The organism is Terrihalobacillus insolitus (assembly GCF_028416575.1).
Classification (GTDB): Bacteria; Bacillota; Bacilli; order Bacillales; family Amphibacillaceae; genus Terrihalobacillus; species Terrihalobacillus insolitus.
The window spans coordinates 1-57,671 of sequence record NZ_JAMQKB010000007.1 but is presented as its reverse complement, the minus strand read 5'-3'; the positions used below and the strand labels follow the sequence as shown (position 1 = coordinate 57,671).

The window sequence follows — 57,671 nt, the reverse complement described above, 5'->3', positions numbered from 1 at the left end:
TATAACATTTCATTAACATAGTCCTAGATAAGGCCGGTTTTCTTTACTGGTTCTGGCCTCCTTTTTGGTCATCTATCGCTCTGATGAGTACCCGTTCGCATGGTTTTCGATCATGTTTGGGCATTGGAGCAATGATTTTTTAATCCTAGCGTTAGTTAGTCCTAAAAATACCTTCCTGCCAACGTTGGTAAAAGTAGATGATAAAGGCAAGTGAAAGCATGATTAAATATGCACCCCATAATGGCAAATTCACAAACTCATCTACTCCCAACCACTCTGTTAATTGAAGAAAACCAAAAGCGAATATTGCATCAACAATGCTATTGGTTATCAGATAAACCTTAAAATTACGATAAGTAAAATGAAATATCCAAATAGTCCCAATTAAAAAAATACCGTATACAAACGTTACATTCGTTATAAAACCCCATGGCACAATGTACACTTTCAATGTCCACCATTCAAAGGTATAAGCGATTTCATAAATAATGGTTAGTAATAGCGAGACAAAGACGGAGACTGGCATATAACGCTTTATACTGTCTGTTTTCATAAAAAACAAAGTAAACCATGGAGCAATGAGACCAATCCAAAGCAAAACTTGATTAAGCATAAAATCCACCACCGAAAAGTAATTTTTATTAACTTTAGCTATTAGGTGAATTTTATGTGTTTTTAAAAAAATTAATTTAAGAGGTTGTTTAAAAAGTGCCAAATGATAAGCTGCGCATCAGGGTTTTGAAGACACTTTCGGTGCTTAAAATCTGGCAAACGCGTCCTCATCTGGGCTATTAGGACGCTTTCGGGGCCAAAAACCTGATAAACGCGTCCTCATCTGGGCTATGAAGACACTTTCGAGGCCAAAAACCAGTCAAGCGCGTCCTCATCTGGGCTATGAAGACACTTTCGAGGCCAAAACCAGTCAAGCGCGTCCTCATCTGGGCTATGAAGACACTTTCGAGGCCAAAAACCAGTCAAGCGCGTCCTCATCTGGGCTATGAAGACACTTTCGAGGCCAAAAACCAGTCAAGCGCGTCCTCATCTGGGCTATGAAGACACTTTCGGAGCCGAAAACCAGTCAAGCGCGTCCTCATCTGGGCTATGAAGACACTTTCGGAGCCGAAAACCAGTCAAGCGCGTCCTCATCTGGGCTATGAAGACACTTTCGAGGCCAAAAACCAGTCAAGCGCGTCCTCATCTGGGCTATGAAGACACTTTCGAGGCCAAAAACCAGTCAAGCGCACCGTCCATTCCCATCTGCTCGCTTCTAACAAGCTTTCACCACAATATTTTAATAGGACTAAATTGTCTTTTCTCCTTTTGAACCATTTATAGAGTAACTTACTTCAATCGTTGCATTCAATGTATGAGATACCGAACAATATTTATCTTTTGACAATTTAATTGCTCGAATAACTTTGTCTTCTGGTAGTTCACCTTCTAAAGCATAATGAATATTTATGTTTGTAAATCGTTTAGGATGATCTTCAGCTCTTTCTTCTTCCAATTCCATATGAAATGAAACAGGTTCTAAACGCATTTTTTTCAAAATCGAAATAATATCAATCCCTGTACAGCCGGCAACCGCCTGCATAAGTAATTCTGTGGGCCTTGCGCCACTATTCTGGCCTCCAACTGATTCTGCTGCATCTATTTTTATTTCATGTCCAGATGGAGTCAAACCCGAGAAAGCCATCTGATCTGTCCATTTTACTATTGTTTTCATTTTGTCTTATTACCTTCCTTTTTTTGTAAATTTGTGTTTTTTAATATAAGTGCTTGTTCAAAAAGTTGACAAATTTAACAGAGAATGCGCTATTTATAAAAATGTGTTCTTAATTAACCCCCTTAAAAAGAAATACCCATAATAATATTAAATAAACATAAGCTACCACAAAAAAGCTTTTTTTAATGTGAAATTATTAATAAAACTCGTGTATTACGACAAGTTAGACTTAACAGCTATCCTTTCCAAAAATATAAATACCATTTATAATATGGATAATAAGGAGGTGAAATAAATGGAGCAGTCTGAATTAAAGCAAATTTTACATGCGTTGAAACTTCATTCAGAACATATTGATGGTAAAATGGATAACATGAAAACAGAATTGGAAAATCGCATGGATAACTTGAAAACAGTACTGGAAGATCGGATGGATAACTTGAAAACAGTACTGGAAGATCGGATGGATACTGGTTTTGAACGTGTTGATATACGGTTTGATCGGTTGGAAAAGAAGTTTAATCTTTCTTGAGGCTTTTATTCCACTTTCCTGGGACTTTCACCTAAATTCCTCTCATAATATCCCTGTTTTGCAGGATGTGTGATTTTGGCAACTGCATGAAAATAGCCGCATTACCCAAACCCAACCTCATTTGAGTACAATCCTAAGTAGGGTTTGGTAGGAATTCATCAACATTACCTAGGATCATTCACAACCCAAAAGGTCAGGCCCTTTTATGTTTCATTTTTATCAGAACACTTGTTTGTTGCGCGAATATATGCTATACTATTTTTAGATACTTACCTCTGTCAGTCCTCACATATAAAAAAGGATGTGTTATAATGGTACAAACCACATTTGCTAAAGAAGCATCTCCAGTATACTCACTTCACTACGTAAAAGAAGACCAAAGTAACGATTACTCCAAAGCAACTGGAAACAATAGAACAAAATTACTTAAACGAATACCACTTGATCGGTTAATGGATCTAAAAGTAGATTATGCCTTCAAACAGCTCTTTGGAAACGAAAAGAACAAAGATATTACTGTTGTTTTTTTGAACGCAATTTTACAGACAACAGGCCGGAATCGTATTAAAGATATATCATTTACAAACACAGAAGCTGGCGGAGAATATGTCGATGATAAACAATCTAGATTAGATTTATTAGTAGTAACCGATGAAGATGAGAGGATTGATGTAGAAATTCAATTTACGAACAAATATGATATGATTAAACGTTCGATCTACTATTGGGCTGGTACATATAGAAGACTATTAGGAAAGAAAATGCCCTATAAACAGCTACGGCCAGTTATCGCCATTAACATCCTCAATTTTAGTTTGTTTGATCAAACGGAGCGTTTTCATACAACCTATCATTTGTATGAGGATGAAGAACGATTTAAATTAACGAATGTAATGGAATTTCATTTTATTGAAATGTCAAAATTAATAAAAGATTGGAAAGATGATAAACTAGACCCATGGAATAACGTACTAGCAAGATGGCTTTTAATGTTAGGTATGGTGGACCACCGAAATGATAAGATTTATGACGATATTTATCGGGAATTGGAGGAAATCTCAATGAAAGATGAATCTCTACGTGATGCCTTTAAAAACTGGGAAGAATTAAGTATGACGGAAGAAGAATATCTGGCTTATGAGTCACGTTTAAAACGAATTATGGATGAAGAGGCTTTTAAACGTGAAAATGAGCTCATAAGACAGGAAGCTGCGGAAATGAGAAAAGAAGCTGAACGAATGACAACCGAAGCTAAACAAACCATGAAAAAGGCGAAACAACAAATAAATGAGGCAGAACAAAAAACTAAAGAATCAGAACAAAAGATTAAAGAGTCAGAACAAAAAACTAAAGAATCAGAACAAAAGATTAAAGAGTCAGAGCAAAAGGCTAAAGAGTCAGAGCAAAAGGCTAAAGAGTCAGAGCAAAAGGCTAAAGAGTCAGAGCAAAAGGCTAAAGAGTCAGAGCAAAAGGCTAAAGAGGATATTGCCCGCCAACTTTTAGCAAGAGGAATGAAATTGGAGGATGTTGTGGAATCCACTGGTCTAGCAATGGATAAAATCCTAAAAGTTAAAAGTGATGACAGTGCGAAACAATAAACACGTTAAACCGCACCTTTCTGATCTCAAGTACAAATCTTATTTATGTAGTTTGATCTCTACCTAAAAGACAGTAATAACTTCTATAATACTAGTCAACTTCCTATAAGAAATACATGGTTACAAAATATCATATGGCCCTCAGGGGGACACTGCCTGCCTGAGAGGCTCAGCCTTGAGCTTATGCTATACTATTCTAGAAACCACCTCCGTCAGTCCTCACATTAATTTTACTACTAATTAGATGCTACACCTTGAAAGTGGTTCCTACTTCTTTGAATAATAAACAATCATCATGATTGTAACCCCCTACGAGAAATACATGTCACTAAAACGAACTTACCTTTAATCATCAACCTTTTTAAAAGGCGAAGTAATTTAATTTTCCTCGCCTTTATATAAAAACCGTGCACAGAAATGACAAAGCTCTAAAACTATTATCTTAGTAGTCTATTTATCGTGCAGGGAAGGAGAAGAAAATGGGCGTTTATGTTTTAATGGATATTTTACCAAATAAAATTGGTAAAGAGGAATGGGAAAGTGTTTACGAGGAATCCCTAGAATTAATAAAAGCTTACCCGTTCATGGATAGTACTGTTGACTACGAAACTTATAGGGTTCCTTGGAAATATGTTCATCGGCCGACAGAAGAGGAGATGGAATTTGGATATAAAGACTTCTACTTAGGATGGCATGTTTTCGGAGATTACGAGACTATGCTTTCTGCAGAATCATTTGGGCTATTTAGGAATATTGAAGCCTACCGTAAAGATATTACCGTAAAAGATGGCAGCGATGATATTTTAGCTGAATTGATTAATTTAGAAGTATTTTATGATGAGAAAAATCATCATATTCCAGTTGGTACTGCAAACGTGTTTGATGGTAAAACACAGGGATTTCCCTATCATATCTACATACTTGCAATAGCATGTCTTGTAGAAAGCAGATTTCCAAAACACGCGGTTGTTCGAGGAGATGTATCAATCGGCCAGATGAAAAAGGCAATTGACTGGGCTAATACGATTCTTAAAAAACCGATTCAATTAACGGAACGAACAAATAATGAAAAATTTCTCCAAAGAATCATAGATATTGTCCAGGATGACCGAACTGCACTAAGATCTTTTATGTCATTAACGATGCATAAAAAAGATTTTACTTTGGGCAATTTAGTAAGAGAAAAATTTAGTCAAGATGTGATCAATGCGTATTATACTGATCTTTTTAGGCAATATGATGTCAATATGATGGGATTCCACAACACACTAAGAGGCTTTTTTAATCTTGGGTTCAGTATCGAAAAAGCCTGTGAAATTTGTGTGCTGAATTTAAACGGTTGTTGTTTTGATGCGAAGGACTTTGCTGAGACTGTTTTATCGATGAGGTGGTCTGATGAGAAAGGTAGTTATGCGGATGGTGAAATACCTCTAACATATAATGAGACACATAGCGATGTTCCTGAGACAGTTTATTCACAGTTTGGAAAAACCATGTTAATAGCGGCTGGTTTACAAGAAAAAATGAAATCTGAATTGTCCTATGAGGATGTTGGAAATATTCTGCACTCCAAATTGGGACACAAAGTTGAAATAGAACCTATGTTAGTAAATGAACAAGATAACGATGACAGTGATGATGATTCCTTTAGTCAGCTTTTTTCAAGACTGAAGGGGGAAGTGAGTAGAGAAATCAATGAACCCTCGGAAAATACTATTAGTGACCTTAACAATCTAATCCTTTGGAAAAAAGGAGATACCATACATCCGACTCTTGAGCATGGTATCAGCCATTTAAAAGACTTTGTTACTAAATTTATTAAAAATAATGATGACTTATTACATCAATTCCAGGAATACACAGATTATGAAAAAATACAAAAACTTATTCAATTAAATCGCTTTTTCTATATCCGTAAAGAGACGTGGGAATTTTACATCGAAAACATAAATGACACTAATATGATCAATGCCATTCTAGGTATTCTTTCCGTTAAGGCTGAGGAAGTTTCTATTAATAAGTTATGTAAAGCCATAGTTAATAATGTGGATTTATTAAAGAAATATATACTTTAAGTGCGTGTTAAAAAAGGAAGATACAAGTCAAAGGTCTGACCCCATCCGTGAATTTAACAGTGAATGCGCTACATCAAAATGTGTTCTTAATTAACCACCATAAAAAGAAATACCCATAATAATATTAAATAAACATAAGTTACCATATTTATTTTGTTCCAACACACACAAAACATTCATTTGACAATCACTTTGCTGTTAAAAAATGCAAGGTCAGATGATTTTCATTAGGGTATTCTAATTCAGAAGGTTTGTAACTACTTTATGGAACTTCATTTAGAATAATTAGTAAAGTACGAACATTTTTTCTTATAGAGGATATTCAAAAAGTCACCAAATGATAAGCTGCGCATCTCAGACCCACACGATGTGGGTCATGCAGGTGTTGCCACAGGACGTGGCGGTCTTAGCCTGTATTCCTTAAATGGCTTGTTTTTCCGTTCCTTGGAAAATAAACCCGCTTTTCCTGCGTGCGAGTTTATTCGAGAAGCATCCCTGTTGCTCACGTATTAAAAGCATATCCTTAGAAAAAGAAGAACACTTTTTCTTCGTGCGAGGTAATGCTTTCGAAGCAACAAGCTTTCGCTGCGCTATTCAAAACTACGCCGCCTCGACCTGCTTACTTCTATGGCGACTTTTTGAACACGCACTTATAAGTCAACCCGATGAAAATTTATACTGTTTACAAGTACAAAAGGAAAGAACTGATTGGATATTTTCCATTCAGTTCTTTTTTTAGTTTAAAATTTGACACATGATATTGAAATATCCGCACACCTCTCTTATTAATCTAATGCCCTAAGAATCAGATGCTCTTCTAATTTCACCTGTGTATCATACATAATATCTTTATGCCCCCCCAATATAATTCCATGCATAAAGGGAGGGGCAGGTGGTCTTGGTTTTATAGGATTTAATGTTAACAAATATTCTCCGACGACTGTTGGTATTTTATGTGGTTCAATCAAAAGTAGTGGGGTGTGCTTACCAATATGGGCAAATAATATTCCACTTAGAGCTTTTTGCCATGAATGAATCGTTCCAAAAGAAAAGGCATTTCCAATCCCCTGTTTATTACGATCCCAACCAAGTATCTTTTCAGTAGATTGTCTGTTTGCAAGATTGACACTAATTTCAAAAGGGTTATCTCCCTCCATCCGATCAACATCTGATACAATCAGCTTCATTTTGTTTTCTACTGATCGACTGATCGTCTTTTCTGATCCAAATATCGTGAAGGTACGATCAGGAAATTGTTCCATAACCCATCTACTAGCTTCAGGAATAGAATTTTTATAGACAAAAATAATCGGAACACCCTGATGTGCAGAGTAGTATGGAGCAGGCAATGCTTCTGCACCATCTTCTGCTGAGGCAACTATGATATGGTGTTTTCCAATATTTGCTTTGGGGGGGATCGTGACTAATCGAAAGTATGCCGCTTGTGCTGCCGTTTGAAAAATGTCACTTGATCCAATCCGCATCGTAGAAATCCCATACCTTTGTAATTCTATCTCTACTTTCTGGCTGATTGGTCCTAATAGAATGACTTGAGCAGGTACATTTTCCCCTGTTGGCTCTAAACGAATAATCTCCTGTAATGTAATGGGCAACAAAGTATCTTGTCTTGTAAACAAAAAAGATGCGTTGATCGGAAAATGGACAATACTGGATCCAATATAACCAAAATGATAGGTTTCCGATGGCACTAGGACTACAGCTGAGGGTCTCCAAGGAATGTCCCTGCTCGGAAAATGGATTTGAGAAACATACACCGTTAAGATATGTGGATCAATAGCATCAACTCTCGTCGTGTCAATTGTAAACGGAAAAAACATCATGAACACTCCTTTCACCGATTTATTTTTTTCTATGAACCTTCCTATACTGCTCCTGTTTCTGCATATGGATAAATAACGCCTTTTGCGACTTCCATCACTCCAAAATCAACAATATAGAGTTCCTTCCCATCTGGTGAAAACCGCGGTGCTATTGGCTGCTCTGATCCACCCTTCTTGCCTGGTGTTTTATTCACAAGTAAATCACGAATTTGACCGGTTTCAGGATTTACTCGAACAATTCGATACCCTCTTGGTTGTGGTCTTAATCCTGTCATTGGTAACTGATCACCGAATTGCGCAAAGAAAATATCTCCTATTTTTGAAAAATGGCGATTGGTACAAAAATCAAATTTTACCCTAGCAATCAACTCGATTACTTGGAATTTGAATGGAAGCTGTATCAATGTTCGGTATTTGCAATGAATAGGATCTTAGAAGGAATTGTAAAATAGAAGATTGTTCCTATTGAATCTCTAGCATCTGATGTCTATCTATAAGGTTACTAATAAATTGTAATTGTATAAATTCATTGTATAAAAAACTGTTAACCATTTCCCAACGATATTCTTTTGTTAACAAATGTTGTGGTAAATAGACCAATGTCTCTCCCCCTGTCCTTGTTATACGTATCATCACGAACTTCAGTACCCATCAACTACATTCATATGTATAAGGCAGGGGGAATTATGACTGGTATGAATTTCCTTATGTTTAGAGTACGGACAACATGACATAAACCTTTTAACGACCAAAAACGCTAATTCACGTTCTTAAATCAACGTAAATTAGCGTCTAAATCACTATCATATAAAGATGGAAACACTAGGAAAGGCACCCCGTCCAAGAATAGGAGAACAACGCACCTGTCTCCGCATGTCACGAATGGTAAGTAGAGTGACACTAACTAAATAGGTTCCTAAATTAGATAACAAAAGGGTCAGTCAACACATAAAGACAATTTGTCCCTATGAAGTGTCTGACCCTTACCTTTTAAATAGATTTCAAAGCCTCCTTAATCGAGGTATTCCCAGACACAACCTGAAATTCCTTGCCAATCGTAGCGTTATTCACTAAGCTATTAAAAATAACACTTGCGATATCCTCACGCGGAACCTCTCCCCTTTCCACTTCAGTCGCCGCATTCACTTTTCCAGTACCTTTTTCATTTGTAAGTGCCCCAGGATGGATAACCGTATAATCCAGATCAGTAGACTTCAACCATTCATCCGCATAATGCTTTGCTGCTACATATGGCTTAAACGAAGAAGGTGCATTCAATATTGCTTCCCGTCTTGTATCAAAGGAACTAATCATTATAAACCGCTTCACACTGGCAACTTTAGCTGCTTCAATCGTTTTTATAGCACCATCTAAATCGACTAAAATGGTTTTATCCTTACCAGTATGAGGGCCAGATCCTGCAGTAAATACGATTGCGTCTACCCCCTCAGCAGCTTTCGCAATATCTTCTATGCTACGCTCCAAATCCACTATAACTGTTTCCGCACCCAACTCTTTAAAGTAAGAAGCCTGCTCTTGATTACGAATCATTGCTTTTGCTTCATGTTCACTCTCCTGAATGAATCGAACAAGATGTTTTCCAATTTGACCATTTGCTCCTACAACAAGAATTTTCATCCTATCCACCCTTTCTAATTTTGTTTGTAACCCATCCTAAGTGCTCCATCTTCATCCTATATGTAATTTAATTGGAATGTCCAGAAATGCGATTGGCAGGGGATCTTTTACTGATATCCTTATGGGGAGAAACGAAGAATTGATATCCTGGCGAAAGTAAAAACAAAAAGGTGAAGATCGACTAATCCTCATTCATATTGAACCACAGTCCTCTTTCCAAAAAGAATTCCACGAAATTTGAAAAAGGGATTGAGAAAGGGATTACCAAAGGTGTAGAAAAAGTTGTTCATAATATGATCAAAAAGGGATTGTCGGATGAACTTATTGCGGAAGTTTCAGGTTTAGACTTGAAAGAAATAAAAGATATAAAGGAAATAATAAATAGGCCCTATTAGTGTGTGTTCAAAATGTTGATAAATTAGAAGCAAGCAGATCGTGGGCGCACTTTTGAATAACGAAAAAACAAACCAGCTAAGAGATTCACGCTTATCATTAGATGGGTTTTTGAACACGTACTTAAAGATAAAAGGACAGCTATTTATAAATCATGCTGTCCCAGTATCTTAATTCGTAGTTTCATTAATGTATGGTTAAGTCTAGTACCTTATTCATAAATACCTACTTGATCAAAGCCACTTTCTGTAGCTTTTACTTCTTCACTTTCCTCACCATACAGGTCTACTGCAGACTGAACAATTGCCTTACGTGCGTCGCTGAAATCTGAAGTTGGTGTTAAATATACTGTTAATGCACGATAGTAAATATCTCCTAGTTTTTCACGACCGATTTCCTGTCCAATTAAATATGCCGCATGGTTAGGAATAGACGAGTTAATGTGAACCCCGCCATTGTCTAGATCATATGGAAGGTCATAATATTCATCCATATTTGTAGGGTACTTACCTTCACCATCTCCGTATGGCGCATATGTTGAGCCTACCGAATATTTACTTGGATCACTTAAGCTACGAAGTGTAGGTCTACCTGATTCCTGTGCTCCTTCAGCCATGATATCTTCCCCTAATTCCCAATTATCATCATCTACCAAGACAGCAAAAACATCGGAGAATGATTCATTAAGAGCTCCCGATTGAAATCTATAATTTAGATTAGCACTATTCGATGTTACGCCATGTGTCATTTCATGTGCTGCAACGTCAAGACCAGCGGAAAGAGTGTTCATAAACTCCCCGTCACCATCACCATATGTCATATATCTACCATTCCAGAAGGCGTTGTTGTAGTTTTCACCAAAATGTACAACTGACTTAATTGCCATTCCCTTACCATCAAGGGAATTACGATTATGTTCGTTTTTAAAATACTCAAAAACTTTTTCTGAATTATAATGTGCATCGACTGCTGCCCGGTCATAATCATCTTTAAACGATGCATCAATTCCTGTGTAAAGAATTGCTTCATCAAGGCCGTATGCCCAGCTATTTTCACCACTATATGTCAAAATTCCTCCAAGATCTTCATGAGAGTAATCAGCTAATGCAAACTCAGCACCATCATTTGATTCTTTCGTTTTAGTTACATGTAATTGTCTTTGATCCCCTAATACACCAATCCCAACTCCATTTTGGGTCTTGTACTGTTCAACGGTTGCATCCATAATAGTATTTTGTTTATCAATAACCTCACCTGTATTGGCATCAATATATACGAACCAGTTTCCAGGAGTATCATTCATGAAATTAACATTTACTTTATATGCAAGGTAGTTCTCATTTTTAGATGGATAGATAACAAGTTCAGAAGTAGGTTCATAAAGAAGTTCAGCAGGTGCGTCTACTGCAGAAGTTGCAGTCTCAACAGCAGCATCACTAGACAAAGTAGGTGTAGTGTTTACATTTGTACTTTCTAAACTTTGGTTATAGTAGCCATTAACTAAATAGATTTCATTATCTGCATTGTAATGGACAATTACTTCACTACCCTCGACTGATACTCCATCTTCCGTTTGGGCGAGCCTAACATGCGTACTTCCTATATTATCTTTGATTATTTCCTTTGCTTTGAAGTTGGCTTTAGGATTTTTAATTCCTACCTTTTCCTTATTCTCTTTTAAGTAACTCAAAGCATCTGATGCACTAGTAGAACGTTTTTCTGTTTGTTTTTCTTTTACAAAAAGCGGGACATTAGCTTTTGGATTCCATTCCTTCTGAACCTGGGTGCGCGGACTGCTTTCTAGTGATTTAGCATTGACTACGGTAGTAGAATAGGAACCTACTAGTAATGTTGATGATAAAATCATTGGGACAATTAACCTTTTTTTCACATATACTCCTCCTAACGTTTGTTATTTTTTAATTATACTGAAAATAAAAAAAATAAAAAAGTGCGATAAGGCTCACTTTTCATCCAAAAGATCTGGCTTTATACAGGACATTTGTAGTGTCTAATTCCGTCGATGTGCAGGGATTAAGTACTATTGCCCCATTAACCTTTCTGCTTCTTTCTTATCTTGGTTCATTTGTTCAATGAGTGCATCTAAATCTGTAAAATTAATTTCTTCTCTCATAAACCGCAAAAAGGAAACCGATACTGTTCGGCCATATAAATCACCAGAAAAGTGAAGGATATTTGCTTCAACAAGGAATCCTTTACCTTTTACAGTTGGGCGATACCCTGCACTAATAAGAACGTTCCGATATTCCGTTTCACCTGCATGCGTATGTAGTCCAACAACACCAAAATAAACACCTGGCTTTGGTTCAACATAGGCATCAACATCTCCTAGATTGATCGTAGGAAACCCTAATTTTCTACCCATCTTTTCTCCATGTATGACTGTTCCTGTAATCGTAAACGGACGTCCCAATAAGGTCTGAACAGACTCCATCAAACCGTCCTTAATGAAATTCCTGATCTTCTCGCAGCTTATTTCTTCACCATTGACTGTTACAGATGGGACAACGGTTACTTTGATATTTCTTTGCTTACAGACATTTATGAATTCTTCCATTTGAAACACACCATCAAAAGTAAATCCTTCTCCTAGGAAGATCTGGTTTACGTGCAGATTGGACAGATAGGTGATCACAAATGCTTCTATTGATGTATTCAGGGAATCCTTGGCCAACCTGTAGAACCTTTTTACTCCATATTGCTCTAATAGCGGAAACTTGTCTTTATCGGGAGTGATTTCCTGTTGGGAATCCTGATTTCGAGATAGAACTGGGTACTCCATAACTGCTATTACTTCTTGAGCACTTTCTGCATGTTTTCTAGCAGTTTGAAGCAAATGCTGATGCCCTCTATGAAACCCATCCAAATTACCAATAATTAACGTATTCGGAGTTGAATCAGCTGATATATTTTTTGATAACTCAATGATTTGCATAACTATCCCTCTTTTTTGAATTTAGGGGTCTGACCCAATACGTTTGAATATGCGTAAAAAAGGATTTTATTTTTTACTTCCATATTAAAAAGAAGTTAAATAATTTGTGGTAAAAAAAAGATATTACCTATGGTTTACTGAGTTAGCTTTATAAATTATTTTACCCTCATTGTCAATATGAGATTTTAAATTCGTATTAGAGACAGCCTCATAGTGGACAATATCAAAAAAATACGGCAAAGGATATACCTCGTTTAGTAAATCAGATAATTTATATAAAGTCTTTGAATTAATTCCTTCCCCTTTTATTGCAAGATCTATATCAGATCCTCTTTTGTAATTACCCATCGCTCGACTTCCAAAAATAATACCACATTTTATTTCATCAAATTTCTCTAACGCACTAGTTATATACTGTATATCACTTTTAATTAGGCCAAACATATTATCTTTCCTCTAATAATTTATCGTATAAGTTTCTAAGTAAAGGTAAAAATTGTTCTTGTATTTCTTTCATTAATTTTTCCGATAGTTCTTGATCATAAGTATGAGTTGTTAAATTTCGTTTGGATAGTGCATCCATCCAAAGATGTCCATCTTCAATTATCTCAATTTGAAACGCTTGTTTAATGGATTCTCTAGGACTCTTAGCAACATACCCCTCTGCCTCTAAATAATCCTTTAACACCTTCCAAGCCAATTCGAAAGTTGTCTCAAAGAATTGAATAATACCTGCTCGTTCTAATTCAGTTGATATTGGCTCTTCCGAGTATTTTTCTAGGAGCTTGAAAGACTTTTCAAAGTTCTCAAATCTTTGTTTCCAGCGAATATCCTTCATTTCATCCATGTTTTCACTCCTAATTACTTTCATTTATTTTTACTGTCTTTTAGCACGTTTAATAGTTATTGATCATGTCATTGAATTAACTCCACTCGTCAGATCGAAGAACAGCTATCTTTGCAAAGGCTTACCTTTGCTCCTATTATACATCATATACATTCATTCTGACGGAACAATCCGAATTTCCATTAAACTATACAAAAAGGAGACATAGCTCCTGACCCATTTTCCGATTTTAACACGATTGTCCGTGCACCAATTTACTCATCATTTCCTCTATAAACGCTTCTGGAGAAAGAATATTATCCCCGCCCCCTTGCGCAATCATGGCATTCCCCCCGCCTCGACCATTTATCTTAGGCAGCACGCTCGCAATTAATTCCTTCATGTTCATATCGATATCTTGGCTTCTTGCACACACGACTTGAAGCTTATCATCCTTTTCGCTTACCAATAGCACCATTATACTATCAGCTTTTTTTGTTATGTGTTTTGCCAGTTGTTGAAGCTCATTCATAGGCCTTTCTTTATAAACTTTCTTAACTAGCCGATCGTTTTCCATAGTTGTTGCTTGATCAATCAGCCCATGAGCTTCCTCTTCCATGAGTTCCGTTTTTAATTCACTAACCGTTTTTTCAAGACTTTTCTGTTGTTCCTTAACGTGATTTGTTGCAGCCTCCAAGTCTTCCTGAGGGGCACTTAATAAAGCATTTAAACGCTGAATAACTTGATGCTTTTCATGTAGCTGTTTTAACACTCTGTTTCCACAGATGAAATGAACACGAATGCTATTCTTTTGCTTCTCCCAATGAAGAATTTTAACGGAACTGACTTGTCCCGTTGAATTAGGATGAGTACCACCACATCCGTTGTAATCAAAGTCAGGAATAATGACGAGGCGAATGTTTTCTTTTACAGATAAATCTTTTCTTAGTGGGAAATTATCGATTTCATTCGCAGTTACCCATCTTGCTTCAATGGGGCGATTTTCAAGAATAATCGCATTGACCCTATCCTCCACGTTGTTGGCTTCCTCTTCTTGAAGTGCTGGTATTTCCAAATCAATCGCACAAATTTCTTTTCCTAAATGAAAACTTACGGTCTTATAGCCATACATCTCCTCAAATGCCGCCGTTAAGATATGTTGTCCTGCATGCTGTTGCATATGATCAAATCGCCGTCCCAAGTCTATCTCTCCAACACATTCTTTCTCCTCAATCGGTGTATCGACAAAATGTCTAACTTCTCCCTCTACTTCCTCGACATCATAAACCTGCACATCATTAATGGTCCCTGTATCATGTGGCTGACCGCCGCCTGTTGGATAAAAGGCCGTTTGATCTAATACAACATAGTAACGACCTTGTTCATCTTTCCTGCTTTGAAGAATCTGAGCCGAAAAAGACTTTATGTATGGATCTTGATAAAATAATTTTTCTGTCGTCACGTTTACACTCCTATTCATTGTCCTTATTTACAACATTATGTTCAAATTAATCTGACAACTCCCACGGCTAAAGGAGTGGGCTTTCTCGTTCGGAGAATCTGTAAATTCTTGCTCTTCTTGCATATAATTGCTACTCGATTGTTGAAGAAAACATCAATCTTTTTTACTATGTTTTGCTCTGAAGAAGTCCCCGCTCTTTTGTTTCTCATCATCCGTTCCCCAATATATTGTTTTATCCAACTTTTTTAGCTTTGGAATATGTTTCGAACAGTGAATATAAGCTTCATCGACTTCTATAATTACCCAGCGTTCTGCTCTATCTTGTTCTTTTTCTCTTATATCATCCCATATCTTTTCATCTATCTTTAAAGAAGATAATTGTTTATCATCTTTAATAGAAGCCTTTCCATTAATGTGTAATCCAATGTAATGCTCAAAAAAATCTATAAACATTAATCCAATATAAGGGTTTTCAACAATGTTTCCTAAACTTGCCATCACTCCATTACCCCTGTATTCTGGATATATCAATGTCTTATTATCAATAACTCGTACAAAACCAACTAATCCAGCTCTAAAAGAGGAATCACAGTTCCCGTTAGAATCAGCTGTTGCGATAAACACCATAGCCTGATTAGCTATAAACTCAATCATTTGATCATTTAGATAATGAAGCATTTGATTTTTATAGAATGAGACTGCTCTCTTTGTTGTTCCATATTGTTCTTGAAGTATTTGTTCACCTTTTGCCATCACCTGTCAACCCTTTCATTACTTATTAATTCCTACTTATTTAACGATTAGTTAATTCTATCACTTATTTACCCAATTTGTTGTTTACAGTAATGTGTATTAAAAATTTCTAAGGAAAGAAAAAAGATTTTATTATAGCGTGTTCAAAAGTTGACAAATTAGAAGCAAGCAGGTCGAGGCGGCGCAGTTTTGAGTAACGGAAGAACAAGCCAAAGAAGAGATGTGCCGCTTATCATTTGGCGACTTTTTGAACCACCTCTTGTAGAAAAGATTTATTAAACAATAAATCTCACATAAAAAGAACGTTCCCCATCATGAATAATAGGCGATACATTATAATAAGCAAAGTTACGCCTTTAATAAGATTGAATAATTCTCCTAAATGAGTGGATATTATTTAATAACAATTCATATGGAGGATTACTAAATGCGACAAGAAAAAAATCTAAGGTTAACATCTTCTGAGATTTCAGTAGTTTGGAGCAGCTACCAAAACAACAGTTTTTCTATTTGTATTTTGAAATATTTTTTAGCCAATGTTGATGATCCTGAAATAAAGTCAGTATTACAATTGGCGCTCAATATATCAGTTCAAAATTTTAATTTTAGTAAAGAAATACTACAAAACGATAACCAACCGTTGCCAATTGGATTTACTGATGAGGATGTAAGTCCAAATGCTCCACGTTTGTTTTCAGATTCGTTTTATTTATATTACCTTAAGAACATGTCTAAAGTTGGATTATCTGTTTATGGTGTAGCCTTAGCAACTGCTGCACACGCTGATGTCCGTCAATTCCTAAGTCAAGCGATACAAACTTCAACAGAGTTATACAATAAAACAGCTGAAGCATTATTATCAAAAGGATTATTTGTAAGACCCCCTTATGTGACAACTCCCGATCATGTTGACTTTGTTGACAAAAAGAGTTATTTAGGTGGAATGCTAAATTTAAACAACAACAATAGACCTTTAAATGTTATAGAAATTACTCATATCGAAGCAAATGTTGAAGCGAACTCCATAGGTAAAGCTCTTATGGCAGGTCTTGCCCAGGTGGCTAAGTCGAAAAAAGTTCGAAACTATTGTACAGAAGGTAAGGAAATAGCAGTAAAACATGTGCAAGTCTTTACCACTATGTTAACGGATGATGACCTTCCCTCACCAATGCCATGGGATTTGGAAGTAACAGATTCAACAGTATCACCGTTTTCGGATAAATTAATTATGTTTCATACAACTTTGCTCATTGCATCAAGTATCTCAAATTATGCAACAGCCTCAGCAGCAAGCTTAAGAACGGATATAGCAACTTCTTACGTTCGCCTAACGACAGAGGTTGCTCAATTTGCAAAAAACGGTGCCGATATAATGATTAAAAATGCATGGTTAGAACAGCCTCCACAAATCCCAAATCATAAAGGGTTAGCAAAAGGTTGATGTGTGTAACTTTTATACCCTAAAAGAAAGTTGATGCATTTAAAATGAACAACGCTCAGATAGAAAAGTTACTATGGTCAATCGCATTACCTGGATTTGCTCAACTCCTAAATCGTAAATATATAAAAGGAATTATATTTATAATATTGGAATTTATTGTAAATATTAAATCCAACTTTAACTTAGCTATATTGTTTAGTTTTCATGGAGATATTGTAACTGCTATTGAAAAAACCAATTATCAATGGCTTATGTTTTATCCTTGCTTATACTTTTTTGCTATGTGGGATGCAATTAAAGACGCTGACGGGAGAACTTCTCCCTTCAGCTTGCTGCCTTTCGTTACTACTGCCTATTTCGTTACGATAGGACTAATCTATTCTCCAAAAATTAAAATTTTTGGGATTTTACTTGGACCAGTGTTTTCACCAATACTCTTCATAATACCAGGTTTCTTCATAGGCTTTTTAATTTTAAAAATAATAAAACAAGTTACATAAAATTAATCGCCATTTAAACACATCGTTAACAAAAGGCGATTTTTGTCTCTTCTTAGACCACTATTAAAAAGTATATTTTATAGTTCTGAATGGCATTGTTGCATACATCATATAGCATTTCTTTATTGAAAAAATACAATTCGTAAATATTCAACTCATTCCTATTAACGGATACTCTTTAACATATTGATTTCTTTCCAATTCCTCTAAGATAAAATGTGCGACATCAGCACGGTTGATCATTGGCTTTTTAAATTTAAAATAGCCTGTTTGATATTGCTCTGTTTTTTCTCCCTCCAAAAGTCTTGGTCCTCTTACAATCGTCCAATCTAATTCTGTCTTTACAATGACATCCTTTTGGTTAATGGAATCAAGCCATAACTCCTTCGCAAAGATTGTTAAAGCCTTATGGATTAAATGGCTCATTATTCCTTGCTTGACATCCTTTTCAACTTCAACTCCTGCTCCTGTTAAGCTGATCAACCTTTTAACATGATGTACTTCCATAGCGTTTGTCATATTAGTAGCTGCGTTTGTTAACAGGTTTTTCGAGCCATTTTTCGTATGTCCAATCACACTTAAAACCGCATCTTGCCCAATAATTACTTTTTCAACAGATTGATAGTCTAACACATCACCTTCAACAACGGTTAAATTATTATGAGAAATATTTAGCTTGTTTTTATTACGTACAAGGACCGTTACCTCATGCCCTTTTTCTAAAGCTTGATTCAAAAGTGGAATTCCTGTTCTTCCTGTTGAGCCGAATATAACAAGTTTCATGTTATACCTCCCTCGATCCAATTTTTTTAAATCCTCAACATATTTTCGTATATTTGTAGGTTCTTTACCTGTTATTTTTTCATAATCCTTCTTGATTCCTTTTGCATGTCCAAGCTTGGTTGGCATTCACAATATAGATCACTTCCTACTTTTCTTATTGTTCTCCTTGGACTTCTTCCTCTTCCTCATCCTCATTAGATGTGCGTAGTTTAATTTCCTTTAAGAAAAAAGTTAAAACAACCGTTAATACAATCGCAAACATGGCAAACATAAAAACTGAAGATAACGCGTAGCTTAACGCTTCTCGTAATGAAATAATAAGAGAATTAAACACGTCAAGCATTGGTTCAGGGAGTTCACTTCTAATTTTGTCTAAAGCATCAGGGTTCATTAAAATTTGTGGATCCTGTAATGCTTCCATATCCATACCCATTCCACCTGTTGGTGCATCGCCAGCTGGTATTTCTGGCATGTTAATTTCTTCAATCTTCTCAGCCATTTCATTCGTCATAATCGCACCCATAATCGCTACACCAACTGTCCCACCTAATTCACGGAACAGTTGAGATGTTGCTGTTGCAACACCTAAATATTTATGTTTTACAGCATTTTGTACCGTTGTATTAAATACTGGGAAGGTCACCCCCATCCCAAGACCTGTTACGATTAGATTTAAAATGACGCGTGTTAATGATGTTTCAATGGATAATAACGTATTTAAGTAGATACCAATGGACATCACTATTAAGCCAATGATCGCAATCTTTTTATACTTTCCCGTCTTTGTAACTAAGTTACCTGCAATCGCACTTGAAATTACCATTGAAATCGTCATTGCCATTTCAATAAGACCAGACGTTGTGGCAGTTTTACCTGCTACACCTTGAACATGAAACGGTATATACATGATGACACTAAACATTCCCATCCCTAATAAAAAAGCAACCGCATTTGAAATCGCAAATACATTATTTTTAAATAAATGAAGTGGGATAACCGGACTTTTAACTTTCATTTCAACGATTAAAAATAGAATTAGAGATACAATCGATGTCGCAAATAACCCAATAATCTCAGGTGAGTCCCAAGCATACTTTGAATCAGCCCATGAAAATCCTAAGAGCATCGTCACAATCACAATCGTTAATACAAATGAACCTAAATAGTCGACTTTCTCTTTTGCTTTGTTTTCTGCTTTCGGATAAAGCTTTGCAATTAAGATAAATGCGATGACACCAAATGGAAGAAATACCCAAAACACCCATGACCATTGGAAGTTATCAACAATAGTCCCACCTAATGTTGGTCCAAAAAGACTTGCTAAGCCAAAAACCCCACCAAGTGCCCCTTGCCAACGTCCGCGCTCTCTTGGCGAGAATAAATCACCAACTGTTGCAAACGATACACTCATTAGCATCCCGCCACCAAAGCCTTGGATTCCACGGAATAAAATAAGTTGCAGAATCGTATCTGAAAAACCACTTAACAATGAACCTAAGCTGAAGATTACAATACCAACTAATATGAAAATCTTTCGTCCATAAATATCAGATAGCTTTCCAACTAAAATAGCCGTAATACTTGATGTCAACATATAAATGGTAAACACCCAATCAAAGTATTCCATCCCACCTATTGCTGAAACAATCTTTGGTAATGCTGTTCCAACAATCGTCATATTTAGTGCTGAAAAAAGTAGCACTGCCATGACTGCTATCATAATAAGCATTTTTTGTCTTTTATCTAACGTTTCCATGCTGTTCCCCCCTGTTGTTATAACTTTCAATTCTGTCTGAAATTTTATTTAACATATGAATTGTATTTAATAGCTCTTCTTCAGAAAAATCCTGCAAAATGTATTGATACAACTCAACGTGTTCTTTTTTCTTATCTTGTACAAGCTTTTCACCTTTTTTAGACAGAACTAATGTGACAACTCTTCGGTCCGTCTTACTTCGCTGCCTTTCAATTAATCCTAAGTTCTCAAGCTTATCTGCAATACCAGTTGCAGCACCTGATGTCACACCAAAGTGTTCTGAGATTTCACTTGTTTTAATTTCACCTTTATGATGAATCATAAAAAGAAAAATCATTAAGCCATGATTAACCTCTCCAACATCTCTAGGCTTCATAATCGATATACTCACTTCACTTGCTCTTTTTAATGAAGTTAATAAATCTTCAAAGATGTTCAAAACCATAAAACTCCCTTCGTGATATATATCTTAGCAACTAAGATACACATCTTCAAAGTATATTATTAATAGAGGTAAAATTCAAGTTATCAGTAATAGATAATTAGGATGGAATGTCTCATTTTTGAGACCACTTACATTAAAAATTTTGTAGTACTAGGGGGATAACTTAGACTGCAATTTTTTAGCTAAAAAAAGAGAAGGCCACTCTATCACTAAATGTATGCTTTAAATAGAAAATACATTTTGATTGAGGCCTTCCCATGGGGAAAATTATATGATTTAAGTGCGTGTTCAAAAAGTCGGCAAATTAGAAGCAAGCAGGTCGAGGCGGCGTAGTTTTGAGTAACGGAACGTATGCTTTTAATACGTGAGTAACGGAAAAACAAGCCATTTAAGGAATACAGGCTAAGACCGCCACGTCCTGTGGCAACGCCTGCATGACCCACATCGTGTGGGCCTGAGATGCGCAGCTTATCATTTGGTGACTTTTTGAACATCCTCTTTAAGCTTTTATTGCGCCTGCGTCAGCTGGGTGTACTCCATGACGGTAATAGTCGGTATTAATAGGATCTAGTGGTTTCCGTCCAAGGATGATGTCCGATGCTTTTTCCGCCAGCATCAACACTGGTGCATGGATATTACCGTTCGTTACATAAGGCATGGCAGATGCATCGACTACTCGTACATTGTCGAGCCCATGGACCTTCATGGTTAGAGGATCCACGACAGCCATTGGATCTGAAGCTGGCCCCATCTTTGCAGTGCAACTTGGATGAAGTGCCGTCTCGGCATCTTTCGCCACCCAGTCCAAAATCTCCTCGTCTGTACGAACGGAAGGACCAGGTGATATTTCTCCCGAATTATAGGGTGCCATAGCTGGCTGAGACATGATTTCACGTGAGATTTTTACCGCTTCAATCCACTCGCGTCGGTCCTGTTCGGTCGAAAGGTAGTTGTAGACCATGCTCGGATGCTCTTTGGGATTTTTTGAACGAATTTTTAATGACCCTCGTGCATCAGAGTACATCGGTCCGACGTGTACCTGGAATCCGTGAGCAGTGTCCGCTTTTTTGCCATCGTACCTTACCGCTACTGGAAGGAAATGGAACATTAAGTTTGGATAGTCGACGTCCTCATTCGAGCGAACAAAACCTCCACCTTCGAAATGATTCGTTGCTGCTGGACCTTTTCGTCCGAGTAACCACTGCAAACCGATCCAAGGCATCTTCGCTTTATTTAAGTTAGGTTGCTCAGAAACCGGTAACGGACAAGAGTATTGGATGTAGGCTTCGAGATGATCCTGTAGGTTTTCGCCTACACCTGGAAGATCAACTACAGGTTCAATACCAAGTGAGCGCAAGTGTTTAGCATCACCCACACCTGACAGTTGAAGTAGCTGCGGTGTATTGATTGCACCCCCAGCGAGAATAACTTCCCCTGCAGTGACATGATGAGTTTTCCCGTCTCGTTGATATGTCACACCACTTGCTCGGGTACCATTGAAATCGATACTAGTAACAAAAGCACGCGTTTTTACAGTGAGGTTCGGACGCTTCATAGCCGGATGCAGATAGGCGCGTGAAGGCCCAAACCGTCTACCTTTGTACACATGCTTATCAAATGGTCCGAATCCCTCTTGTCGAAAACCGTTCACATCGGGGGTTCTTGAATAGCCTGCCTCAACAGCTGCATTAAAGAAGGCTTGAAATAGAGGATTAGTAGCTGGTCCACGTTCCAATTTGAGAGGACCATCGTGGCCACGAAGCTCATCCTCAGGATCCGATGCTAAAGCATTTTCCATGCGTTTGAAATACGGAAGACAGTGCGCAAAGTCCCACGTTTCCATACCCGTGTCGGCCCCCCAACGTTCATAGTCTAATGGATTGCCTCGTTGAAAAATCATGCCGTTAATGGAGCCCGAACCTCCGAGCACCTTTCCCCGGGCATGCTTGACACGGCGTCCATTCATATATGGTTCAGGGTCAGATGCGTATCTCCAGTCGTAGAGGCTTTTCCCCGCGGGGAACGGTAAAGCGGCTGGCATCTGGATTAATAGGTCCCATGAAAAATCTTTACGTCCTGCCTCTAAAACAAGCACACTGTGTTTTCCATCTGCACTTAGACGGGCACCGAGTACAGAACCCGCACTACCGCCACCAATGACAATATAATCATATGTTTGATTCATCTTCCGAACCTCCTTGTATGTTGAAAATTGAATGCAAAGATCATTTCTCTATTAAAAGCATGCATTAAAATTCCTCCTTCAGTATTCGAACAGTTAATAGATTAGTAGTTTTTAATAGCACGCACTTAAACCCATTCAATCGCTCAGGCTTTAGAAACAAATTGATACTTTTCGTTTCTATGTACGCTTCTAATCTAGGTTTACCTAATTACTGTCCAGAGACAGATTGTTAATATCTATCTGAGCCTGTGTCATAGATGGGTAATGTCCCTCATTTTCCGGAACAGGCCTCAACCATTTTCCATTGATGTTCATCTTGCCCTCACTGTTAACTTTGTTAAATTTTTATTTAACATTTTTAATGTTTTTAATATAACATAGTGTACTTTTTTTGTAAACCGACCCATATTCGTTTGGGGAATTTCCTGTGAAGCAGTGGATGGATAGATAGCGGAAAGCGTTATTGGATAAGGGATTGAAGAAATATGAACAAAAAGAAAAGGACTGGATCACTACTTGTTCATTTAATAAGAACTGTTTTTTAACGCCCAATTTCTTGCCGTATCAACTAACTCATTAACAAAATCTTGTCTTTCAGTTTGATACTTATGATATATATGACAAAAAACGGACATAAAGGGGCTGAGTTATGAATATCCAAAATTATACGGCATTTGTCAAAGCAGTAGAATATGGGAGCTTTACAAAAGCGGCTGATGCATTAAACTATAGACAGTCTGGTATCAGCCGTATGATGAACGATTTAGAATCAGAATGGCGGGTCTCTTTTGAAAAGAGGGCGTTTCAGTATCAGTTTAATATCCGATGGTTTAAAATTACTGCCCCAGCTCAAACTTAAAATTTGAAAGTCTAGCTTCTCAAATACGTTTCATGAAGTCCTTTCTCGGGCACATGAAACAGCTCATATTTTAAAGAAGCCAATTGCAACAATATATTAGGTCTTCTAGATAGAATATCCTCTTATTAACTTTAGTAGTGAAAATATGCCGAAACGATGCAACTCTGTATAACAAGCTGCATTAAATCGGCTCCAAGGATTTTATACGTTATAGAAGATTCGCTTTTCGTTACAATAACAGAGCCTTTCTAATTAAAAATTATCGGAAAAGTAAACATAACGAAAGCTGCCCAAAGTCCGTACACTGGCAAATACTTAGTAACGGCATCTTGGATTGTTGAAGGTCCGGATTTGTTTTGTAGAAAACGAATATAGGCGAGCATAATCCAAATTAGATTGGCCCAAATAAGTATGTTCACTCCTGAAACAGCAAGTCTATTAGGCGTAATTCCATAAGAAGAAAGTCTGAACACGATGGCTGACAAAGCCACACTGTCAATGATAAGCGCAAGAACAAACATTGTGTGTGTCTAACAATGGGCAGCCACGTCATTGCCGCTGACATTTGAACCGACACTGAACCAGACTGCGGACACTATACTTTAAGTGCGTTATCAAAAATCGACAAATCAGAAGCAAGCAGGTCGAGGCGACGCAGTTTTGAGTATCGCAGCGTATGCTTTTAATACGTGAGAAATGGAAAAACAAGCCATTTAAGGAATCGTCCTGTGTCAACGCCTGTATGACCCACATCGTACGGGTTCGAGATGCGCCGCTTATCATTTGGTGACTTTTTGAACATCCTCTTTAAGTTTAGACATAAAAAATAAGGCTTATGTCTGTAAAATCGACATAGCCTTATCAATTTTTTTAATTTTTAATTCTTTTCTTTATCTTTTCGTACATCTCATCTATTCCCATTCCAGTTAACAAAGGTAATCCATCAATAACGTGGTCTTTAATATGTTCAGGAACGATGGTAGTGGAAACCACTATGTCATAATCATGAATTCTATTAATCTCATCAGCTACTTTTGATTGATAAAGATTAACTTTATCTTTTAATCCCTCTTTTTCCAACCATTCCTTTACTTTTCCCGTAACAACTGTAGAAGTTGCCACACCTGTTCCACACATGATTAATAGTTTCTTCATGCTGTTTCCCCCTTGTATAATTTTAAATTAAATTGCCTTTTGACCTTCAGACTCTTCAATTACTTTTTGGGGTTTGAATTTATTTACATAAATCATTAATCCCAGTACGACAACTCCAATTAGCGCGATACTAAACCAGTTGAAAATCTTCGGTAACCAAACGAATAGGAATGTTGTCCAAACGGCACCATCTACTAATGCAGAGATACTAGCATTATTGCCCATATCGAAGTTTGCAGATGCAGCAGTACTAGTTAATAGTGGAGCAACCCACGTTGCAATATATAAACCGACACCAATGTATAAGGAGCCACCAACAATTGTACGAATGATATTGCCTCTAAATACCGGAACCATTAATGCTATGATAAACGGAATAGTTGCTAAGTCAGCAAAAGGTAATACCCTATTTCCTGGAAGAACAACAGCCAAGAATAGAGTGATCGGCACAATTAATAAGGATGCTGACAGTACAGCAGGGTGTCCTATTGCTAATGCACTATCCATACCGATATAGAAATCTCTTCCTGGAAAACGTTTCTTAACAAAGTTACCAGCAGCCTCAGAAATCGGTAAAAGCCCTTCCATAAGTAAGGATACCATACGAGGAAGAAGTAACAGAACTGCCCCTGTTTGAACTGCTAAGTTTAATACTCCTTTAACATCATAACCAGCTAATATACCAATGATTAGACCAATCAGAACACCCATTACAGTTGAATCTCCAAATATCCCCAAGCGTTTTTGGATAGTATCTGGGTTTGCTTCTAGTTTGTTGAATACTGGTATCCTATCAAACAACCAATTTAATGGTTTAGCTACGATATACGAAGGTGCTGATGTACCATGTGGGAAGGTGATATTCTTAAAACCATAGAATTTTTCAATATCCTTTTGCATTATGTCAGCAAGTAAGAATAATAGCATTAAGTGAACAACAATTGTCGCAATACCAATTGCAAAGTTACCAGTTAAGGCATACACTAGTGCACCAGTGAATGCGGCGTGCCAATAGTTCCAAACGTCAACATTAAGGGTGCGCATGAGACCTAAAGCAAGCAATACTACGTTTAAACCAATACCTATTGGGATTGCTAAACTTCCCAATGCAGTACCGTAGGAAATTGCTGCTGCTGCCGGCCACCCTACGTCAATGATGCTAAGTTCCACACCAAAATTTTCTACCATTGCTTGGGCGGCTGGCCCTAAACTATCCCCTAATAATCCAATGACTAAATTGATTCCAATAAAACCAATACCAACCGTTAAACCCGCACGAAAAGCCTTACCAACTTTTGTTCCTAATACCAACGCAAAAACGAAAATAATGATTGGCAACATAACACTTGCACCTAAGTCAACAAACCACTGTATAACACTCATTACGCCATCCTCCTCTTAGCTTAATTTATATGGTTAAATCATTACCACCTTTTCTTAAACAAATGAACCTAGTAATTGATGGAATTCCTCAGAAGTTTCTACATTAGCAATCCTTGTAACAGCGTCACTATCTTGAAAGATCCCAGTTAATTTTTGAAGAATCTCAAGTTGTTCATGTGGATTTTTCAGAGCTAACATGAAGATTATTTTCACATCTACTTCCTCTTCCATGTTGCTCATCGATGAAAATTTAATCGGTTCTTTTAATGTAGCAAATGCAATCTTTGGCTTGATCACTTTATCTGAATCCGTATGTGGAATCGCTAATCCATATGGACTTGTTGGCAAACCAGTTGGATATACCTGTTCTCTTTCCATCACACTTTTAACAAAATCATCCGTTACATAACCTTCCTCATGCAATCGGCTACCTAGTACACTTAAAGCTCTTTCTTTCGATTCAGCTTCAAGATTAATCATAATCAATTCATCATCTATATTCATTAAGACCCCTCCTTCTTTTTTGCATAATTGACTAATTCTATGTCTTCTAGGGTCTCCACAATTGAACTATTACTATTTGCATCAAGAAGTTTCTGTAACATTTCACCATTTTCTGCAAGCTTACTAAGCTGGTAGATTGCCTTTACATGCTGACTAGCATCTGTAGGTGCAATAACAACGATGAAGTGAATATTCAAATCTTTCGAAAACAACACACCATTTTTAACAATTAGTAAACTCATGCTAAGTCTGTTCACACCATTTTCTGGACTTGCATGCGGTATAGCCATTGATTTCCCTAAAAACATATACGGATTTTCAAAATCATGAGAATGAATCATTATATCTACATATTCGGTTGTAATAGATTGATTATCCAGCAATGGTTTTGCTGCATGACGGATTCCAGTTTCCCAATCTGGCACAGAATCAATCATTTGAATGGTATCTTCATTTATTAGCTGATATAAATCTGGATTTCCATCTTGCTGTTCTTCTAAAAAAAGTTCACTTTTTATCGGATTAAAAAATTCTTGGATATCAGCTATCAAATTTTTTCTTGAGTGAATGTCAGCAGATTTTTCAATAATACGTATCATTCGTTCTATATCAAAGGCTTCGCTTTTAAATCCATATAACCTCTTCATTACTCTTTGCCTTAATTGAATCTTATCTTTTTCAGTTAAAAATCCATTAATAATAAAGACAGTAACATTTGACTTTATTGGTTCCGGTGAAAAAACTAACTCTACATCATGAGGTTTCTTCTCATTAAATTCTCTAACTGACATAGTTTCATAGAAGTATAATTCCGGAAATAATTCGGTTAAGGAGTTTCTTAGTAATTTGGAGAGGGTTACACCATTGCGACAAATCACAACCGCTTTTTTACGTTCAGCAAGGGTCTGTTTTGTCTCAATTAAGTGACCACCAATAAATAACGTCATGTACAACCTTTCATTTGTCGGAATCTTACTATCTATGTACGTCTCAAGCGGCTTTAAAGACTTGCCAACAATGTGATAAAGCTCCACATACGCTTTGTCTAGTTGAACTACCGTTTCATGAAAAGTAGTTAGATTATATTTAATTCGATAATAAGCAGGCTTTAAATGAAGCATTAACCTCTTCATTAAATAATCTTTATTTCTCAATTCTATGAATGCATTTTTTTCAAATAAATGAAGTGTCTCCAATAAGGCATTCTTTAAGCCATCTCCAGATAGTACCTCTCCTGAAAATATATTTGTAGACAAAAGCTGTAACGTAATATATAGCCTTTCAACCTCAGGCAAGCTCCTCTCATACTTAATAAGATGTTCAGTTGCTTCATATTCTTTTGTATCTGATAGTTCTTTGTATTGAATTTGAAAATCAAAGGTGATAATGTTTCCTCGGCTTACCCGTTCTAAAATAATTCCAATACAGTATGGTAAGAGTTGCATTTTTTCATCAGCAAACTTAATCCCAAGGAATTCCTCAATCTTTTCTAGCTGCTGGAAAATAAAATTAAGTTTTTCTTCATCTAAAGTGGCAAAGTCTTGAATCAAAGCAAGACCGCCATACCTTTCACTTAACTCATGTAGAATGTAATACAAAAGGTTTCTTTGACTCCACTCTTCACCAACTAATTGATATCCTTCCGTACGTGAATAGATAAACTCTAAACCAAACTGCTTCACCCTTTGCTGCGCTTGTTTCATATCACTTAGAACAGTTACATTACTAACCTTAAGAGCCTGTGTAAAATGGATTAACGACAAATCATCTTGAGCTAGTAGGATGAAAAGGATTAATAAAACCCTCTCTTCCTCCGACGGAATGTAATTTTCTGCAACTCTTAGTCCGTCATTAGCACGCAATTCAGCCAACGCCGGGTGAATAATGAATTTTCCATTCTTCAGCCTCTTTATCGATGGATAGTTGTTGTCCTCTAGCCAGCTATTTATCTTTTCGACACTATATTTAATTTGCCTTCTAGTAAGTCCGAATTGGCTCTCCATCTCTTTACTAGACATATTTGGATAACTGATCAGGTCTTCCAAAATGCTTTTACTTCTCTTATCAAGATACATTAGGAGCTCCTCCTTACTCTTCCATTTTACCATCGTTACAACAATAATGTATCCGCTTTCAAATAAGAACTTTATACTTAAAATTGTCTTACTTTTAAATCACACTTCTAACCATAATTCAGCAATACATTAGCTAAAGAAATACCTGTTTTTTCACAGCACTTACTTTAGTCTTCTTTCTGGTTATTGAGCAGACTTGTGCGATTTAACTTGTTCTTAGTTAGAACAGTTTGTCCGACTCCACTTTGCAAACATGATTGTCGCTCTTACATGTACTAGCGTTATACAATTTGCCACTACTTCGTGTTGGGGACTTTCAGCGATTGGTTCGCTCTCGCCACAACACACAAAAGGCCACTTCCCGCGATTAGGATGTAGCCTTTTTTTCAAAATTACATGACCATTATTTAACTGGGTGGGATAATTACTCAACCATTTCTAATAAAGTTGTTGATAATTTAAATCAAGAGCTTATTAATCTGGTGTTCGTTCTAAAATCACAACTACCAATCGTACATATCTACTTATAATCTCTTATGATATTCCGCACTCCATTAATATCCTTTGCAACTCTATACGGTTTAGTCATGATACGAATGGGTAATTTAAGTAGAAAATGACTTAGATCTTCTTTGTATTCTTTGGTAATTCGAGAAGGTTTGGTTGCAATTCTATTATAAGATTCTCTAAAGAACTCCTTCATTAAATCGACTCTAAGTTCAAGTACACTGTGGCATTCTTCACATTCAACCTTCGTTATTTGATCATTAATATAAGTAATTTTATGGACTGTTTCATCTAGACAGTGAATACAAAACAATTCAGATTCCAGATATGTTTGTTTCACAAAGCTTCCCCCTAGTCATATAATTAATTATAATTATTTACATTTATTATAATACAAACACATATAGAATATCCCACAATATTCATTATCTATAAAATTTTAATTTTAATAAGACCTAACATAATAATTACCCTTGAACTTGAACTACTGTGGCTTACAACAATACTGCTGGCATGCGTAAGAAAAGTCACCCATAAAGCGAAGCGAAAGTTTTATGTTGTCCTATTTTCACTAAACTTTGTTTTTGTTAAATTGTCCAACGCCCATTGGATGCTAATTACTAAGGTTAAATAATATTTATTTTATTCATTTATTTTTTTAGTGTGAATACAGTCTATTCAATCCTCACAACATTAAATGGTATGATAAAACCCTATCAAGAGTGTACCCCTTTTCCTAACCACGATGTTGCTGCCTCAAATAGAGATTCCGAAACAGATGGATGTGGATGAATCATGGTGGCGAGCTCATCCACAGTTCCTTCCAAATGGATAAAGGCGGAAGGTTCCGTAATCATCTCCGTGACGTGTGGGCCAACCATGGTTACACCAAGGATCTCACCATATTTTTCATCTGCAAGCAGCTTTACAAAGCCTTCTTTTTCATCAAGTGCTAATGCTTTACCATTACTATGATGATCAACTCTTACTGCCTTGTATTTGATGCCTTTAGCCTTCACTTCTTCCTCAGTTAACCCAACACTTGCAATTTCTGGGTTTGTGTAGACACAACGAGGAACGACTTTATAATTGACGGTTTCATTTCCACCACTAGCGTTAGCTGCCGCAACAAGCCCTTCTGCACTGGCAACATGAGCTAGTTGAAAACCGCCAATTACATCTCCTACAGCATAAATTGATGGTGTATTCGTTTGCATCTTTTCATTTACCCTTATAAATGGACCGTCCATTTCTAAGGGTAACTTTTTGGCAGCAGTTAGGTTCGGCTTACGACCGACAGATAATAATATAGCATCTTTTTCAATCACTTCCGTATTGCCATTTGACTTTTCAATGTGAACCTGCTTGTTCTCATCCACTTGTCCAAGATTGATTACCTTTGTATTTGTTAAAATCTTAACACCTTTTGTTTCTAATGATTTTTTAAGAGCTTTAGACGCTTCTGGATCTTCCGTAGATGTAATACGATCCGCCATCTCTACAATCGTTACGTCTACATTTAAACTTGAGAAGATACAAGCAAATTCAACCCCAATGATCCCTCCACCTATAATAACAATTGATTTTGGAATTTCTTCCAAATCAAACACGGTATCACTCGTATAGTAGTACGTTTCTTCTATTCCATCAATTGGTGGTACCACCGGAGTGGAACCCGTCGCAAGAATAATCTTCTCTCCATAAATCGTTTCTTGTTTATCCTTCAGCTGTATGGTAATTTCCTGGTTCGATTGAACCTCACCAAGACCTTCATACACGTCAATTTTACCTTGTTTTAACAAAAAGCCAATCCCTGTTCGCAACTGTTTAATAACTTGATCTTTCCGCTTTAACATTTTCGATAAAGAAAATGTTATCGGCCCCGTTTCAATCCCCCAAACCTTTGCTTTTTCTATATTCTCAATAACCTCGGCATGCCTTAGTAACGTTTTTGAAGGTATACACCCACGATTTAAGCAAGTACCACCTAGATAATCAGCTTCGACCAAGGCTACTTTTTTCCCTAACTTTGCGGCTCTAATCGCAGCGACATACCCACCAGGGCCGCCACCAATTACGACTACTTCATATTTTTTCAAGATTATCTACCCCTCATACTAATAATTCAAATGGCTGTTCAAGAACGGACTTCAAATCAGTTAAAAATGCCGCAGCTGGTGCACCATTAATAATACGGTGATCGAATGATAAGCTTAGTGTCATCATTGGCCTTAACTTAATCTCACCGTTAACACCGGATGGCTTCTCATTAATTCTTCCAACTCCCAAAATAGCCGACTCCGGTTGGTTTATAATAGGAGTAAACGTGTCAACTGCATACATCCCTAAGTTACTAATCGTAAACGTACCACCTGACATAGAGCTAGGTTTCAACTTATTATCTCTAGCTTCTCTTCCTAATGTTTTACATTCTTCCGTCAAGCTCGCTAAACCTTTTCGATCTACATTTTTAACTACTGGTACAAGTAGTCCATTGCCTACCGCTACCGCTAATCCGATATTGATATCCTTATGCATAACGATTTCATCACCTTGAAGGGAAGCATTAACAATCTGGTGCTTCTTCAGTGTGTGCGCTACCGCCTTCATGATGATTTCAGTATAGGATAAGCGATAACCATTTTGTTTTTCAATTTTATCTAGTAATTGCTTACGCATGGAGATAACCTCAGACATATCGATTTCACTAGTAATGGTCACATGCGGCGCCGTAAAGGCGCTTTCCACCATTCGCTTCGCAACTACTTTGCCAACACCATCTAGTTTCACTCGATCACTATCTACTTCTTCCACTGCTGGAGCTACTAGATCACCTTCGACATCGGTACGGTAAATTTTACCATTAGCACCAGTGCCAGTTACCGTTGATAAATCGACTTCTTTGTCATTGGCAACTTTTTTCGCTAATGGAGTAGCTTTTGGTGCGGATTGTAAATAGTCATTTACATCTTCTACATGGACTCTGCCATTTGGACCAGAGCCAACAACATCAAACAGACTAATACCTTCTTTTTCCGCTAACTTTCTTGCAGCTGGAGTGGCACGAACCTTTTCATCTGACTCCCGTACTTTTTTTTCACTGACAGCTTCTGTCTGCTGAGCTTGTTCTTCGACCTCATTCGGTGAACTAGCTTCATCTTCCGTTACACCATCCGCTCCAGACTCACCCTGTGGAGAATCTGGTACATCTTCTCCTTCTGTTCCAATAAAACCAATAACATGATTAACAGGAACTTCATCATCTTCCCCGAAATAGCGCTTGAGCAGGACACCCTCTTCGTACGCTTCAACCTCGATATTGATTTTATCTGTCATTATTTCAAAAAGAGGATCCCCTACTTCGACCTGATCTCCTTCTTCTTTAAACCACTGAAGTAAGGTTCCCACTTGCATCGTACTACTTAATTTGGGCATAAATACTTCTTTAGCCAAACCAACTCTCCCCCTTCTCTATGCATGTGTAGTAATGCGTTTGTTTAACGTCTCTTTTACCGCTTCAATAATATCCGGCACTTGTGGTACTGCTGCTTTTTCCAACTCAGGGTTATAAGGAATTGGAACTGCTTTCCCACCCACACGTTTGATAGGGGCATCTAAATAATCAAACGCGTCACTTTCAGCGATAGCACTAGCAATTTCTCCACCATATCCCCCACGTTTCACCGCTTCGTGGACAACTACTAATCTACTGGTCTTCTTTACAGATTCTACAATCGTATCTGTATCTAAAGGTACTAGTGTACGAGGGTCAACTACCTCTATGCTAATCCCTTCTTTATCGAGCTCTGCGGCTGCTTCCAACGCCTTATGAACCATGATAGCGGTTGCGACAATTGTTACATCTGTACCTTCACGCTTAATGTCTGCTTTTCCTAATGGAATGGAATACTGCTCTTCCGGAACATCACCTTTTGTTTTATAGAGGAGCTTATGCTCATAAAAAATAACTGGGTTATCATCATCCATCGCTGCCTTAAGTAATCCTTTAACATCATATGCGGTAGATGGTTGGACAACCTTCAAACCAGGAATATGGGTCATCCAAGCTTCAAGACTTTGTGAATGTTGAGCAGCTGCCCCTGTACCTGAACCTGCTGGTGTACGTAAAACCATTGGAACTTTTCCTTTTCCACCGTACATATAACGTAGTTTTGCTGCCTGGTTTACTATCTGATCCATTGAGATCGTAATGAAATCCGAAAATTGCAACTCTAGTATTGGACGCATCCCAGTTAACGCTGCTCCGATTGCTGTACCTGCAATTGCAGATTCAGAGATTGGCGTGTTACGTACGCGTTCTGGCCCAAACTCTTCAATCATGCCACGTGTTACACCAAACGCACCACCGTACACACCAATATCTTCACCAAGGATGAAAACATCTTTATTTTCTCTCATCTCTTGACTCATCGCTTCTCTAACCGCTTCTAAATAAGTAATTTCTCTCATCTTTTTTCCTTCCTCCCTTACCCTTTATGCATAAATGTCTTCCATCAGCTCATCAACGGATGGTTCTGGACTATTTTTTGCAAATTCAATAGAGCTTTCAATTTCATGTTTTGCTTCTTGCTTCAATTGATCAGCCTTCTCTTCTGTAAGAATTCCTTCGTCGATAAGCAATTTACGTAATCGTGCAATTGGATCTTTTTCTCTCCACTCTTTTTCTTCTTCTCTTGTACGGTATTTCTTAGCATCACTCTTAGAGTGACCCTTCCAACGATAGGTTTTTGCTTCAATAATTGTTGGACCTTGCCCATTACGAGCACGTTCTACCGCTTCATTGACGCCATTCATGACATCAATAATGTCGTTACCATCTACTACTTTTCCTGGTATGCCATAAGCAGCTGCACGATCTGCGATATTTTCTATATTAACCATTTCTTTTACTGATCCTGACATGCCATATTGGTTATTCTCACAAATAAATACAACTGGTAAGTCCCAAATAGATGCTAGGTTAATAGCTTCATGAAAACTTCCTTCGTTCGAAGCACCATCTCCGAAGAAACAAAGAACTACATAGCCCTCTTCTTTCATTTTTGAAGTTAACCCAGCTCCAACTGCAAGTGGAATCCCACCACCAACAATTCCGTTAGCACCTAAGTTGCCTTTATCAACGTCAGCAATGTGCATCGAACCGCCTTTACCTTTACAGTAACCTGTTGTTCTTCCGAATAACTCAGCCATCATCTTGTTAACCTCTGCACCTTTAGCAATACAGTGTCCATGACCACGGTGTGTACTAGTAATCTTATCCTTATTTTCTAATACTGCACATGCACCAGATGCGGATGCTTCCTGCCCAACACATAAGTGTGTCGTGCCGTGAATCATCCCTTTTGCAAAAAACTCATCTACCTTTTCATCGAAATAACGAATTAACCACATGTCCTTATACAAATCTACTAATTTCTCCTCCGTAATTTGAGGGGGAAGTTTTACAGTTTTGATCATCAGTTTTACCTCCTGTTTACATATGTTCGTATGTGTTACCTTTGTAAACATCATATAATTATTCCCACTTTAAGTCAAGATGATTATCAAGTAAAATTCCAGTTTAAACTTATTAATCCAGGCATAATAGACAAAACCACTCAAGTGTATTATCATCTAAATATGCTGAGCATAAGTTATGTATTTACGAATGTAATCAGTTGTTACATTTTAACTAAACATTGCAAAATAAAGGATGTGTCTATAAATGCTAAATTGGGAAGAAAGGCGACAGTTAGTGAAAGTCGCTACCCTCTATTACAACGATGGTTGGACACAGGAACAAATCGCCAAAAAGTTCGGTGTATCACGGCCTGTTATTTCAAAGTCTTTACAAAAGGCCAAGGAAGTAGGAATTATTGAGGTATTTATTAAGGATGAGAGTGTTCATACAGTTAATTTAGAGCAAAGCCTTGAAAAGAAATTTAATTTAACTGATGTAGTAGTTGTATCCATATCAAGCCTCACTCCAGACATGATTACACAATCCGTAGCACAAGCAGGGGCATATTATCTATCAAAAAAAATGAAAGGCGTTAAAACAATTGGCGTTTCTTGGGGAACTACATTATCTGCATTAGTTAACGAATACCCTTACGAACTGAGAGAAGGTGTAAAAGTAGTTCCATTGGAGGGCGGAATGGGAAGAAAAAGGGTCGAAATTCACGCTAATCAAATAGCCTATGAGCTTGCCAAAAAAATAAGTGGGACATGTTCATACCTTTATGCACCAGCAATTGTTGAAACTCAGGAGTTAAGAGAGCGACTAATGGGGATGCAGGACATAAATGAAGTTTTAGAGGAGGGAAGAAGTGCAGATATTGCAATCACTGGTATTGGAAATCCATATAAAGTTTCTACATTAGAGATGATCGGATATTTACAAGAAGATGAGATTGCCCAGTTAAAAAAAATGGGCGTTGCAGGTGATATGGGGTTCCGATTTTTTGATCAATCTGGAAATACGATAAATAACTTACTTGATAAAAAAACGATAGGAATATCGTTGGAAGAGCTAAGAAACATAAAAATGGTAATTGCTGTAGTGGCTGGTTCCCATAAAGCCGAAAGCATTCTAGCTGCTTTAAAAGGAAAGTATATCGATGTGTTAATAACCGATGAACAAACAGCCACTTTACTGTTGCAAGATGAATAAAGTGAAAGGTTTTACAATGCTAGACTTATTTTTCTGAATACAAACTTTTTAACTAAAGAACACACATTTGATACATCCATATCTAAATGTGTGTTTTTGTAGTCTATTATAGCTATACGAATATATTTTAATTAATAATACTTTTCAATTCTGCAAAAACGTCAATTGTATAAGTTGCTTTATCTAGTACATCATTAGTTCCATATCCATATTTACATCCCACAGTTTTGAGGTTATTCGTGAATCCAACTTCTATATAAATCATATATATTTTAGTTCAATAAGAGGTTGTTCAAAAAGTAAAAAGGTCCTCTCATTAGTATTGAAAATGACCTTTTTACGCAGATTATTTTTTAAATAATTTACCTTACAAATTTAATCAATTGACCAGGTTCCAGCTTTGGTGTTTCTCCCTCTACACAAATAGTACCTGGTAAATCAGGTTCATCATGACCAAATTTAATGGTACAATGACCTAGATCGTGTAATGTTTCATTTGCCTTCTCACCTACAAAAGTTACCCGATAGTTAGCCTCGCCAAGGATTAATTCATCCCCTACTTGCACTTCACCTTTCCACTCGCCTTGCTCATGAATAGCCGATACATCTTTCAGCTCATCAGGTACAGTATCGTTAAAGATGATTAACATATCTGCTTGTAAAATTTCTTCTAAGTCTTTACCTAATTCTTTAATTACTGAGCTGTAAATTGTACTCATAGCGTCCCCCTAAAGCTTGTTTTTTTACGAATATAGTCCAAAGCTAAATACATATGCAATAAGAACTGCTACTGGTCCGGTAAACTGACGAGAAATCAGTACTGCTGGAACCCCAACTTCAATAGTATCTGGTTCAGCTTCTCCAAGCGTTAAACCAACCGGAACAAAGTCACATCCAACCTGAGGATTGATTGCAAATAAAGCTGGTAAAGCAAGCTGAGGCGGTATATTACCACGTCCTATTTCCACACCAATTAACACCCCAACAACTTGAGCAATTACTGCACCCGGACCAAGTACTGGTGAAAGGATTGGTATCGCACAAATGACAGATAATATGAGCAATCCAACTATATTTCCTGCTAAAGGTGAAATAACATTAGCAATAAAGTCACCAATACCAGTATAATTGATAATACCTATTAATGTACTAACAAAAGCCATAAATGGAAGAATATTTTTTATTACCTGTTCTACCGTTTCTCTACCAGCTTGATAAAATACGTTAACGATTCCACCCATTGCACGTCCTATTTTTTCAAGTAATGGCACTTTCCTTTTCTGGGTATTTGTATAGGTTGCCGCTTTTTTCTTTGCTTCCTCTTTTACCTGCTGAGTAGACTTACTGTTAGTAGTAGAAGGTTCAGCAGCAATTCCAGTACCATCAACCGATTCAATATTATTTACTTTAACACCCGAAACAAAGTTATCTTCTTTGATAAATTGCATTAATGGTCCTGACGGTGGTGTAGCTGTCAAATTTACAGTTAAGATACCCATTTTTGGATAGACACCACATCTTGCTGTTCCACCACAATCAATAACAGCACACGCCATTTCATCATTCTCAACCTTTTTCGTAAATCCATCTACGGCAATACCACCGGTCATTTCTGCGATTTTTTCAGCAACTGGATCAATTCCTCCCCCAGTAATAGAGACAATATATTTCTTTTTATTCGTAGGCTCTATTACTAAAGGACCTCCCCAGCCATTTGAACCCTTTATAACTTTGACTGCTTTATATTCACTCATTTTATCTCCTCCTTAGGCTTAAGTTATTCTTATGCGGCGCCTTGCTCTTGCCTGTCTTGATCTCGTCTTTGCATCATGCGAGCAGTAATAAATTCGGTTACAACACCTCGGATTAAAATAACGATGATACCAACGATGAAGAAACGAATTGCTAGTGGCCCTAATGATAAACCTAATTCAGTAATCCCTGCAGCAATACCCATGTACACAAACAGCTCTGCTGGGTTTGCATGTGGGAACAACCCTGTTATTGGGTGTACGAAAGACACAGCCGAATCATAAAATGCTGGTTTTTGCTTTTCCGGTAGAAACTTACCAAATGTATATGCCATCGGATTGGTTAAGAAGAATACAGCCAATACTGGAAATAGTGTATACCTTAGAATAAAATACTTCGTGCTCTTTTCTGCCAGTCTATGAATTCTTTCTTCCCCAACCAATCGTATGATAGCGTTTACAAACGTGATTAACACAATCAAGGTTGGTATAATACCGGTGAATAGCCCCATAAAGGTATTTCCACCCTCTTGGAACATACCAATAAAATCTTCTGCTAATTTAACTAAAAAATCCATTAAACATCCTCCTTGCCTTTATGTTGTATTTTTGTTTAATTGACCCTCAATATTTTTGATAGCCATAGAGATAGGAACCTGTAAATCTTCTAGTTCCGCTTTATCTTGTAAATGATAAATAGATTCTCCAATGATTTCATTAAATGTTTTAAATCGTGCAAATACAGTTACCCCACTCATCAATTGACTATCAACGATTGTACCATCTTCATCACAAACAATAATGACAACTTTACCTACCCCTAGTTTACGTTTCTCTACCCCCGCTCCTAGATAACCAGAAGCTCTTTTACTCATTCGTTTAATCGTATCCCGATAATGTTTTACCTGAACCTGAGTTAGAATAATTTGTAATAACCATATTCCCGCGAATATTGCTATGAAGGCTCCCCACAAATCAACCCCCTCCTTTTAACTATTTAGAGTCTTAAGTAAAAAAATTTATAAGAACTAGTAAATACTAGTTTTATATCATCATATGGAAAGCACATCATTTATCCCCTAACAGTCCTTCTGCAGTTAACTCATCAGTAATTAGAACGTGGATAAGCTTACCTTGAAGAGCAGCTTTAATTGCTTCAATTTTTTCCTTACCACTTGCAACACCAATAACTAACGGAATTTTCTTTAGTTTATCTAATTCCAAAGAAATAACTTTCTCATTCCAAGAATTTAATGATGCATTCCCCTCTCTATCAATAAAGTTATAACATATATCACCTACGACTTCGGGATCATTAAATTCACCTTGGTTGCCTTGGCTCAAGTATGACTTAACCATCGTAGAGTGTTTTGGTGCACCACCAATACCTACTACAGCAATGTCCGCTTGACTTCCAATATGAAAAATATTTTTAATAGATGACTGGTTAATAATAATTTCTTTTGCTTCCTTAGAGTCTACCATAACTGGTACATGCAAAAGATGATATTGAGCATCCAAACTTTCAGCTAGCTTTGCCACAATATGATTAGCATGAATATCTACTCTTTCGTCCCCTACCCCACCCACAAGTGGGACGAAACTTAAATCCTTATATGGTTGGGTCGAATTCATTGACGTAGCAAATTCATACAAAGTAGTACCAGAAGAAACACCTACGGTTTCATTACCTTTAATTATTCTCAAAAGGTATTTACTTGCCGCTGATCCTAATCGGTTTTTCGAATCGTCACTCTCAATAGTAGGAACACACATTACTTCTCTGAGATTATACTTTTGTTCGACTTGTGATTCTAGCGGCATTAGTGGATGGGTAACTGAATCATGTATAATTATTTCCACAATACCTAATTCTTTTGCTTTTGTTAAATACTTAGAAATCAAAGAGCGGCTTACACCAATAGTCTTTGCGATTTCCGATTGTGTTTCTCCTTTTTCATAGTACATATAAGCTACTTTTACTAGTAATCTTTTGTCTTCTAATAAAGCCATCGGAACCATCCTAACTTTTGTTTTTTATAGTTAATATACTACTATAATTTGACTTCTAATAGAATGCACGTAGGAAAGTTCCGTAGTACCATTTTTTACTATTAATTTAGGAACAATTGATCTTGAAGTTTTCTTAGTTTCCAGACAGTAGTCGATGGATCTAACTCAATATCATCTTCCGTTAAAAACTGTCCTTCTCTAATATCTTTCTTTGCGACAACTTTACCACTTATAAGTCCAATAGGAATATGACCATTATTTTTCATATCCTCATGAGTCTCCAATACTCCACGAACAGAAAAACCACCAATTCCATCCAATGATTCACCGGCCTTGATATCCTGTTTCGCAACTGTAACTGTTTCGGAAATAGGAGCACCAAGCGGATGGATAGATGTATCATGTTCAAGAACTGCTTTTGCAATTGTTATAGGAGTTTCTAAACTAGCTAGGTGATAAGGGCGATATAACGTGTAGTGCGGACCATGATTTTCGTCTACTTTAAGAAGATAGCGAAGCTCCTCTTCCACCGGTTCCAGTTCACTCTTAACAATGACGAATACACCTGGAGCTAATCCATCGACATATTCAATTACTCCTAACTTATCTAAAACGCCACCATCTTCTTTTAGGTTTAGCTTCTCAGCAACATTATCTAAGTTAGCCGATACTCCGTGCATCCCCACTTTATCCGGTATCAGACCAATGGCATTACTTAAAAGATTCATTTCTGCCATTGTTTTTGTTCCATCTTGGAAAGCAGCAAGCATGTGCGCACTCATATTTTTCTTTTTTGCTTCTGCAGCGCAAGTGTCAGGATTGGAGTTTGGTATTAGCGGATTATTTTTGCCCTTACCTGCAACTACCACTTCCATTCCCATTGTTTTAGCAAATTCATAGAGCTCTACTATTGCAGCTGGTTCATCCCCAGCAGACCCAGAGTAAACTAACCCAGCTGATGTGAACAATTGATTCATAGCAGATCCGATTGTAATATCTACTTCAACGTTAAGTAAAACCAAATGTTTCTTCGATCGCAACGCTTCTAGAGAAATATTGGCACCAACCTCGGGTACACCAGTTGCATCAACAATTACCTCTACATGTGGTGATTGAATGACTTTACGATAGTCAGTAGATGTAATAGTCGTTACTTTCCTTTTTTCCTGGGACTGATAAAAATCTCTTGCTCTGTTTGCATTATTTTCATTTACATCACAAATTCCAGTTACAACCATACCTGGGATTCTAGTAATCTGGGATATTAAACCAAACCCCATTTGACCAGCCCCTATGATTCCAACTCGAACGTGCTGCGATTCTCGCTCTCTCTCTTGCAGCTTTTGATAAATAGACAAATTTATCCCCCTTTTTCATGTCGTTTTGATTTAAATAAAAATATTAAGTAATTATAGCCTGTAACATTTGTTACGTTTTATAACATTTGTTATTAATTACACTTTTATTATAGAAGGGATTTTTAATAAAGTCAACATAAAAAGTCAGACTATTTAATATTTAAAGTTTAAAATAGGAAATTATTACCTAGTGGGGATGGTTTGCCTATTTTAGTGTAGCATTCACAATGACCTTGTTCATTTCAGATTTTGACAATACATTGCTTCTTCTTGCCATGTGTTTTACCTCCTTGAACACGATTTTACGAACACGATTTTCATCTAAAAAATCGTATGCAATGAACAACAAAAAACGGTTTGACATATTCGTCAAACCGTTGATTTAACAGCACTTATTAGCTGTCTGTAGTACCGGTGGACTGTACTCGACTTCATACACACAAAATTAAAAGTAGTTTCGAATTGTTGTTAATACCCTCTCTAAATCATGTTCATGTAACTTTCCGATTTTAAATAGTAACTCTTTAAAATGTAAAGTGTTTAATTTAGAACATCTAACGATGGAAGGTTTATCTAAGCCTGCTTCTTCCCAGTATTCAATCGCAACATCAAACTCATTTCTTGTATGTTGACTCGTAACTGTCGCTATTAGGTGATCTAATTCTACAATTACATTATCATTGCTTACAATAACGACTGGTCTTCTTTTTCCATTTAACTCAACAGTCCATATTTCTCCACGCTTACCTGTTTTACTCATCTTCTTTACCCCAAAACATTTCTTCTTTTTCTTTTATGATTTGCTCTTTTGGAGGTCTGCTATCAAAGTAATTATCAAATAACTTATTAAGTAATTTGATCCGTTCCCCATTATCCATTTCTTCGATCGCTTTCATTATCTCATCAGCAGTCATTCATAACCACCTCATTTTAATAAATAATTTATTCAAATCAATTATACAATAGAATTAAATTTTAATAAAACAATCGTCAACTGTAGAAAAACAGGAAAAAAGTAAGAACATTTAACTTATGTCCTTACTTTTACGAGAAATAATATTTTGTTTTTTTTGCTTAGATTCGATACCGGTGGTCGGGGTCGAGGTAACCTCACAAACCATTATATTATAAGGATTGTTAGATAACTTGTGCATAATTTGTGAATTATAAAATGAGTGTGAATTAACTCAGGTTAATGCTATGTTACCTACCTAAGTTTTTAAATTTATTTCGTTTCATAAGTTAATCTCTAATTTCATCTACATTCTCATAAACTGTATTATTCAACATCTCATATTTTATTTCTTCTACTAGTTCAAGTACATTTTCTATTTTAGGTTCTATTTCAATAAACTCTTTAAGAAGTTCTTCTCCACGGAAATTTAGATGTCTGAATTTCAAATCTTGTTCTTCGTGTAATTCTTGCAATACCACACTCATTGTAGCATCTGTGTCTCCATCATCTCTTTCACGAAATCTATCCCATACTCTATCATCATATGAATTCAAATATCGTTCAAAAGAATCTAACTCTGAAATAAATGATTTTAAATGTTCTTTTATATCTTCCTTTATTGATTCCGCTTTTGTTTCATCAAAGATATATTTATATTCATCACTTATGTCATTAATAATCCGAAACAAAGAGTCATCTAGCTCTTTAAATCTAGACCATTCTTCTTCTGGAAAATGGGCATCATCAATACTAAAAGTTTCAAATTCTGGCACATACGGTGGGTCACCTAAGAATGTAAAAAGGTTATAACGTAAATTATTAAAGACTCCTTTCATAGTACTTTGTATCTCTTCCATTTTTATCACATAGTCTGAGGTGGCATATCTAATAGAGTTATTTTTAATAACTTCAAAGATATTATTTTTTATTCTTTTTATATCATTCATATCATTAATTATAAAACCTAATTCAAGTTTATCAGAACTTGCATCGGAAAAGTTTTGCGAACCAATGTATGCTGTTTTATTTGCTTCTTCGCTGTTTAAAACGATTAGCACCTGTCAATACTAGATTCTAACTAATAGAATCAAAGGGTGATAATTCATGAGTATTGAAGTCCAAGATATTGATAGTGTTTTTCATATCTCCGAACCGTGGTATATTGAAAGATGTGTATTTGATGAAGAAAAAGAGTGCTTACATTGTTATATTTCTTTTCGCAAAGGAGCTACTTTTAGTTGTTCTAATTGTGGGCAAGAACTTCAGAAAGTATATGATATTGCTGATCATAATCGAACCTGGAGACATTTGAATTTTTTTGAATATCCATGCTATATCCACGCTGAGTTACCACGTACGGAATGCATAAATTGCGGTAAAATTCATCGGGTTCATGTACCGTGGGCCATTAAGCGGCGTTCGAACTTTACGTTGTTGTTTGATGCTTGGATTATTGCAATGGCAAAGGATATGCCCATGAGTGCAATCAGCCGACTTGTCAAAGAACATGATACGCAGTTATGGCGTATTCTCCACTATTACGTGGATCAAGCTATTGCAGTACAGGATTTATCGCATGTAACCATGATTGGAACTGACGAAACCTCTGCTAAGAAAGGGCATAATTACGTAACCATTTTTATGGATCTTAAAAAAAAGAACGTCATACATGTGACAAAAGGCAAGGACTCCAGCACGTGGGAAGAATGTAAAAAACATTTGGAATCCCATGGCGGGAGCTCTGAAAAGGTATCAGAGGTGTCGATGGATATGTCCCCTGCTTTTATTAAGGGAGCAACAGAAAACTTTCCCAATGCAGCCATTACCTTTGATAAATTCCACGTCATTCAGGCTGTAAATCAAGCGGTAGACCTAGTGCGACGACACGAACGTCAAAGTAGTGCAGATTTAAAAAACACGCGATACATGTGGTTGAAAAACGAAAAAAACCTAACCAAAAAGCAAAAGGAAAAGCTAGATCGATTAAAAGACTCTGATTTAGATACAGCCAAGGCCTATCGTATGCGTATGAGTCTTCAGGAAATGTATAATTACCCTCCTGAAATTGGACCAATTGCGTTAAAAGAATGGATCCAATGGGGGCTGCGTTGCCAACTGAAACCCATGGTAGATGTGGCAAAAATGCTGAATAAACATTATGATGGCGTCGTCCAATGGTTCAGCTCAAAATTGAACAATGGACTGTTAGAAGGGATTAACAGCCTGTTTCAAGCAGCAAAACGGAAAGCAAGAGGCTACCGCTCAGACAAGAACATTGTTGCCATGATTTATTTACTAGCTGGAAAGCTGGATTTCTCGCCACAGTGTCAATAAAAAAGAATGAGTAACAGTATGGAGCCATGCGTCGCTCACAACCGAACCCATTCCCTTGTCCATATATTAATATAACCACTTTTTTGGGCATTATTCATGTAACAGGTGGAGAATGCCGAGTGAGCAATTGAACTCATTCCCTTGTCCGGTTTTTGATTCTATTAGACAGCTAGATTATTCATTTTTCTATAAAATCATCGTTAATGGCGAGGAGCCAAAGAATAACTATATCTCCATCTTAATTGTCGCTTTCCATTAAAGTGCAACCTCTTCAAACATTCAGTTTTTAGTTAAGTTATAATATATCTAGCGTATCTTTCTAGAATTAAAAGTAGTTCTTCTAAGTATCGATAACCCATCTTATCAATACCTAGATTAAGGACGAAAAAAGCGGAATTTAAATAGTCTAAGAAACTATGGGCATTTTCTTAAAGAGCCGCTTAAATATGAAATACTCACAACAGAAAGTAAAATTTTATATGATTGCAGACGATTTGATAGGAGGATGAAAGTAAAACATGAGCAACGATTACGAACTTCAAACGCAACAATCAAATGAACTATCTACTCATCTCCAAGAACTACAAAATGAAGCACGTGAACATCTAACAAACTCAAAAGCCAACAATACGAAAAGAGCCTATGGATCTGATTGGAAACAATTTGAAGAATGGTGTCAGTTACATTCCGTTTCGTCATTACCAGCTGAACCAGAAACGCTCGTGTATTACATAACAATGCTTGGGAAAATCAAAAAGGCCTCAACAATTAAACGAAAAATGGCGGCAATCTCTCAACGTCACGAAACTGCAGGATATTCAAGTCCAACCAAGACCTCCCTCGTGCGAAATGTATGGGAAGGACTGCAGCGAAAGATCGGCATTAAAGAAGAAGGTAGGGAAGCACTTTAGCTTCATGAGTTGCGTCAAGTAGTCGAACACCTTCCACACGATAAATTGATTGGAATTCGGAATCGCGCCTTACTTGTTATTGGATGGGCAGGAGCCTTACGACGAAGTGAATTAGTAAGTTTAAATATTGAGGATATTTCCAAAACACGAGACGGACTGATTCTCCATTTAAATCGAAGTAAAACTGATCAGAAAGGAGAAGGACATGATGTGGCATTACCTTTTGGTTCGAATCCGCTTACTTGTCCCTTTCGTAGTTTTGAAGATTGGATATCAGCATCAGGGCTTATAGAAGGACCTGTGTTTCGACGAATGGACCGACATGGAAATATCATGGATAGATTATCAGCTCAATCGGTACGGTTAATTGTTAAGAAATGTTGTGAGGAGGTTGGCTTAGACCCGAAGCGTTATGGGGCGCACAGTTTAAGATCAGGATTCTGTTCGCAGGCTGCTCGATTTGGAAAAGCTGAACATCAGATTATGAAGCAGACGAGGCATAAGCGAAGTGATTCGTTGAAGCGATATATTAAAATAGCAAATTTATTTGAGGATAATGCAGCTAGTGGGATTGGGCTTTAAATTTGTGAACAACAAATAAAACGGCCAAAGCTCTTTTAGCATGGCCATTTTATATTAAATGAACATTTGTTGTAAGTATCCTTGTTTTTGTTTTCTCAATTCTTCTATTCTTTTTTCTTCATTAACAATTTTCAAATCAAACTTTATGAAAAATTGCCCAATCTTTTTTTGCTCCTCAATATTTGGGAATTCATCTTTATATTTCAGAAAATCTTCAGGTTTTACAGCCATTCTTTCGTACACAGTACCTTCTTCATATTTTCGGACCTTTTGAATAAAATCATTTCTACAAAGATAATACTCCATAAAATTCGAATCAAAACCTGATTGTACCTCAAACGTAACATAAATTGGAGAGAATATTGCAGATCCCATTTTATTTCTACAAATTACTCCGAATTTTAAATTTGCTGGATTATAACAAATGTCATCTAATTTGGTTATCTTATACTTTTTATCTACTGATGTTACTAAAAAATCTCTGTTATATCTATCAGTTTTAAGAGATATACCTTCTTTAGAAAGTGAAGCGTGTGGATATTCTTTTCCTTTCTGTGCATAAAGCTTCCTTTCCTTTAATATTTTAGTAAGTTTTTGGGGTTTCCAATCCGGAAAATCATTCCCTTGTTCATCTTTAAAACGTATTTCTCTCCTAAAAAGCTTTTGAAGTAATCCCTTCTTCTGTTCACGTAAAGCTTTTACCTTTTTTTGTTGCTCCTCGATACGACGATCAAGTAAACTCAGGAAATCAGCAATCTTTTGTTGCTCATTTTTACTTGGAATATTCAATTCAACTTTTTTAAGAGAATTATTATAAAGGTGTACAACGGAAGCTCCTTGAGCTAATTTTGCTAAATCTTTTTTTCGAGCAACATTTAGTTGATAAGCTATGAAACGCCCGTCATACTCTTTAGAAGGACGTATAATATTTAAATCCCCACCAATTAATACATTATCGACCTCTAACGTAGCAGCACATGCAATATCCAGAGCGCTCTCACCAGAGGCTGGTATTAATATATCATTTTCGAAACCTTGCACTCCTTTACTGGTTGAATTAGTTTTACTTACTACTGTCCGAATAACCGACTCATAAGTAGTGTAAAGTTCACCATAAAGTACACAAGGTGTACCGAATGTAGACAAATCTGCTTTAGATAATCCACTCCCTTTAAAAAAGTTACCTATTCTATCAAATCTTACTGTATGCCACTCATCTTGATAATCACTAAAACGAATTTGAGGTGTTCTCATTATTATACCCCCAACTCTTTATAGTACTTAGCAAGCTCAGCATCAATTTCTTCAAGTTCAGTATCAATTTCATGAATACGAGTGTGAACAGAATGCAAATCAACAGGCTCTTCTTCTTCAAATGTATCTACATAACGTGGGATATTAAGATTATAATCATTCTTTTTAATTTCTTCCAAAGTTGCTAAATTTGAATATTTATCGATAGATTTTCGATTAATATAAGTTTGTACTATTTTGTTAACTTGTTCCTCACTTAAATCATTCTTATTCTTACCTTTTTCAAATTCATTAGATGCATCAATAAACAAAACATTTTCATCATCTTTGCGACATTTCGAGAATACTAATATACAAGTTGGAATAGATGTACCGAAGAAAACATTTGAAGGCAATCCAATGACTGCATCCAAATAGTTCTTCTCTGCAATCAAGTGTTTACGAATAATGCCTTCTGCTGCACCTCGGAATAGAACTCCATGTGGTAACACGACTGCCATTGTACCATTATCATCTAACTGATGAATCATATGCTGTACAAATGCATAGTCTGCTTTAGATTTTGGTGCTAATTTACCATAAGCACTAAAACGCTCATCATCTAAATACCTTGAATCCCCACTCCACTTTGCACTATAGGGTGGATTTGCAACAACTGCTTCAAATCGCATATCTACATGATGTGGCTTGGATAATGTATTATCATTTTTAATATCAAAATTCTGATAAGATACATCATGAAGCAACATATTCATTCGAGCTAAGTTATAGGTTGTAGCTGTTAATTCTTGTCCATAGAATTTACGTACATTTGCTTCTTTGGCAACACGTAACAGTAATGAACCAGAACCACACGTCGGGTCATAAACACTTTTTATATCTGACTTTCCGACCGTTACAATCTTAGCCAAGATTCTTGATACTTGTTGAGGTGTATAGAATTCTCCAGCCTTTTTTCCTGCACTTGCTGCGAACTGAGAAATCATATACTCGTATGCATCACCTAGTACATCAATATCTACATCATCGTGAAGGAATGGAATATCATTGATACTAGCCATAATCTTAGCGATAAGCCTTGAACGTGACTTGACATCACGTCCTAATTTTGAAGATGCTAAGTCCATATCATCAAACAAGTTCTGAAAGTCTTCTTGACTATCTGCTCCAAGCGTTGACTCTGTGATTGTATTAACAGCTTTTTGTAACATTTCCGTATCAAACTTACCTTGATCACCTTTACCAATCTCTTTAATCATATTGGAGAATAAATATTCTGGTTCGATTACATAACCTATTTGTTGAATCAGCTCTTCTGCTAATGCTTCTCGCATTTCTTTATCCTTCCAAGCTTCTTCAAACGATATATCATCTTCTTCTAATAATTTTGTAACACGGTATTCCGTCTTCTCCGATAAATAGCGATAAAAAATTAATCCAAGGATATAATTTTTAAATTCATTTGCTTCCATTTGTCCTCTTAAATCGTTTGCCATATTCCATAGTTTTTTATGTAACTCAGCTTGTTGCTGACGCTGCTTTTCAGTTAGTGTCATTTATTTTCCTCCTTGAGATAATTGATTGATAATTGTTTTACTAGCAGTTCTTCTAAATGCAATTTTTCATTAATCAAACGTCTTTTTCGATCAAGTATTCTATTCATATTACCGATCATTTGCTGCTTGTTAATTGAAGGTATCTCTACTTTTAAGTCTCTAAGCATTTTAATAGAAAGAGCTGCCACTACTGTGCCTTGTGTAGCAATTCGTAATTGTTTCCTACATGAAGGATGTTCATTAATAAACCACTGTAAGTAAGTTACATCCAACCTATTATCTAAAGGTTCAATAATAGCAAAATTAGATGGCACTAACTTACCTGTATATTCTTTTCGAACAGCTACAGCTTGATGAGACTGTAAATTAATAAGCACCATACCCTCTTTGGTCATAGGGAATTCACGATATCTTTCCTTTAGGACATGAATGTCTTGAGGCTTTTCTTTACTACGATAGTATTCTTCACCAAGACTCTCATTCATTTCTTTCATAGTGTAAAGGGACATTTTTATTGAGTCATCAGAAGGATGTTCTTTTATACGTGAGAGAATCGATCCTTGTGATACTTCTGCATAATCTTGTAATAACAATAAACCACCTCAATTCTTTGTTATTTTTAAAAATAACAATATAAAACAAGCTTTTTAAAGCATAATAAAAAACAGCAGAAAAAGCAAGTGTTTTCTGCTATTTTTTAAAATAACAATTATAAGTATCGGGTTGTATGTTCAGTAATAAACTCAGCTATGTTCTTTTGGAGCCTCTTTTTCTTCATAAAAGGAAGTTTAATCGTGTCACTAATTTCTTGATTATCAATTATTCCACTATATTCATATTCTTCTATAAAATACTGAAGTTTTTCTTCTGCAATATTAAACTCTTCTGATGCTTTTTCAATTTCTTTTGAACGCTCTTCTTGTTCAAATTTATTATAAGAATCATCAACAGAATCCTTATTTGTCATAGTTGGAACAACTTTACGTAAGAAGTTCTTAATTAAATCTACTTTTAAACGTAATTCTTCATTATCCGCACGGTCAAGTTCTTCTTCAATTTTTCTGACAGACTTCTCTCGTTCTTCTTCATCATCAAAATTAATATTTCTAATTAAGTTCATGATATAACTAACATTTATTCGATCAGTATGCATTAACTCAATAGAGAAATCGACGTTAGCTAAGATTGATTCTTTAGATTCACTCTTTTTAACTTCATCATAAATTCTTAGATACTTACTCTTATAATCTTGATAAGTTTGCTCTTCAATGCCTAGTTTTTCTGGATCAAATTCAAAATCCGTAAATGTCTGGAGTTTCACTAAGTTTTTAGTTAATTCACGAAAGCTAACAATAAACTTATGTTTATCTTCTTCTCTTTCTAATTTATCAACTGATTCAGGTGAATCTGCAATTTCCTGCACTTTATGAAGAGCTGCTTTAAACTGTCCCAAATAATCTTCATAACTTTTCATCAATACATCGTCAACACTATCAGTCTTTGAATATAAACGAATTGCTTCATCAGTATTTTCTTTTAGGTTTCTATAGCAAACGATATTTCCATAAGGCTTTGTTGCTTTATCCACTCGATTAGTCCGTGAATATGCCTGAACTAATGTATGATATTTTAGGTTTCGATCTACATAAAGTGTATTTAGCTTTTTACTATCAAAACCTGTTAAGAACATATCAACTACAAGAAGAATATCAATTTGAGCCGTTTTAACTCCTTTAGAAACATCCTTAAAATAACTAGGGAAGTTATCCGTTGTAAAGTTCTTATCAAAGATTTTATTATAATCGCTCATCATACGTTCTAAGGTATCACGAGAATGTTCTTCTCGATTTTCATTATCCTCATTAGGGTCAAAAGTAAAGATTCCAGCAATCTTTAAGTTGTGACCTAATTTTTTAAAAATATCATAATACTTAATAAGCATCGGGATGCTTTGAACAGTGAATAAGCCAGTATAACCCTTACTTTTAGCCCTTCTCTCATGAGTATCAATGATATTCTTAGCAATTAATTCTAACCGATCCTCATGCATCCAAACTTCGTCAGTTTTTATTCCTTTCACACGCGATTTATCCTCATTATCAAAATCCACGTCAAATGTCTTAATATACTCGACTGAAAATCCTAAAACATTCCCGTCATGAATCGCATCTTTGATTAAATATGTGTGCAAACACTTCTCAAACAAATCAGCTGTTACACGTCCGTCCTGACTTTTATTCTCCTCAAAACGAGGTGTACCAGTAAATCCAAAGTACTGTGCCTCTTGGAAATGTTTTGATATTTCTTTATGCATATCACCAAATTGACTTCGATGACATTCGTCGATGATAAATATAACACGTTCATTTCGATACTGATCCATTATCTTTTCATATTTCTTATTCTTAACTGCATTAGACATTTTTTGAATTGTTGTCAGAATAAGTGGTTTTGTCGTATCTGAAATTTGTTTTACAAGCATATCCGTCTTATCCGTCTCATCAACCGAATCAGGTTCAAACTTATTAAACTCTTCCATTGTTTGTGAATCTAAGTCTTTACGGTCTACTAAAAAGAACACTTTTTTAATATCTGGTTCATTAGCAAGAACTTGGCTAGCTTTAAACGAAGTAAGTGTCTTACCCGATCCGGTCGTGTGCCAAATATAGCCATTATTTCTTGTATCAAGAGCGCGTTTTATTAAAGATTCAACAGCAAAAACTTGATAAGGTCTCATAACCATCAAGTTCTTTTCTGTTTCATTTAATACCATAAAGCGGGCAACCATTTTTGCCATATAGCATTTTTCTAAAAAGGATTCGGTAAAGTCATTTAAATTTGTTATCCGATTGTTTTCAGCATCAGACCAATAGAAAGTATGTCCAAATAAAATATCTGCATCAGAGTTTGCAAAGTATTTAGTGTCAACACCATTACTCACCACGAATAACTGTAGAAACCGAAATAATCCTTTAAAAGAGTGCTTACGATACCGCTGAATTTGATTAAAAGCTTCTTTAAAATCTAAACCTCTTCGTTTCAGTTCAACCTGTACTATAGGTAATCCATTTATAAGGATCGTCACATCATATCGATTCTTATATTTACCTTCCATTGTCGTCTGATTTGTTACTTGGAAGATATTTTTGCACCACTCTCTTGTGTTAAAAAGTTCTAAATAAACTTCTGTCCCATCATCTCGTTGAAACACTTGTTTATCGCGTAATAGCTTTGCTGTTTCAAAAATACTTTTCCCACTTACCTGAGTTAAAAAGCGACTAAATTCCTCGTCTGTTAATGGATAATCCTCTAACTTCTTTTTATTAAATCTATTCAATTGTTCCCTAAAATTTTGTATAAGTGCATCTTCATCGTTAATAGTTACTCGCTCGTATTGTTGACGAACAAGTTGTTCAATCATATGTTTTTCTAATTGTGCCTCTGATTGATAACTCATAAGTTCCGTCCTCATTTCAAAATATTTCAATACACTTATTTTAACACAACTACAATTTTGTAGGCACCTTGTAATAACTTTACTTAATCGTTGATATATAGCTATTCCCCACATTATTTTGGTGATATTTTTTAACTATATCTCATTCATCCTTATAAAAAATATTAACTTTTGGATGCTAGTATAGTTTCATGGACACAATTTAGTTAAGTTTCTATAGATTTGTTAGAATGTTTATAGAAAGGTTGTGTCCATATGGGAAACAAAAATACGGGCAAAAAATATAATGAAGATTTCAAAAAAATGATTGTTGACCTTTATAATTCCGGAAGTTCGGCTAAAGACTTAAGCAGCGAATATGACGTGTCAGAAGTAACTATTTATGCATGGATTAAGAAGTTCTCTCCCATTCAAACAGAAAATGGTAACACTGTTACAGCTGATGAGATTGCTAAGATGAAAAAGCAAATGCTTAAGCTGCAGGAGGAGAATGAAATTTTAAAAAAGGCTATGGCCATATTCGCGAAGAAGTAACACTTTCAGAAATAACTACTGTCATTGATAAGTACAAGGATGAACACTCCATTCAACAAATGTGTGATGTGTTAGATGTGCCAAGAAGCACTTATTATCAAACTAAATACCAAGTGGAGTCTAACCGTGATCGTGAAAACAGACAATTAACCGAACGCATTAAAGATATTCACTCGGAAAGTAAACAGCGCTATGGTGCACCTAAAATCCATGCAGTCCTTCAAAAAGAAGGCTTTAACGTGAGTATCAAGCGTGTACAGCGTTTAATGAAGGAGGAGGGTATTCGCTCCATCATAACCAAGAAATTTAGACCTACTCCAAGTAAAGAAAAAGTGATTGAACGAGATAACATTTTGAAACGAGACTTCAACACAACAAACCTAATCAAAAGTGGGTCGACGACATTACGTACATTAACACGTTGAAAGATGGATGGTGTTATTTAACTTCTGTGATGGATTTGCATTCTAAGAAAATTGTTGGTTATGCATTCTCACGCTCCATGACAACCGACTTAGTATTAAAGGCTTTAGACAATGCTCATGTCACTCAACAACCTAATGACGGAGTAGTGTTTCACTCTGACTTGGGATCACAATATACAAGTGAAGACTTTACGGAACGCATTAAATCTTATGGAATGGAACACTCCTTTAGTCGTAAGGGTTGTCCCTATGACAATGCCTGTATTGAATCATTCCATGCGATTTTAAAGAAAGAAGAAGTCAACCATGTAAGATACCTAGATTTTAACGTCGCAAACATAGAGCTATTTAAATATATTGAAGGTTGGTACAACCGTAAAAGAATACATGGTAGTATCGATTATAAAACGCCACAAGAGCTTGAAAATGAACTAAAAGCGCAGACGGCAGCATAGACCAGAATAGAGAGCCGGCTTTACATGGAGAGGTGAGCATGATAGCCTCACCTGGCTTGCCAGCATGAATTTTAAATAAGCTGGCTTCCTGGCATAGAAATCGTGCTCACAGAGGCTCCTTGTCAAGCCACCTTATTTTCACTGAATTATTTAGCTAGAAAATTAACTTTTTTGTGTCCAAATTATTGACGTAGATCCAATCTCCTTGTAACAAAAACTATTGTATTCTAAACATATATAAATAGCCCTTGTATTATAGTTGGTTTTTTTCTTCATCAAATAACTTTTGTTTTTTTATTGAATTAAATATTTTATTACAGTATAGTTATCGTATTTTAAAATTACAATGCTACAAGGTAGAAATCTTACTTTTTTTCACTGGGAGCTTTGTGCATTTTTGTGTGCATTTTTTTATCAAAACCTATCTATTTCTATCGTATTCCCAAATATAAAAAACACCCATAAATGCTGTTAAATCAACATTTTTGAGTGTTTTATCTTGACGTAAATTTACTTGGTAATACCGGTGGTCGGGGTCGAACCGACACTCCCGAAGGAACACGATTTTGAGTCGAGAACCGCCCAAAAATAAAGGACAAACCTTTATATATCACAGCTCTAACATCAATTTTTATGATTTTTTGCAAGTAATCCACGCTTGATTACTTTTATTACATCAATTTTTATCAAAAGGAGATGTATTTATTGGGAAAGAAACGGTTTAGGCGTAGGAATGAAAACAAAAATCTAATAGAATTGTTCGAGGAATTTCAGTTGGAGAACAAAACTAAAAACTTATCACCCAAAACTATTAGGTCTTATGAAAACAATTTAATCCTCTTTTTTCGATTTATTGAGCTTGAGGGCCTTACCTCCCCCTCGGACATACACAAAACGGTTTTGGAACATTTCAAAAGGTGGTTGTTGGATAAAGATGTTAAACATACAACGATAAACACTTATCTCCGCCATACTCGAGCATTTTTGTATTGGTGTATGGGGGAAGATTACATTGAAGATTTTAAAATTCAATTAATCAAAATTGATGAACCACAAAAGGAACCATATACAGATGATGAGATCAAAAAGCTTTTATCACCGCCCGACTTAAAAAAATGCGGTTTTGTTGAATATCGTAACTGGATAATGGTTAATTTCTTGCTTGATACGGGAGTTAGATTAAATACTTTAATAAATATTACCGTTTCAGATGTAGATTTGGAAAATGGAATTGTTTTATGTTCAACGAATAAAAACAGAAAAGTCCATTATGTACCTATAAGTGATGTTTTAATAAAATTGATTGGAAAATACATCAAAACATTTGATTTAGAAAAAGATATGTATTTATTCCCTAATGAAAGTGCAGAACAATTAAAATCACGAAGTGTCCAAAGTACGATTTCAAAATATAATTATTCTCGTGGGGTATATAAAACATCAATTCATGCTTTCCGCCACACTTATGCTAAAAATTATATCCAACAAGGCGGAAATTCATTGAAATTACAAAGGTTATTGGGTCATTCAACTTTAGATATTACCCAAAAATACGTCAATTTGTATTCAAACGATTTAAAAGAAGGTTATGATGATGTTTCCATATTAAATAAATTGAACAAAAAGAATAATGGTTTTAATCGTAAACGGTAAAAACATAATAATAGCAGATTAAACCACTTATGATTGCTCTATTCCTTTTTCTTATTGTACCAACTTGTTATATACAGTAAAGATAATTGTAGCTTTTTATGTTAAACTGAATATAGAGATTGTGAAAGATTGTTCTTAAACTAACGGAGCAGGTTAGTTCAAATTCTGTTTTATATAAATAAAAGACGGTGAAAACGCACCGTCTATAATTAGCTATTTATTTTGTGTTAATTCTTTGTAATAAAGGTAATCGACTTTATGCTTGGTAGCCATTAACTGTGAAGCCAAAACCGCCGTATAAACAGTGGTTAGTACAATTGCTCCAACACCAAGACCTTTAAGGTTTATCTTATTAGATGTACTCATTCCATTATTGCTTGTGTTCATTCCATTATTACTTGTAGGTGCTTCTTCCATTTTATTGACCCCCTCATTTGTTATAGGGGTAGTATTTGTAACGGCATTTAAACTTATACTCAAAAAATAACAGGCAGGTTCTAAAAACTTTAAACTTGTGAACAAATGTACTTAAACTAATGGGTGCTTTAGTTGAACAAGACGATACCAAAACATAACACTTGGATACTAAAATCCAAGTGTTTTTGTTTGATATTTGTACTGCTATTTTGAATGTTATATTACTCAGCTTTATTATGTTATTTCACCTGTTTTTTATTTTCTATAAGGTATCGGAATTACATACTATCAATAATGGCGCCATCCTTTTATTAGGGAACTAATCCCTTTATATTACCGTGATTTTTATCGAATGTATCAAAATGATAGAATTGATACATGATTAGCCTTTTAAAAAACTTGATTAGCTCAATGTTTCTAACAGTTCTCGCTGTTTTGTCGTGTTTTATATGTAACATTTCAAATGGTAGATTTTCATAAAATGATACAAATTAATCTCTAACAACTGCCAAATAAATATTATATAATCTAATTGAACCAACAATGGTTCTTTGGATGTCTTACTGCTATTAATATCTAATCCTTATTGAATTGCACTTTCCATATTGGGAAGTGCTTTTTCTTTTGCATAAAAATAGCCCATGAAATCGAGGGGAATGTTAAACTCGAAATCATGGGCTTATAACAAGGAGTCTAAATGGCATTGGGTATATTTCATAGGAAAGGATCTTCCTTGTTCATTTGTTATATACGAAATCAAACAAAAATTTTAAGGAAATTATAAAAAAAATAGCCCATCAATTTTGATGGACACATTCCGTTGAAACAAACCGTAAAGAAAAAGACGAACCATAAGAAAAAGGAGTGTTCTGTTGTAAATGACAAACTTTAGCAAATTGTATTAATAATGTATTTCCACCTCGAGTTCATTATATGTTAATATTACCCGATACTCAATCAAATTTCTATAATCCAAAACCATCAATGGCTTTATCCATAATATCATCATTTATTCCAATATATCGTAAGGTTACGGAAGGTGCTGAATGATTGAATATTTCTTGGAGCAGTACAACGTCTTTATATTGTTGATAAAAATGGAAACCAAATGTTTTCCTCAATGTATGAGTTCCGATTTCACCTATTCCGACTCTTTCAGCAGCTGCATTTAAAACACGATATGCTTGTACCCGTGAAATTGGTTTTCCACCTTTTTTAGATGGAAATAGGTAATCTTCATCATGCAATCCTTCAACATAATCTTCTACCAATCGTTGAGCAACTGGAGCAAGCTTCAATCGTTTGGATTTTCGTGTTTTCGTTTCTTTTAAAATGATATGGGTTTTCCCTTTAATATCTTTCACTTTCATTGGCAAAATATCACTTATCCTTAACCCAGTATTAATGCCAAAACAAAACAGAAAATAATCCCTATATGATGAGTGCATTAATACGGTTTTCATTTGTTCGATTTTATCCTTTTCTCTGATTGGTTGTACTGCCATTATATATCATCTCCCATTTTAGAATTTAATAGATTTCGTTGCTATCGGTTTTTAATTGTTTTGAATGTATTTATATTGATTGATGAAGAAAACGGCGTAGCAAACGAGCTACACCGTTCCTAATGTTATTGAATGACAACTACAACAAAGTTCACGAGGTTATCTGTGTATTCGTTTGGATCATTGTTAATGTAATTTGATTTCAACCACCCAGCACGGTCGTCTGAGTTCATGTAATAAAATAATTTATCAAATACTTCCATTTGTTCTTCGTTGAAATTGCCTAATACATAAGTTTCCAAATAATCATCTTGGGTATAACCCGAGTTTGGCGTTAAATTTTTCCAATTGCAGTCGTATCAAGGGTTAGAGGCATGTAGAAAAAAGCTTGTTGTCACTACATGCTCTTTTTTAGTTTTTCCACTATTTTTTTAATGCTTGTTTG

At 36.0% G+C, this 57,671-nt stretch carries 52 protein-coding genes and 3 pseudogenes (1 of these 55 running past the window's edge); 13 read left to right on the top strand and 42 right to left on the bottom strand.

Annotated elements, in window-relative coordinates; genetic code table 11:
• Window positions 1-21: the 3' portion of a DmpA family aminopeptidase gene (locus NC797_RS08790; protein WP_272436407.1), read on the top strand. It extends 1,050 nt beyond the left edge of the window; only the last 21 of its 1,071 coding nucleotides appear in the window; its start codon lies off the left edge, out of view; it ends in the stop codon at window positions 19-21.
• Window positions 22-151: 130 nt separating this feature from the next.
• On the opposite strand, the gene NC797_RS08785 is transcribed toward NC797_RS08790, so the two are convergent.
• Window positions 152-613 carry a hypothetical protein gene (locus NC797_RS08785; RefSeq protein WP_272436406.1) on the bottom strand — a complete coding sequence of 154 codons (462 nt, stop codon included), beginning with the start codon at window positions 611-613 and terminating at the stop codon, window positions 152-154.
• 687 nt (window positions 614-1,300) lie between these two features.
• The gene (locus NC797_RS08780) at window positions 1,301-1,726 is read right to left on the bottom strand and encodes an OsmC family protein (RefSeq protein WP_272436405.1); all 426 of its coding nucleotides are present in this window, start codon (window positions 1,724-1,726) and stop codon (window positions 1,301-1,303) included.
• A 295-nt stretch (window positions 1,727-2,021) separates the two neighbouring features.
• Between NC797_RS08780 and NC797_RS08775 the strand changes: the two genes are divergently transcribed.
• From NC797_RS08775 to NC797_RS08765, 3 genes are all read left to right on the top strand, one after another.
• Entirely contained in the window at window positions 2,022-2,258 is a 237-nt protein-coding gene (locus NC797_RS08775; protein ID WP_272436404.1) for a hypothetical protein, read from the top strand.
• Window positions 2,259-2,569: 311 nt separating this feature from the next.
• Window positions 2,570-3,856 (top strand): Rpn family recombination-promoting nuclease/putative transposase, encoded by a 1,287-nt coding sequence (locus NC797_RS08770; protein WP_272436403.1) that lies wholly within the window; start codon window positions 2,570-2,572, stop codon window positions 3,854-3,856.
• Window positions 3,857-4,335: 479 nt separating this feature from the next.
• On the top strand, window positions 4,336-5,931 hold the full coding sequence (locus NC797_RS08765) for a hypothetical protein (protein WP_272436402.1): 1,596 nt from the start codon (window positions 4,336-4,338) through the stop codon (window positions 5,929-5,931).
• A 785-nt stretch (window positions 5,932-6,716) separates the two neighbouring features.
• Here the strand turns inward: NC797_RS08765 and NC797_RS08760 are convergent.
• The 10 genes from NC797_RS08760 to NC797_RS08715 all read right to left on the bottom strand — a co-directional run bounded on the left by NC797_RS08760 (window position 6,717) and on the right by NC797_RS08715 (window position 15,800).
• Complete coding sequence (locus NC797_RS08760; RefSeq protein WP_272436401.1) at window positions 6,717-7,769, bottom strand: cell wall-binding repeat-containing protein; 1,053 nt, start codon at window positions 7,767-7,769, stop codon at window positions 6,717-6,719.
• A gap of 44 nt (window positions 7,770-7,813) precedes the next feature.
• Window positions 7,814-8,047 carry a hypothetical protein gene (locus NC797_RS08755; protein WP_272436400.1) on the bottom strand — a complete coding sequence of 78 codons (234 nt, stop codon included), beginning with the start codon at window positions 8,045-8,047 and terminating at the stop codon, window positions 7,814-7,816.
• A gap of 187 nt (window positions 8,048-8,234) precedes the next feature.
• Window positions 8,235-8,372, bottom strand: a complete 138-nt coding sequence (locus NC797_RS08750) for a hypothetical protein (protein WP_272436399.1) — start codon at window positions 8,370-8,372, stop codon at window positions 8,235-8,237.
• A 390-nt stretch (window positions 8,373-8,762) separates the two neighbouring features.
• Window positions 8,763-9,410 (bottom strand): SDR family oxidoreductase, encoded by a 648-nt coding sequence (locus tag NC797_RS08745; RefSeq protein ID WP_272436398.1) that lies wholly within the window; start codon window positions 9,408-9,410, stop codon window positions 8,763-8,765.
• A gap of 604 nt (window positions 9,411-10,014) precedes the next feature.
• A complete protein-coding gene (locus NC797_RS08740; protein WP_272436397.1) occupies window positions 10,015-11,694 on the bottom strand; it encodes a M4 family metallopeptidase in 1,680 nt (559 codons plus the stop codon).
• Between the two features lie 150 nt (window positions 11,695-11,844).
• Window positions 11,845-12,759 carry a riboflavin biosynthesis protein RibF gene (ribF, locus tag NC797_RS08735; RefSeq protein ID WP_272436396.1) on the bottom strand — a complete coding sequence of 305 codons (915 nt, stop codon included), beginning with the start codon at window positions 12,757-12,759 and terminating at the stop codon, window positions 11,845-11,847.
• Window positions 12,760-12,882: 123 nt separating this feature from the next.
• The gene (locus NC797_RS08730) at window positions 12,883-13,203 is read right to left on the bottom strand and encodes a nucleotidyltransferase domain-containing protein (RefSeq protein ID WP_272436395.1); all 321 of its coding nucleotides are present in this window, start codon (window positions 13,201-13,203) and stop codon (window positions 12,883-12,885) included.
• Between the two features lies 1 nt (window position 13,204).
• Window positions 13,205-13,606 carry a nucleotidyltransferase substrate binding protein gene (locus NC797_RS08725; RefSeq protein WP_272436394.1) on the bottom strand — a complete coding sequence of 134 codons (402 nt, stop codon included), beginning with the start codon at window positions 13,604-13,606 and terminating at the stop codon, window positions 13,205-13,207.
• Window positions 13,607-13,835: 229 nt separating this feature from the next.
• Window positions 13,836-15,047 carry an alanyl-tRNA editing protein gene (locus NC797_RS08720; RefSeq protein ID WP_272436393.1) on the bottom strand — a complete coding sequence of 404 codons (1,212 nt, stop codon included), beginning with the start codon at window positions 15,045-15,047 and terminating at the stop codon, window positions 13,836-13,838.
• A 153-nt stretch (window positions 15,048-15,200) separates the two neighbouring features.
• The gene (locus NC797_RS08715; RefSeq protein WP_272436392.1) at window positions 15,201-15,800 is read right to left on the bottom strand and encodes a pyridoxamine 5'-phosphate oxidase family protein; all 600 of its coding nucleotides are present in this window, start codon (window positions 15,798-15,800) and stop codon (window positions 15,201-15,203) included.
• A 427-nt stretch (window positions 15,801-16,227) separates the two neighbouring features.
• Between NC797_RS08715 and NC797_RS08710 the strand changes: the two genes are divergently transcribed.
• Window positions 16,228-17,241 (top strand): DUF3231 family protein, encoded by a 1,014-nt coding sequence (locus NC797_RS08710; RefSeq protein ID WP_272436391.1) that lies wholly within the window; start codon window positions 16,228-16,230, stop codon window positions 17,239-17,241.
• Window positions 17,242-17,285: 44 nt separating this feature from the next.
• Window positions 17,286-17,741 carry a hypothetical protein gene (locus NC797_RS08705; RefSeq protein WP_272436390.1) on the top strand — a complete coding sequence of 152 codons (456 nt, stop codon included), beginning with the start codon at window positions 17,286-17,288 and terminating at the stop codon, window positions 17,739-17,741.
• A 150-nt stretch (window positions 17,742-17,891) separates the two neighbouring features.
• On the opposite strand, the gene NC797_RS08700 is transcribed toward NC797_RS08705, so the two are convergent.
• The 4 genes from NC797_RS08700 to betA form a co-directional block, all read right to left on the bottom strand.
• Window positions 17,892-18,524 (bottom strand): NAD(P)-dependent oxidoreductase, encoded by a 633-nt coding sequence (locus NC797_RS08700; RefSeq protein ID WP_272436389.1) that lies wholly within the window; start codon window positions 18,522-18,524, stop codon window positions 17,892-17,894.
• A gap of 154 nt (window positions 18,525-18,678) precedes the next feature.
• On the bottom strand, window positions 18,679-20,280 hold the full coding sequence (locus NC797_RS08695; protein ID WP_272436388.1) for an MDR family MFS transporter: 1,602 nt from the start codon (window positions 20,278-20,280) through the stop codon (window positions 18,679-18,681).
• Window positions 20,264-20,719, bottom strand: a complete 456-nt coding sequence (locus NC797_RS08690; RefSeq protein WP_272436387.1) for a MarR family winged helix-turn-helix transcriptional regulator — start codon at window positions 20,717-20,719, stop codon at window positions 20,264-20,266. The genes NC797_RS08695 and NC797_RS08690 overlap by 17 nt, the downstream gene beginning before the upstream one ends.
• Window positions 20,720-21,224: 505 nt before the next feature.
• On the bottom strand, window positions 21,225-22,910 hold the full coding sequence (betA, locus tag NC797_RS08685; RefSeq protein WP_272436386.1) for a choline dehydrogenase: 1,686 nt from the start codon (window positions 22,908-22,910) through the stop codon (window positions 21,225-21,227).
• Between the two features lie 649 nt (window positions 22,911-23,559).
• Between betA and NC797_RS08680 the strand changes: the two are divergent.
• Window positions 23,560-23,764 (top strand): annotated as a pseudogene (locus NC797_RS08680) (LysR family transcriptional regulator); the annotation flags it as partial.
• Between the two features lie 253 nt (window positions 23,765-24,017).
• On the opposite strand, the pseudogene NC797_RS08675 reads toward NC797_RS08680, so the two are convergent.
• The 10 genes and pseudogenes from NC797_RS08675 to pdhA all read right to left on the bottom strand — a co-directional run.
• Window positions 24,018-24,290 (bottom strand): annotated as a pseudogene (locus NC797_RS08675) (DUF4153 domain-containing protein); the annotation flags it as partial.
• 349 nt (window positions 24,291-24,639) lie between these two features.
• A complete protein-coding gene (locus tag NC797_RS08670) occupies window positions 24,640-24,924 on the bottom strand; it encodes a PTS sugar transporter subunit IIB (RefSeq protein ID WP_272436384.1) in 285 nt (94 codons plus the stop codon).
• 27 nt (window positions 24,925-24,951) lie between these two features.
• A complete protein-coding gene (locus NC797_RS08665; protein WP_272436383.1) occupies window positions 24,952-26,307 on the bottom strand; it encodes a PTS galactitol transporter subunit IIC in 1,356 nt (451 codons plus the stop codon).
• 54 nt (window positions 26,308-26,361) lie between these two features.
• On the bottom strand, window positions 26,362-26,811 hold the full coding sequence (locus tag NC797_RS08660; RefSeq protein ID WP_272436382.1) for a PTS sugar transporter subunit IIA: 450 nt from the start codon (window positions 26,809-26,811) through the stop codon (window positions 26,362-26,364).
• The gene (locus tag NC797_RS08655; protein ID WP_272436381.1) at window positions 26,811-28,886 is read right to left on the bottom strand and encodes a BglG family transcription antiterminator; all 2,076 of its coding nucleotides are present in this window, start codon (window positions 28,884-28,886) and stop codon (window positions 26,811-26,813) included. Before NC797_RS08655 ends, NC797_RS08660 begins: the two co-directional genes overlap by 1 nt.
• 520 nt (window positions 28,887-29,406) lie before the next feature.
• Complete coding sequence (locus NC797_RS08650; RefSeq protein WP_272436380.1) at window positions 29,407-29,733, bottom strand: bh protein; 327 nt, start codon at window positions 29,731-29,733, stop codon at window positions 29,407-29,409.
• A 376-nt stretch (window positions 29,734-30,109) separates the two neighbouring features.
• Window positions 30,110-31,495: a dihydrolipoyl dehydrogenase gene (gene lpdA / locus NC797_RS08645; RefSeq protein WP_272436507.1), complete on the bottom strand. Its 1,386-nt coding sequence runs from the start codon at window positions 31,493-31,495 to the stop codon at window positions 30,110-30,112.
• Between the two features lie 10 nt (window positions 31,496-31,505).
• Entirely contained in the window at window positions 31,506-32,846 is a 1,341-nt protein-coding gene (locus NC797_RS08640; protein WP_272436379.1) for a dihydrolipoamide acetyltransferase family protein, read from the bottom strand.
• A gap of 18 nt (window positions 32,847-32,864) precedes the next feature.
• Window positions 32,865-33,863 carry an alpha-ketoacid dehydrogenase subunit beta gene (locus tag NC797_RS08635; protein WP_272436378.1) on the bottom strand — a complete coding sequence of 333 codons (999 nt, stop codon included), beginning with the start codon at window positions 33,861-33,863 and terminating at the stop codon, window positions 32,865-32,867.
• 24 nt (window positions 33,864-33,887) lie between these two features.
• Window positions 33,888-34,871, bottom strand: coding sequence for a pyruvate dehydrogenase (acetyl-transferring) E1 component subunit alpha (pdhA, locus tag NC797_RS08630; protein ID WP_272436377.1), 984 nt, complete (start codon window positions 34,869-34,871; stop codon window positions 33,888-33,890).
• A gap of 247 nt (window positions 34,872-35,118) precedes the next feature.
• On the opposite strand from pdhA, the gene NC797_RS08625 reads away from it, so the two are divergent.
• The gene (locus NC797_RS08625) at window positions 35,119-36,066 is read left to right on the top strand and encodes a sugar-binding transcriptional regulator (protein ID WP_272436376.1); all 948 of its coding nucleotides are present in this window, start codon (window positions 35,119-35,121) and stop codon (window positions 36,064-36,066) included.
• 362 nt (window positions 36,067-36,428) lie between these two features.
• Here the strand turns inward: NC797_RS08625 and NC797_RS08620 are convergent, their stop codons facing one another.
• From NC797_RS08620 to NC797_RS08580, 9 genes are all read right to left on the bottom strand, one after another.
• Window positions 36,429-36,785 (bottom strand): PTS glucitol/sorbitol transporter subunit IIA, encoded by a 357-nt coding sequence (locus NC797_RS08620; protein WP_272436375.1) that lies wholly within the window; start codon window positions 36,783-36,785, stop codon window positions 36,429-36,431.
• Between the two features lie 24 nt (window positions 36,786-36,809).
• Window positions 36,810-37,820, bottom strand: coding sequence for a PTS glucitol/sorbitol transporter subunit IIB (gene srlE, locus NC797_RS08615; protein WP_272436374.1), 1,011 nt, complete (start codon window positions 37,818-37,820; stop codon window positions 36,810-36,812).
• Between the two features lie 29 nt (window positions 37,821-37,849).
• A complete protein-coding gene (srlA, locus tag NC797_RS08610) occupies window positions 37,850-38,395 on the bottom strand; it encodes a PTS glucitol/sorbitol transporter subunit IIC (RefSeq protein WP_272436373.1) in 546 nt (181 codons plus the stop codon).
• 18 nt (window positions 38,396-38,413) lie between these two features.
• Complete coding sequence (locus NC797_RS08605) at window positions 38,414-38,791, bottom strand: transcriptional regulator GutM (protein WP_272436372.1); 378 nt, start codon at window positions 38,789-38,791, stop codon at window positions 38,414-38,416.
• 94 nt (window positions 38,792-38,885) lie between these two features.
• Window positions 38,886-39,830 (bottom strand): sugar-binding transcriptional regulator, encoded by a 945-nt coding sequence (locus NC797_RS08600; RefSeq protein ID WP_272436371.1) that lies wholly within the window; start codon window positions 39,828-39,830, stop codon window positions 38,886-38,888.
• A 101-nt stretch (window positions 39,831-39,931) separates the two neighbouring features.
• A complete protein-coding gene (locus tag NC797_RS08595) occupies window positions 39,932-41,188 on the bottom strand; it encodes an NAD(P)H-dependent oxidoreductase (RefSeq protein WP_272436370.1) in 1,257 nt (418 codons plus the stop codon).
• Window positions 41,189-41,633: 445 nt separating this feature from the next.
• On the bottom strand, window positions 41,634-41,948 hold the full coding sequence (locus NC797_RS08590; RefSeq protein WP_272436369.1) for a type II toxin-antitoxin system PemK/MazF family toxin: 315 nt from the start codon (window positions 41,946-41,948) through the stop codon (window positions 41,634-41,636).
• On the bottom strand, window positions 41,941-42,102 hold the full coding sequence (locus tag NC797_RS08585) for a hypothetical protein (RefSeq protein ID WP_194287382.1): 162 nt from the start codon (window positions 42,100-42,102) through the stop codon (window positions 41,941-41,943). The genes NC797_RS08590 and NC797_RS08585 overlap by 8 nt, the downstream gene beginning before the upstream one ends.
• Before the next feature lie 328 nt (window positions 42,103-42,430).
• Window positions 42,431-43,201 (bottom strand): hypothetical protein, encoded by a 771-nt coding sequence (locus NC797_RS08580; protein ID WP_272436368.1) that lies wholly within the window; start codon window positions 43,199-43,201, stop codon window positions 42,431-42,433.
• Between the two features lie 46 nt (window positions 43,202-43,247).
• Between NC797_RS08580 and NC797_RS08575 the strand changes: the two genes are divergently transcribed.
• The 3 genes from NC797_RS08575 to NC797_RS08565 all read left to right on the top strand — a co-directional run bounded on the left by NC797_RS08575 (window position 43,248) and on the right by NC797_RS08565 (window position 45,970).
• Entirely contained in the window at window positions 43,248-44,477 is a 1,230-nt protein-coding gene (locus NC797_RS08575) for an ISL3 family transposase (RefSeq protein ID WP_272436367.1), read from the top strand.
• Window positions 44,478-44,995: 518 nt separating this feature from the next.
• Window positions 44,996-45,388 carry a hypothetical protein gene (locus NC797_RS08570; protein ID WP_272436366.1) on the top strand — a complete coding sequence of 131 codons (393 nt, stop codon included), beginning with the start codon at window positions 44,996-44,998 and terminating at the stop codon, window positions 45,386-45,388.
• A gap of 9 nt (window positions 45,389-45,397) precedes the next feature.
• Complete coding sequence (locus NC797_RS08565) at window positions 45,398-45,970, top strand: site-specific integrase (RefSeq protein ID WP_272436365.1); 573 nt, start codon at window positions 45,398-45,400, stop codon at window positions 45,968-45,970.
• A gap of 54 nt (window positions 45,971-46,024) precedes the next feature.
• On the opposite strand, the gene NC797_RS08560 is transcribed toward NC797_RS08565, so the two are convergent.
• The 4 genes from NC797_RS08560 to NC797_RS08545 all read right to left on the bottom strand — a co-directional run bounded on the left by NC797_RS08560 (window position 46,025) and on the right by NC797_RS08545 (window position 52,237).
• Window positions 46,025-47,224 (bottom strand): restriction endonuclease subunit S, encoded by a 1,200-nt coding sequence (locus NC797_RS08560; RefSeq protein WP_272436364.1) that lies wholly within the window; start codon window positions 47,222-47,224, stop codon window positions 46,025-46,027.
• Between the two features lie 2 nt (window positions 47,225-47,226).
• A complete protein-coding gene (locus tag NC797_RS08555; protein ID WP_272436363.1) occupies window positions 47,227-48,780 on the bottom strand; it encodes a type I restriction-modification system subunit M in 1,554 nt (517 codons plus the stop codon).
• On the bottom strand, window positions 48,777-49,373 hold the full coding sequence (locus NC797_RS08550; RefSeq protein WP_272436362.1) for a restriction endonuclease subunit S domain-containing protein: 597 nt from the start codon (window positions 49,371-49,373) through the stop codon (window positions 48,777-48,779). Before NC797_RS08550 ends, NC797_RS08555 begins: the two co-directional genes overlap by 4 nt.
• Before the next feature lie 116 nt (window positions 49,374-49,489).
• On the bottom strand, window positions 49,490-52,237 hold the full coding sequence (locus tag NC797_RS08545; RefSeq protein ID WP_272436361.1) for a type I restriction endonuclease subunit R: 2,748 nt from the start codon (window positions 52,235-52,237) through the stop codon (window positions 49,490-49,492).
• 255 nt (window positions 52,238-52,492) lie between these two features.
• Here NC797_RS08545 and NC797_RS08540 point away from each other — a divergent pair.
• Window positions 52,493-53,651 (top strand): annotated as a pseudogene (locus NC797_RS08540) (IS3 family transposase).
• A gap of 705 nt (window positions 53,652-54,356) precedes the next feature.
• Entirely contained in the window at window positions 54,357-55,304 is a 948-nt protein-coding gene (locus NC797_RS08535) for a tyrosine-type recombinase/integrase (protein WP_272436360.1), read from the top strand.
• A 213-nt stretch (window positions 55,305-55,517) separates the two neighbouring features.
• Here the strand turns inward: NC797_RS08535 and NC797_RS08530 are convergent, their stop codons facing one another.
• The 3 genes from NC797_RS08530 to NC797_RS08520 all read right to left on the bottom strand — a co-directional run bounded on the left by NC797_RS08530 (window position 55,518) and on the right by NC797_RS08520 (window position 57,528).
• On the bottom strand, window positions 55,518-55,721 hold the full coding sequence (locus NC797_RS08530; protein ID WP_272436359.1) for a hypothetical protein: 204 nt from the start codon (window positions 55,719-55,721) through the stop codon (window positions 55,518-55,520).
• A gap of 965 nt (window positions 55,722-56,686) precedes the next feature.
• Window positions 56,687-57,229: a site-specific integrase gene (locus NC797_RS08525; RefSeq protein WP_142246137.1), complete on the bottom strand. Its 543-nt coding sequence runs from the start codon at window positions 57,227-57,229 to the stop codon at window positions 56,687-56,689.
• 122 nt (window positions 57,230-57,351) lie between these two features.
• Window positions 57,352-57,528, bottom strand: a complete 177-nt coding sequence (locus NC797_RS08520; protein ID WP_272436358.1) for a hypothetical protein — start codon at window positions 57,526-57,528, stop codon at window positions 57,352-57,354.
• Window positions 57,529-57,671 lie beyond the last annotated feature (143 nt).

Coding starts and splice junctions, on each gene's coding strand:
- NC797_RS08600 (WP_272436371.1), bottom strand. CDS start 39,830: ATGGCTTTATTAGAAGACAAAAGATTACTAGTAAAAGTAGCTTATATG.
- NC797_RS08620 (WP_272436375.1), bottom strand. CDS start 36,785: ATGAGTACAATTTACAGCTCAGTAATTAAAGAATTAGGTAAAGACTTA.
- NC797_RS08760 (WP_272436401.1), bottom strand. CDS start 7,769: ATGTTTTTTCCGTTTACAATTGACACGACGAGAGTTGATGCTATTGAT.
- NC797_RS08545 (WP_272436361.1), bottom strand. CDS start 52,237: ATGAGTTATCAATCAGAGGCACAATTAGAAAAACATATGATTGAACAA.
- pdhA (WP_272436377.1), bottom strand. CDS start 34,871: ATGATCAAAACTGTAAAACTTCCCCCTCAAATTACGGAGGAGAAATTA.
- NC797_RS08765 (WP_272436402.1), top strand. CDS start 4,336: ATGGGCGTTTATGTTTTAATGGATATTTTACCAAATAAAATTGGTAAA.
- betA (WP_272436386.1), bottom strand. CDS start 22,910: ATGAATCAAACATATGATTATATTGTCATTGGTGGCGGTAGTGCGGGT.
- NC797_RS08560 (WP_272436364.1), bottom strand. CDS start 47,224: ATGAGAACACCTCAAATTCGTTTTAGTGATTATCAAGATGAGTGGCAT.
- NC797_RS08780 (WP_272436405.1), bottom strand. CDS start 1,726: ATGAAAACAATAGTAAAATGGACAGATCAGATGGCTTTCTCGGGTTTG.
- NC797_RS08585 (WP_194287382.1), bottom strand. CDS start 42,102: ATGACTGCTGATGAGATAATGAAAGCGATCGAAGAAATGGATAATGGG.
- NC797_RS08725 (WP_272436394.1), bottom strand. CDS start 13,606: ATGGATGAAATGAAGGATATTCGCTGGAAACAAAGATTTGAGAACTTT.
- NC797_RS08575 (WP_272436367.1), top strand. CDS start 43,248: ATGAGTATTGAAGTCCAAGATATTGATAGTGTTTTTCATATCTCCGAA.
- NC797_RS08715 (WP_272436392.1), bottom strand. CDS start 15,800: ATGGCAAAAGGTGAACAAATACTTCAAGAACAATATGGAACAACAAAG.
- NC797_RS08755 (WP_272436400.1), bottom strand. CDS start 8,047: ATGACAGGATTAAGACCACAACCAAGAGGGTATCGAATTGTTCGAGTA.
- NC797_RS08655 (WP_272436381.1), bottom strand. CDS start 28,886: ATGTATCTTGATAAGAGAAGTAAAAGCATTTTGGAAGACCTGATCAGT.
- NC797_RS08785 (WP_272436406.1), bottom strand. CDS start 613: ATGCTTAATCAAGTTTTGCTTTGGATTGGTCTCATTGCTCCATGGTTT.
- NC797_RS08570 (WP_272436366.1), top strand. CDS start 44,996: ATGAGCAACGATTACGAACTTCAAACGCAACAATCAAATGAACTATCT.
- srlA (WP_272436373.1), bottom strand. CDS start 38,395: ATGGATTTTTTAGTTAAATTAGCAGAAGATTTTATTGGTATGTTCCAA.
- NC797_RS08695 (WP_272436388.1), bottom strand. CDS start 20,280: ATGGAAACGTTAGATAAAAGACAAAAAATGCTTATTATGATAGCAGTC.
- NC797_RS08665 (WP_272436383.1), bottom strand. CDS start 26,307: ATGAGTGTTATACAGTGGTTTGTTGACTTAGGTGCAAGTGTTATGTTG.
- NC797_RS08775 (WP_272436404.1), top strand. CDS start 2,022: ATGGAGCAGTCTGAATTAAAGCAAATTTTACATGCGTTGAAACTTCAT.
- NC797_RS08660 (WP_272436382.1), bottom strand. CDS start 26,811: ATGAATATAGATGATGAATTGATTATGATTAATCTTGAAGCTGAATCG.
- NC797_RS08710 (WP_272436391.1), top strand. CDS start 16,228: ATGCGACAAGAAAAAAATCTAAGGTTAACATCTTCTGAGATTTCAGTA.
- NC797_RS08700 (WP_272436389.1), bottom strand. CDS start 18,524: ATGAAACTTGTTATATTCGGCTCAACAGGAAGAACAGGAATTCCACTT.
- NC797_RS08770 (WP_272436403.1), top strand. CDS start 2,570: ATGGTACAAACCACATTTGCTAAAGAAGCATCTCCAGTATACTCACTT.
- NC797_RS08635 (WP_272436378.1), bottom strand. CDS start 33,863: ATGAGAGAAATTACTTATTTAGAAGCGGTTAGAGAAGCGATGAGTCAA.
- NC797_RS08730 (WP_272436395.1), bottom strand. CDS start 13,203: ATGTTTGGCCTAATTAAAAGTGATATACAGTATATAACTAGTGCGTTA.
- ribF (WP_272436396.1), bottom strand. CDS start 12,759: ATGCAAATCATTGAGTTATCAAAAAATATATCAGCTGATTCAACTCCG.
- NC797_RS08555 (WP_272436363.1), bottom strand. CDS start 48,780: ATGACACTAACTGAAAAGCAGCGTCAGCAACAAGCTGAGTTACATAAA.
- srlE (WP_272436374.1), bottom strand. CDS start 37,820: ATGAGTGAATATAAAGCAGTCAAAGTTATAAAGGGTTCAAATGGCTGG.
- NC797_RS08625 (WP_272436376.1), top strand. CDS start 35,119: ATGCTAAATTGGGAAGAAAGGCGACAGTTAGTGAAAGTCGCTACCCTC.
- NC797_RS08745 (WP_272436398.1), bottom strand. CDS start 9,410: ATGAAAATTCTTGTTGTAGGAGCAAATGGTCAAATTGGAAAACATCTT.
- NC797_RS08590 (WP_272436369.1), bottom strand. CDS start 41,948: ATGAGTAAAACAGGTAAGCGTGGAGAAATATGGACTGTTGAGTTAAAT.
- NC797_RS08530 (WP_272436359.1), bottom strand. CDS start 55,721: ATGGAAGAAGCACCTACAAGTAATAATGGAATGAACACAAGCAATAAT.
- NC797_RS08705 (WP_272436390.1), top strand. CDS start 17,286: ATGAACAACGCTCAGATAGAAAAGTTACTATGGTCAATCGCATTACCT.
- NC797_RS08670 (WP_272436384.1), bottom strand. CDS start 24,924: ATGAAGAAACTATTAATCATGTGTGGAACAGGTGTGGCAACTTCTACA.